This window comes from Nocardia jejuensis NBRC 103114 (genome assembly GCF_001613145.1).
In the GTDB taxonomy this organism is placed as follows: Bacteria; Actinomycetota; Actinomycetes; order Mycobacteriales; family Mycobacteriaceae; genus Nocardia; species Nocardia jejuensis.
The window spans coordinates 113,342-170,560 of sequence record NZ_BDBU01000028.1 but is presented as its reverse complement, the minus strand read 5'-3'; the positions used below and the strand labels follow the sequence as shown (position 1 = coordinate 170,560).

At 67.4% G+C, this 57,219-nt stretch carries 55 protein-coding genes and 1 tRNA gene (2 of these 56 only partly in view); 26 read left to right on the top strand and 30 right to left on the bottom strand.

What is annotated here, in order from left to right:
- Positions 1-821 carry the 3' portion of a helix-turn-helix transcriptional regulator gene (locus tag NJ1_RS23560; RefSeq protein WP_067697979.1) on the top strand. The gene continues 178 nt to the left of window position 1, outside the view, so the window shows 821 of its 999 coding nt (coding positions 179-999); the start codon falls outside the window, past its left edge; its stop codon occupies positions 819-821.
- An 11-nt stretch (positions 822-832) separates the two neighbouring features.
- Here the strand turns inward: NJ1_RS23560 and NJ1_RS23555 are convergent, their stop codons facing one another.
- The 5 genes from NJ1_RS23555 to NJ1_RS23535 form a co-directional block, all read right to left on the bottom strand.
- A complete protein-coding gene (locus NJ1_RS23555) occupies positions 833-2,023 on the bottom strand; it encodes a hypothetical protein (RefSeq protein WP_157574176.1) in 1,191 nt (396 codons plus the stop codon).
- Positions 2,024-2,072: 49 nt separating this feature from the next.
- Positions 2,073-2,927, bottom strand: coding sequence for a class I SAM-dependent methyltransferase (locus tag NJ1_RS23550; RefSeq protein ID WP_067698038.1), 855 nt, complete (start codon positions 2,925-2,927; stop codon positions 2,073-2,075).
- A gap of 5 nt (positions 2,928-2,932) precedes the next feature.
- A complete protein-coding gene (locus tag NJ1_RS23545; RefSeq protein WP_067697975.1) occupies positions 2,933-3,274 on the bottom strand; it encodes a VOC family protein in 342 nt (113 codons plus the stop codon).
- Positions 3,275-3,276: 2 nt separating this feature from the next.
- A complete protein-coding gene (locus tag NJ1_RS23540; RefSeq protein ID WP_067697973.1) occupies positions 3,277-3,447 on the bottom strand; it encodes a ribbon-helix-helix protein, CopG family in 171 nt (56 codons plus the stop codon).
- 150 nt (positions 3,448-3,597) lie between these two features.
- Positions 3,598-4,164 carry a Uma2 family endonuclease gene (locus tag NJ1_RS23535; RefSeq protein ID WP_067697971.1) on the bottom strand — a complete coding sequence of 189 codons (567 nt, stop codon included), beginning with the start codon at positions 4,162-4,164 and terminating at the stop codon, positions 3,598-3,600.
- A gap of 281 nt (positions 4,165-4,445) precedes the next feature.
- On the opposite strand from NJ1_RS23535, the gene NJ1_RS23530 reads away from it, so the two are divergent.
- The 3 genes from NJ1_RS23530 (at position 4,446) to NJ1_RS38320 (ending at position 6,946) form a co-directional block, all read left to right on the top strand.
- On the top strand, positions 4,446-5,102 hold the full coding sequence (locus NJ1_RS23530; protein ID WP_067697969.1) for a TetR/AcrR family transcriptional regulator: 657 nt from the start codon (positions 4,446-4,448) through the stop codon (positions 5,100-5,102).
- Complete coding sequence (locus tag NJ1_RS23525; protein WP_067697967.1) at positions 5,099-6,022, top strand: TauD/TfdA dioxygenase family protein; 924 nt, start codon at positions 5,099-5,101, stop codon at positions 6,020-6,022. Before NJ1_RS23530 ends, NJ1_RS23525 begins: the two co-directional genes overlap by 4 nt.
- A 222-nt stretch (positions 6,023-6,244) precedes the next feature.
- Positions 6,245-6,946 carry an HAD family hydrolase gene (locus tag NJ1_RS38320; protein WP_084478677.1) on the top strand — a complete coding sequence of 234 codons (702 nt, stop codon included), beginning with the start codon at positions 6,245-6,247 and terminating at the stop codon, positions 6,944-6,946.
- 3 nt (positions 6,947-6,949) lie between these two features.
- Here the strand turns inward: NJ1_RS38320 and NJ1_RS23515 are convergent, their stop codons facing one another.
- Positions 6,950-7,738: a helix-turn-helix domain-containing protein gene (locus NJ1_RS23515; RefSeq protein WP_067697963.1), complete on the bottom strand. Its 789-nt coding sequence runs from the start codon at positions 7,736-7,738 to the stop codon at positions 6,950-6,952.
- A 387-nt stretch (positions 7,739-8,125) separates the two neighbouring features.
- On the opposite strand from NJ1_RS23515, the gene NJ1_RS23510 reads away from it, so the two are divergent.
- Positions 8,126-8,428 carry a hypothetical protein gene (locus tag NJ1_RS23510; RefSeq protein WP_245717546.1) on the top strand — a complete coding sequence of 101 codons (303 nt, stop codon included), beginning with the start codon at positions 8,126-8,128 and terminating at the stop codon, positions 8,426-8,428.
- A 71-nt stretch (positions 8,429-8,499) separates the two neighbouring features.
- On the opposite strand, the gene NJ1_RS23505 is transcribed toward NJ1_RS23510, so the two are convergent.
- Positions 8,500-8,572: transfer RNA gene (locus NJ1_RS23505), tRNA-Ala, on the bottom strand.
- A gap of 248 nt (positions 8,573-8,820) precedes the next feature.
- Between NJ1_RS23505 and NJ1_RS23500 the strand changes: the two genes are divergently transcribed.
- Entirely contained in the window at positions 8,821-9,162 is a 342-nt protein-coding gene (locus tag NJ1_RS23500) for a QcrA and Rieske domain-containing protein (RefSeq protein WP_245717550.1), read from the top strand.
- Between the two features lie 8 nt (positions 9,163-9,170).
- Here the strand turns inward: NJ1_RS23500 and NJ1_RS23495 are convergent, their stop codons facing one another.
- Positions 9,171-9,866, bottom strand: coding sequence for a TetR/AcrR family transcriptional regulator (locus NJ1_RS23495; RefSeq protein ID WP_422615769.1), 696 nt, complete (start codon positions 9,864-9,866; stop codon positions 9,171-9,173).
- Between the two features lie 47 nt (positions 9,867-9,913).
- Positions 9,914-10,636, bottom strand: a complete 723-nt coding sequence (locus NJ1_RS23490; RefSeq protein WP_245717545.1) for a uracil-DNA glycosylase — start codon at positions 10,634-10,636, stop codon at positions 9,914-9,916.
- A gap of 114 nt (positions 10,637-10,750) precedes the next feature.
- Between NJ1_RS23490 and NJ1_RS23485 the strand changes: the two genes are divergently transcribed.
- The 7 genes from NJ1_RS23485 to NJ1_RS23455 all read left to right on the top strand — a co-directional run bounded on the left by NJ1_RS23485 (position 10,751) and on the right by NJ1_RS23455 (position 18,423).
- A complete protein-coding gene (locus NJ1_RS23485) occupies positions 10,751-11,413 on the top strand; it encodes a trimeric intracellular cation channel family protein (protein ID WP_084478660.1) in 663 nt (220 codons plus the stop codon).
- A 126-nt stretch (positions 11,414-11,539) separates the two neighbouring features.
- Positions 11,540-11,983: a GyrI-like domain-containing protein gene (locus tag NJ1_RS23480; protein ID WP_067697956.1), complete on the top strand. Its 444-nt coding sequence runs from the start codon at positions 11,540-11,542 to the stop codon at positions 11,981-11,983.
- A complete protein-coding gene (locus NJ1_RS23475) occupies positions 11,980-12,417 on the top strand; it encodes an effector binding domain-containing protein (protein WP_067697954.1) in 438 nt (145 codons plus the stop codon). Before NJ1_RS23480 ends, NJ1_RS23475 begins: the two co-directional genes overlap by 4 nt.
- A gap of 221 nt (positions 12,418-12,638) precedes the next feature.
- Entirely contained in the window at positions 12,639-13,427 is a 789-nt protein-coding gene (locus NJ1_RS23470) for a hypothetical protein (protein WP_157574175.1), read from the top strand.
- Positions 13,421-15,568: an Rv1355c family protein gene (locus NJ1_RS23465; protein WP_067697950.1), complete on the top strand. Its 2,148-nt coding sequence runs from the start codon at positions 13,421-13,423 to the stop codon at positions 15,566-15,568. Before NJ1_RS23470 ends, NJ1_RS23465 begins: the two co-directional genes overlap by 7 nt.
- A 40-nt stretch (positions 15,569-15,608) precedes the next feature.
- Positions 15,609-17,450 carry a putative bifunctional diguanylate cyclase/phosphodiesterase gene (locus NJ1_RS23460; RefSeq protein WP_281202154.1) on the top strand — a complete coding sequence of 614 codons (1,842 nt, stop codon included), beginning with the start codon at positions 15,609-15,611 and terminating at the stop codon, positions 17,448-17,450.
- A gap of 124 nt (positions 17,451-17,574) precedes the next feature.
- Positions 17,575-18,423, top strand: a complete 849-nt coding sequence (locus NJ1_RS23455) for an SDR family oxidoreductase (protein ID WP_067697946.1) — start codon at positions 17,575-17,577, stop codon at positions 18,421-18,423.
- Here NJ1_RS23455 and soxR read toward each other — a convergent pair.
- A complete protein-coding gene (gene soxR, locus NJ1_RS23450; RefSeq protein ID WP_067697944.1) occupies positions 18,398-18,913 on the bottom strand; it encodes a redox-sensitive transcriptional activator SoxR in 516 nt (171 codons plus the stop codon). The genes NJ1_RS23455 and soxR overlap by 26 nt on opposite strands.
- A gap of 75 nt (positions 18,914-18,988) precedes the next feature.
- Here soxR and arcA point away from each other — a divergent pair, with 75 nt between their 5' ends.
- Positions 18,989-20,227, top strand: a complete 1,239-nt coding sequence (arcA, locus tag NJ1_RS23445) for an arginine deiminase (protein WP_067697942.1) — start codon at positions 18,989-18,991, stop codon at positions 20,225-20,227.
- Between the two features lie 6 nt (positions 20,228-20,233).
- Complete coding sequence (locus tag NJ1_RS23440; protein ID WP_067697940.1) at positions 20,234-20,614, top strand: GntR family transcriptional regulator; 381 nt, start codon at positions 20,234-20,236, stop codon at positions 20,612-20,614.
- 20 nt (positions 20,615-20,634) lie between these two features.
- On the opposite strand, the gene NJ1_RS23435 is transcribed toward NJ1_RS23440, so the two are convergent.
- Complete coding sequence (locus NJ1_RS23435) at positions 20,635-22,242, bottom strand: dolichyl-phosphate-mannose--protein mannosyltransferase (RefSeq protein ID WP_067697938.1); 1,608 nt, start codon at positions 22,240-22,242, stop codon at positions 20,635-20,637.
- 577 nt (positions 22,243-22,819) lie between these two features.
- Between NJ1_RS23435 and rsmI the strand changes: the two genes are divergently transcribed.
- A complete protein-coding gene (rsmI, locus tag NJ1_RS23430; protein ID WP_245717544.1) occupies positions 22,820-23,695 on the top strand; it encodes a 16S rRNA (cytidine(1402)-2'-O)-methyltransferase in 876 nt (291 codons plus the stop codon).
- Between the two features lie 21 nt (positions 23,696-23,716).
- Here the strand turns inward: rsmI and NJ1_RS23425 are convergent, their stop codons facing one another.
- The gene (locus NJ1_RS23425) at positions 23,717-24,682 is read right to left on the bottom strand and encodes a saccharopine dehydrogenase NADP-binding domain-containing protein (RefSeq protein WP_067698032.1); all 966 of its coding nucleotides are present in this window, start codon (positions 24,680-24,682) and stop codon (positions 23,717-23,719) included.
- A 70-nt stretch (positions 24,683-24,752) separates the two neighbouring features.
- On the opposite strand from NJ1_RS23425, the gene NJ1_RS23420 reads away from it, so the two are divergent.
- A complete protein-coding gene (locus NJ1_RS23420; RefSeq protein ID WP_157574174.1) occupies positions 24,753-25,910 on the top strand; it encodes a GlxA family transcriptional regulator in 1,158 nt (385 codons plus the stop codon).
- Here the strand turns inward: NJ1_RS23420 and NJ1_RS23415 are convergent.
- The 7 genes from NJ1_RS23415 to NJ1_RS23385 form a co-directional block, all read right to left on the bottom strand.
- Positions 25,889-28,039 (bottom strand): MMPL family transporter, encoded by a 2,151-nt coding sequence (locus tag NJ1_RS23415; protein WP_067697934.1) that lies wholly within the window; start codon positions 28,037-28,039, stop codon positions 25,889-25,891. The genes NJ1_RS23420 and NJ1_RS23415 overlap by 22 nt on opposite strands.
- 133 nt (positions 28,040-28,172) lie before the next feature.
- Complete coding sequence (locus tag NJ1_RS23410) at positions 28,173-29,360, bottom strand: peptide synthetase (RefSeq protein ID WP_067697932.1); 1,188 nt, start codon at positions 29,358-29,360, stop codon at positions 28,173-28,175.
- 68 nt (positions 29,361-29,428) lie between these two features.
- Positions 29,429-30,472, bottom strand: coding sequence for an NAD-dependent epimerase/dehydratase family protein (locus tag NJ1_RS23405; RefSeq protein ID WP_067697930.1), 1,044 nt, complete (start codon positions 30,470-30,472; stop codon positions 29,429-29,431).
- The gene (locus tag NJ1_RS23400) at positions 30,469-30,750 is read right to left on the bottom strand and encodes a hypothetical protein (protein WP_067697928.1); all 282 of its coding nucleotides are present in this window, start codon (positions 30,748-30,750) and stop codon (positions 30,469-30,471) included. Before NJ1_RS23400 ends, NJ1_RS23405 begins: the two co-directional genes overlap by 4 nt.
- Complete coding sequence (locus tag NJ1_RS23395) at positions 30,747-32,531, bottom strand: fatty acid CoA ligase family protein (protein ID WP_157574173.1); 1,785 nt, start codon at positions 32,529-32,531, stop codon at positions 30,747-30,749. The genes NJ1_RS23400 and NJ1_RS23395 overlap by 4 nt, the downstream gene beginning before the upstream one ends.
- Positions 32,528-33,439, bottom strand: coding sequence for a beta-ketoacyl-[acyl-carrier-protein] synthase family protein (locus NJ1_RS23390; RefSeq protein ID WP_067697926.1), 912 nt, complete (start codon positions 33,437-33,439; stop codon positions 32,528-32,530). Before NJ1_RS23390 ends, NJ1_RS23395 begins: the two co-directional genes overlap by 4 nt.
- 9 nt (positions 33,440-33,448) lie before the next feature.
- Positions 33,449-34,501, bottom strand: a complete 1,053-nt coding sequence (locus tag NJ1_RS23385; protein ID WP_067697924.1) for a 3-oxoacyl-ACP synthase III family protein — start codon at positions 34,499-34,501, stop codon at positions 33,449-33,451.
- Positions 34,502-34,960: 459 nt separating this feature from the next.
- Here NJ1_RS23385 and NJ1_RS23380 point away from each other — a divergent pair, with 459 nt between their 5' ends.
- Positions 34,961-35,767: a helix-turn-helix domain-containing protein gene (locus NJ1_RS23380; RefSeq protein WP_067697922.1), complete on the top strand. Its 807-nt coding sequence runs from the start codon at positions 34,961-34,963 to the stop codon at positions 35,765-35,767.
- Between the two features lie 289 nt (positions 35,768-36,056).
- On the opposite strand, the gene metG is transcribed toward NJ1_RS23380, so the two are convergent.
- Entirely contained in the window at positions 36,057-37,631 is a 1,575-nt protein-coding gene (gene metG, locus NJ1_RS23375; RefSeq protein WP_067697921.1) for a methionine--tRNA ligase, read from the bottom strand.
- A gap of 66 nt (positions 37,632-37,697) precedes the next feature.
- Here metG and NJ1_RS23370 point away from each other — a divergent pair, with 66 nt between their 5' ends.
- Entirely contained in the window at positions 37,698-38,525 is an 828-nt protein-coding gene (locus NJ1_RS23370) for a TatD family hydrolase (protein ID WP_067698031.1), read from the top strand.
- A 193-nt stretch (positions 38,526-38,718) separates the two neighbouring features.
- On the top strand, positions 38,719-39,846 hold the full coding sequence (locus NJ1_RS23365; RefSeq protein ID WP_067698029.1) for a resuscitation-promoting factor: 1,128 nt from the start codon (positions 38,719-38,721) through the stop codon (positions 39,844-39,846).
- Between the two features lie 85 nt (positions 39,847-39,931).
- On the opposite strand, the gene NJ1_RS23360 is transcribed toward NJ1_RS23365, so the two are convergent.
- The gene (locus NJ1_RS23360; RefSeq protein ID WP_067698027.1) at positions 39,932-40,696 is read right to left on the bottom strand and encodes an SDR family NAD(P)-dependent oxidoreductase; all 765 of its coding nucleotides are present in this window, start codon (positions 40,694-40,696) and stop codon (positions 39,932-39,934) included.
- A gap of 145 nt (positions 40,697-40,841) precedes the next feature.
- Between NJ1_RS23360 and NJ1_RS23355 the strand changes: the two genes are divergently transcribed.
- A complete protein-coding gene (locus tag NJ1_RS23355; protein WP_067697918.1) occupies positions 40,842-42,002 on the top strand; it encodes an alpha/beta fold hydrolase in 1,161 nt (386 codons plus the stop codon).
- Between the two features lie 238 nt (positions 42,003-42,240).
- On the top strand, positions 42,241-43,122 hold the full coding sequence (gene rsmA, locus NJ1_RS23350; protein WP_067697916.1) for a 16S rRNA (adenine(1518)-N(6)/adenine(1519)-N(6))-dimethyltransferase RsmA: 882 nt from the start codon (positions 42,241-42,243) through the stop codon (positions 43,120-43,122).
- 65 nt (positions 43,123-43,187) lie between these two features.
- Here the strand turns inward: rsmA and NJ1_RS23345 are convergent, their stop codons facing one another.
- The 6 genes from NJ1_RS23345 to NJ1_RS23320 all read right to left on the bottom strand — a co-directional run bounded on the left by NJ1_RS23345 (position 43,188) and on the right by NJ1_RS23320 (position 48,915).
- Positions 43,188-43,682, bottom strand: coding sequence for an LpqN/LpqT family lipoprotein (locus NJ1_RS23345; protein ID WP_169813188.1), 495 nt, complete (start codon positions 43,680-43,682; stop codon positions 43,188-43,190).
- A gap of 328 nt (positions 43,683-44,010) precedes the next feature.
- The gene (locus NJ1_RS23340) at positions 44,011-44,415 is read right to left on the bottom strand and encodes an SRPBCC family protein (RefSeq protein WP_422615771.1); all 405 of its coding nucleotides are present in this window, start codon (positions 44,413-44,415) and stop codon (positions 44,011-44,013) included.
- Positions 44,416-44,868: 453 nt separating this feature from the next.
- Positions 44,869-47,109 (bottom strand): heavy metal translocating P-type ATPase, encoded by a 2,241-nt coding sequence (locus tag NJ1_RS23335; protein ID WP_067697912.1) that lies wholly within the window; start codon positions 47,107-47,109, stop codon positions 44,869-44,871.
- 1 nt (position 47,110) lies between these two features.
- Positions 47,111-47,998 (bottom strand): DUF8832 domain-containing protein, encoded by an 888-nt coding sequence (locus NJ1_RS23330; protein ID WP_067697910.1) that lies wholly within the window; start codon positions 47,996-47,998, stop codon positions 47,111-47,113.
- Positions 47,999-48,205 carry a heavy-metal-associated domain-containing protein gene (locus tag NJ1_RS23325; RefSeq protein WP_067697908.1) on the bottom strand — a complete coding sequence of 69 codons (207 nt, stop codon included), beginning with the start codon at positions 48,203-48,205 and terminating at the stop codon, positions 47,999-48,001.
- Positions 48,206-48,309: 104 nt separating this feature from the next.
- The gene (locus NJ1_RS23320; protein ID WP_157574172.1) at positions 48,310-48,915 is read right to left on the bottom strand and encodes a TetR/AcrR family transcriptional regulator; all 606 of its coding nucleotides are present in this window, start codon (positions 48,913-48,915) and stop codon (positions 48,310-48,312) included.
- An 80-nt stretch (positions 48,916-48,995) separates the two neighbouring features.
- Between NJ1_RS23320 and NJ1_RS23315 the strand changes: the two genes are divergently transcribed.
- The 3 genes from NJ1_RS23315 (at position 48,996) to NJ1_RS23305 (ending at position 52,683) form a co-directional block, all read left to right on the top strand.
- On the top strand, positions 48,996-49,748 hold the full coding sequence (locus NJ1_RS23315) for an SDR family oxidoreductase (RefSeq protein ID WP_067697904.1): 753 nt from the start codon (positions 48,996-48,998) through the stop codon (positions 49,746-49,748).
- A gap of 52 nt (positions 49,749-49,800) precedes the next feature.
- Entirely contained in the window at positions 49,801-50,739 is a 939-nt protein-coding gene (locus tag NJ1_RS23310; protein ID WP_067698022.1) for a 4-(cytidine 5'-diphospho)-2-C-methyl-D-erythritol kinase, read from the top strand.
- 141 nt (positions 50,740-50,880) lie between these two features.
- Positions 50,881-52,683: an ABC-F family ATP-binding cassette domain-containing protein gene (locus NJ1_RS23305; protein WP_067697902.1), complete on the top strand. Its 1,803-nt coding sequence runs from the start codon at positions 50,881-50,883 to the stop codon at positions 52,681-52,683.
- A 110-nt stretch (positions 52,684-52,793) separates the two neighbouring features.
- Here NJ1_RS23305 and NJ1_RS23300 read toward each other — a convergent pair whose 3' ends face one another.
- Entirely contained in the window at positions 52,794-53,639 is an 846-nt protein-coding gene (locus tag NJ1_RS23300; RefSeq protein WP_245717542.1) for an Abi-alpha family protein, read from the bottom strand.
- The gene (locus NJ1_RS23295; protein ID WP_245717541.1) at positions 53,636-54,886 is read right to left on the bottom strand and encodes a DUF445 domain-containing protein; all 1,251 of its coding nucleotides are present in this window, start codon (positions 54,884-54,886) and stop codon (positions 53,636-53,638) included. Before NJ1_RS23295 ends, NJ1_RS23300 begins: the two co-directional genes overlap by 4 nt.
- 446 nt (positions 54,887-55,332) lie before the next feature.
- Here NJ1_RS23295 and NJ1_RS40640 point away from each other — a divergent pair, with 446 nt between their 5' ends.
- Positions 55,333-56,214, top strand: coding sequence for a DUF4393 domain-containing protein (locus tag NJ1_RS40640; RefSeq protein WP_084478656.1), 882 nt, complete (start codon positions 55,333-55,335; stop codon positions 56,212-56,214).
- Between the two features lie 114 nt (positions 56,215-56,328).
- Here the strand turns inward: NJ1_RS40640 and NJ1_RS23285 are convergent, their stop codons facing one another.
- Positions 56,329-57,219, bottom strand: the 3' portion of a protein-coding gene (locus tag NJ1_RS23285; protein WP_067697898.1) for a peptide chain release factor 3. Its footprint extends 738 nt past the window's final position; the window shows 891 of its 1,629 coding nt (coding positions 739-1,629); its start codon lies off the right edge, out of view; the stop codon is at positions 56,329-56,331.

The window sequence follows — 57,219 nt, the reverse complement described above, 5'->3', positions numbered from 1 at the left end:
AGGGCCCCGACGGCGGATACCGCCTCGACGCCGGCGCCGTCACCCCACCGATGCTCTTCGACGACGACCAGGTCGTCGCGATAGCCATAGCCCTGCACACAGCATCCGGAACCGGGGCCGACATCGGCGAACCCGCCGCCCGAGCCCTGGCCACGGTCCGCCAGGTCCTTCCGTCCCGCCTCCGGGCTCGCATCGATTCGGTAGAACTCACCCCCGTCCCGCCGCACTCGGTCCAAGTCGACACCAACGTCCTCCTCGCGATCGGCGCAGCCATCCGAGCCCGGGAGGAACTCCGCTTCGACTACCGCACGGCCGGCGAGCCCACCGATGCGGACCCCCGCCCACCTCTCCGAGTCCATCCCCATCACCTCGTATCCCGCTCGGGCCGTTGGTATCTCATCGCCTGGACCCCCGACCGCGACGACTGGCGCATCTACCGCGCCGACCGCATCACACCGCGAATCCCCAACGGCCCCCGCTTCATTCCACACGAACTCCCCGGCGCCGACGTCTCCGCCTTCCTCTCCGCTCGCTTCAAGGGCTCGGCGAGCACCGACATATGGCCCTGCGAAGGCGACGTGGTCCTGCACGCCCCGGCAACCGAGGTCATTCCGTACGCGGGCGACGGACTCGTGGAACCCCTGGCGGACAACCGTTGTCGCCTCCGGCTCGGAGCCTGGTCATGGGCCGCGCTCGCCGCCTCCCTGTCCCGTTTCGATGCCGACATCGATGTCCTGGGCCCAACCGAACTCCGGCAAGCCTTCGCCCAACTCTCGAGGCGCGCCGCCCGCGCCGCCGGACCCTGGCCGTCCGAGACTTGATGACAGGCGAATCAGATGATTCGGGGCCACGCTTTCGCGGCCAAGGCCTGCACGATCTGGCAGGCCTCGTCCTTGCGTCCGTTCGCCAGGGTGACGGACACCGACACGGACTCGACGAGCGTGCTGGGTAGGGGAGTGCGGGCCTGGTAGACCTGCTTGCCCGGCCAGGGCTGCCAGGTCTTACCCACGACCGTGGCTGAGCAGCCGAGTGAGCTGTCGGCGCGCACGATCCCGCGCCGACCACCGATATTGGCCTCGATCTCGTTGCTCTGCGTCACGGTGGGAGCTGTCGTGGTCAGTCGCGACATGATCAACACCTGGTTGTAGTCGATGACCAAACTCGGCGGCACCGAACTCGGTGGGACGGGGACGGTCGCCTTCCACGTGCAGGAGTGCGCCGCGGGGCGTTCGACCGGCGGGTTCCAGCCCGGCAGTTCGACGTTCGCGGTGACCTCGGCGTCGGTCAGGGCCTTGCACACATCCACCCGGGCCAGCGAGTCGGCCGGGAACGTCAGGCGCGGAGTCGATGCGGTACGAATCGCGCCGAGCAAGGCGTTCGTGGGCGGATCGACCAGCGCACAGACGTCGATGCCCGAGCCGCGCTGGTATTCGAACAGGGCCGCACTGATCCAGACCCAGCTGCGCGAGGAGTACACCGAGCGCAGACAATTGCCCGGCTGCTGCTGCTTCAGGGAAGCGATACTCCAATCTCCCTCGGCAACAACGGAGAAGCGCTCGTTTCCGTCATACGTACCAGGGTCCGGTGGGGCCTGGTGATTGCGTATCAGGACGAGCACCTCCTGATACGTGGAGCCGGGCACGACGACGTGTATCTCGCAGTCGTCGAAACTCGTCGCGTTGATCTGAACCCGGAGCTGACCCGAGACCGAATCCCGTTCCGCCACACCGTCGAACAGCTCGGGACTGACATACCCGCATGGATCCCACGTGAACGAGTCCAGAGGTGACGGCGCCGCCGGGGCGATGGACGAGGCGGCAGGAGCCGCACTCGTCGAAGCACCCTCGGAACCTGTATCACGCTGCGCGACATACACGGCAACGGCGGTTCCCGCGCAGACGACCGTCGCCGCGATCACCAGCGCGATCAGCTTCAGCGATCGTGCCCGCCGCCGTCTGCCGGACTGTTCTTCAGCCTCCGCGATCGCGGGCGACAACCCGCGATCTCCCCCGAATTCACTCATATCCATCTCTCCGCTCGAATCGAGCGGAGCCTATCTGCTCTCGAAACGTTCAGGTCCGCGCCACCAGGATCTGTTCGGACTCGGCGGGACGCAGGCCGTCGGGGCGGTCGGTGAAGTAGCGGTGGGTCATGTCGACGGACGAAATGTGTTCTGCGGTGGGGAAGCCCGCTTCTTCGGCCAGCGCCTCGATCTCGTCGGGGGTGTAGAAGCTGATGAACGGGGTGCCCGACGCACGTGCGCCGCGCTCGGCGAATCCGCGCATCTGTTGTTCCTCGGGGCTGACGATCTCCATCGGAAGCATGAAGGTCATGGCCAGGGTGGATCCGGTGGCGAGTTTCGAAAGTTGTTGCAAAGTGGCAAAATTCGTCTCCCTGGTGAGGTACATCGAGACGCCCGTGGAGACCACGACCGCAGGGCGGTGCGGGTCGAATCCCGCGTCGATCGAACGGTCCCACCACGAGTCGGTCTCGAAATCGACTGGTACCAGGCGCAATCGGTCGGGGACGCCGTAGCCGAGTTCGCCGAGGCGTCGGCGCTTCCACTCCTGTGGTCCGGGCTGGTCGACCTCGAAGACGGTCAGGCGTTGCGCGAGTTCGGGTCGTCGCTGCGCGAAGGTGTCGAGCCCGGCGCCCAGGATCACGTACTGGTCGACCCCGAGATCGGCCTGTTCGGCCACGAGTTCCTCGATGAAGCGTGCGCGCGACAGGATGCCCGCGCGCATCGGGGCCGTGGTGCGCGGATCCATATCGGGCCGCTGCTGCCAGCCGTCCTCGGGTGCGAGCAGGCGCGCGCCGACGCTGTCGTCGAAAACCGCGGGCGCGGAATCGACTTGAAGGTGCAGTGCTCGCCACAGCGCGACCCGGGTGGCGGTGTTCTCCGGCGCGATCGTCGCGTCGTCCGGCACGGTGCTCACTCCTTGCCCGGCGCCTGCAGCGCCCACAGTCGGCCGTCGGGATCGCGAACGGTCATCTCCTGGGTCCCGTAGTGGGTGTCCTCGAACTCGTTCACGATCTCCACCCCCTCGCCCGGCCTCTGGTCGGCGTTCGCGACCTTCAACACCAGTTTCGTACTCGGCTCCCGGCTGGCCGGGACCTCCGCGACGAAGATGTAAGGGCCTTGGGCACTGCGGAATTGGCCCGAGTTGTGGTCGGTCTCGAAATCGATCTCGTAACCCAGTTCGCGCAGGAACTTGGCGGTCCTGCCCCAATTCCTGGTCTCCAGGAACACGGCCTCGATGCCCTCGGTGATCATGATCAGTCCTTCCCCGCTGCTGAATCCGGTTCGGAGTCGTCGAGATATTCGCGCAGAGCCTCGGCGACCAACGCCGACAACGACATACCGGTATCGATCGCCCGGAACTTGACCTGCTTGATCAGTCCGATCGGCAGGTACACGTTGAACTGCTTGACATCCTCGTCGCCCACACTAGGATGCTAGCACGCTAGCCAGATAGCTTGCTAGGTCACTCTTCGCACGTCATCGGAGGTATTCGTCGTCGAGCTCTCGACGATGACTACCCGATCAGATCCGGTTTGCTGTTCAGATACACCGAACTCGTCCCGGCGATCGGCAGATCAGATCTCGGCGAGGTCGATCTTCAGTGGGAAGGGTGCTGATGCCTGGACGATGCCCGTGTGAACCTCGCCGGTTCGGTAGGACCTGGTCGCGGGGTCGAGAACGTAGGTATAGACCAGCGGGACCCCGGTAACGGCCTGCTCGACTCGCCAGTAGAAGGCGATGCCTGCCTTCGCGTATTGGTCAACCTTCACGATCCGGTCGGTCGTTTCCGATCCCGGCGAAACGACCTCCACGACCAGCAACACATGTTCGGGGCGGGTGGGCGTTATGTCGATCGTGTCCGCGCAATACACCACGACGTCCGGACGGCGATTTGTGAGCGGAACATCCTGAAGCCGGACATCGAAGTCCGTATCCGCGTTCCAGTCCGGGCCTGCTGCGGCGTCCAACGCATTCGCCAGAACCCGAGCCAACCGGTTGTGGCGCTTGGATGCGCGGGGGCTCACAGCGACCATTCCGTCCACGATCTCGATATCCGCGCACTGCTCCTCGGACCAGGAGTCGTATTCCGCTACCGAGATCTGCTGGTGCATCCATGTGGGGGTGACGGGTTCGACGGTCATGATGCCGCTCCTCCCGGATACCTTCAGAGCGGGCCGAATCCCGCCGAAATCAGTGTACAAGCCGGGTGTGGGTCGTGACCCGGAGCTGGAGAGTGCGACAGCGACCTGATTCTGTCCTGTTCACCCTGGGTCCCCCGTGCGCTGAACTCGGGTGGTGCTCCGCCAGAATGCTGTGCCCGTTCTCGGTTGGCACCGTAGCGGATCGTAGGCCCCGATTCTCGCTAAAGATCAGGGTGAATGAATTGGTGTGAAGATTAACGCAAGTGCGTTAACTTCGAGGAATGGCGGCGAAGGGACAGATTCTGGCGGCGGCGGAAAGGCTGTTCGCCGAGTTCGGGATCGAGTCGGTGTCGTTGCGGCAGATCGCTGTGGCGGCGGGGCAGCGCAATACGTCGGCTGTCGCCTATCACTACGGCAGCAAGGAGTTGCTGGTCGAGGCGATCTACGTCTGGCGGATGACGACCGTGAACGCGCAGCGGCTGGCGCGGTTGAGCGAGCTGGGGGCGGACGCGTCGGTGCGCGAGCTGGTTCGCGCGCTGGTCGAGCCGCTGGCGGCGACTCTGCACGATCCGGGCCGCGGGGATGAACCCAGCTGGTATCTGCGCTTCATCGCCGAAACCCTGTGGCGCCCACAGTTCGATCCGGTCATCAACACCATGCGCCGCCCGGAGGCCGAGAGCGTGCGGCTGGTCGTCGCGGCTCTGGCGAAGGCGGTGGACGGGGTCGCCGACGAGATCTTCGACGAACGCATACGGCTGGTCGGGATGCTCGTCGTCACCGCCTTGGCCGACCGGGAACGCCGTCTGCAGGAACCGAATCCGCCGGAACACCTCGGAGATCTCGGGCTCGACGTACTCGTCGACGCGGCCACCGCCATCCTCACCGCCCCCTGGCCACCTCACATCGCAAGTCCCCCAACAGAACAAGGATCACGATGACCGCCTCCTACGCCACCCTCGGCGAAATGCTGACCGGCCGCTCCCTGTCCGCAGGGCCGCGCACCCTGCACCGGTTGCCCGGCGGCATCGCCGGCGCACCCTACGAACTCTTCACTCTCACACCGCAAACCAACCTGATCGGTGCGGAGATCTCGGGTGTCGACCTGCGGGAGCCCGTCGGTCCGGAACTGTTCGCCGAACTCGATCGCGCACTGCTGGAATGGAAGGTGCTGTTCTTCCGCGACCAGCATCTGACCGGTGCCCAGCATCGTGACTTCGCCCGTCTGTGGGGGGAACTCGAAATCCATCCCTTCCTGCCGCAGGGTGAGGTCCCCGAGATCGTGCGCTTCGCCAAGGATGCGGAGAACCCCGGCGTCGAAAACGCCTGGCACACCGATGTCACCTGGCGCGAACGGCCCGCGCTCGGCTCGGTCCTGCGCGCCATCGAGGTGCCCGAGGCCGGAGGCGACACCATGTTCGCCGATATGGCCGCCGCCTACGACAACCTGTCCGACGATCTCAAGGCCCGGATCGACGATTTGGACGCGATCCACGACTTCACCCTGCCGTTCGGCCGATTCCTCGACGCCGACGAACTCGCCCGCCGCCAAGCGGAATTCCCGCCCGTGGCCCACCCGGTCGTGCGCACTCACCCGCAGACCGGCCGCAAGACCCTCTTCGTCAACGCCGTCTTCACCACCCACATCGTCGGTCTCGACCCCGACGCCGGCGAAGACCTGCTCCGACAACTGTTCCAGCAGGCCCGCACCCCCGAATACCAGGTCCGATTCCATTGGGCCGCAGGCTCTATCGCGTTCTGGGACAACCGCGCCACCCAGCACTACGCCGTCAACGACTACTTCCCGCAGCGTCGAGTGATGGAACGCGCGGCCATCCTCGGCGATCGCCCCTACCGCTAGTCCGGCGCAGCCGACGATCTGTTCCTCGACGACCGCTTTCTCGCTCCCTTCTCTTCTCTCGTGTCTAGCGATGCATCGCGATTGCGGCACAACAGATCTCGTGATTCAACATTGGTGGCCTGCACGTCAAGTGATGCATCCCCTACGGGCACTTTGTGTGCAGGGTTCCAAGGTTTGTAGATCGCAGAACCCGGTCAGGTAGGCCCGGTAGGGTTGCTGCCCATGGGCGATCTGCTTGTGCTTTGGGATATAGATCATACGTTGATCGAAAATTACGGTGTCAACAAAGAGATATATGGATGGGCGTTTGAGTTGCTGACCGGTCAGCCTGCTGTGCATCGCGCGCGGACCGATGGGCGTACGGAGCCCGAGATCATGCGAAACATGCTGCTCGAGCACGGAATAGAGCCGACGACCGATCATGCTGCACGTGCGCTGGAAGTACTGGATTCTGCAACGTTGTCCAGGATCGATGCGATGCGCGAGCGGGGTCATGAGTTGCCTGGGGCGCGGGACGCTCTAGTGGCGCTTCGATCCACACCCGGAGTTGTTCAATCTGTTCTGAGCGGAAATATCAGACCGAATGCCATCACGAAGCTGTCGGCATTTTCACTCGAGGGATTCCTAGATTTTGAAATCGGTGGTTACGGGTCCGATGATTCTGCGCGCGATAACCTGGTTGCTTTTGCGCAGAGACGCGCATCGGAAAAATTCGGTGTCTTGTTCGACAAGTCGAATACCGTCCTGATCGGGGACACGGCTCGTGATGTTCAGGCAGGAAGAAACGGCGGCGCGCATGTCGTAGCGGTCGCCTCTGGTTCCGCGAGCATGGAAGAACTTCAGGCTGCAGGTGCAGACCTGGTCTTGGCAGACCTCCGGGACACTGATGCGGTATTAGCAGCTGTCACGAGCTTCTCGAGGTAGGGCCTACTTCAGAGGTTGTCCACTGAGCGTCGCTGAACGCTGCTTCCAGAAGTTCGATTCTTCGATTTTCGAAGAGATCTCCCACACACGCTCGAAACTACGCGTATACATGTCGAAGAAGTCCCCTCCCTCCATTCTTCGCAGGTGAAGAACTGGAGCCATATACCCGTACATCCCATAGACGTGTTGATTGACGAGCATATCGTCATCGTAGACAAAGATTGAATTGTATAGCGTTTCCGATTGGAGTCGAAAATCTATACCCGAAACCCCGACAAGCGGAGCGTAGTACGACAACGCCATTCGGACTCGCGAAGGAATCGCCTCGAACAGACGCTCTTCGACACCGCGCCTTACGCATAATTCGCTGTCCGGATCGGCCATCAGGATGCGAATATCCGTGCCGTTGTCCGCTTTCCGCTTGATGATGTCTACTGATTCCGGGTTGTCCTCCGGCAGAAACAGGCTCGCGTTGGCGTATAGCCATACTCGCTTGTTTGCCGTTGCGAGAAGATCCAGCCAGAGGTGGCGAGGCACTTCCGAACGGTGCGGGTAGAGGGTCACGATTTCGGCTTGTGAAGCAGCCCGCCGGTCTGTCCCAAGGTTCGGCCACAGCCATACAGGCGAGACCCCGAGAACCTTTGCGGCGCGGAGTGCAGCAGTTCGCCGCGGCGTCACCTCCCGCGTGATCCAGCGTTGGACGCTCTTCGGATCCAAGCCGAGTTCGGCCGCTAACGAACGTTCGTCGTAATCGCTGTCCTGCAACGTGGCGCGGAGGCGTTCGTTGGGCATCTTGCGGCGAACCCTTCGCGGAGGGGACGTTGGGGGACGTTGGCTGTCGGATCATACGTCCCACAACGCCCCGGCCGTGCGGTATCGACGCTACTCAGTTCTCCATAACGTCGAGGCAGCCACTCAGGAACGGTTCCGATCGGTCATCGAACAAGCCGGCTCTTGGGTGCCCGCAACGACGACATAGGGGTCGATATGGCGTGGAGTACAAGACTTTTCGAGTTTCCCGGTGGCGTGTTGGAGACCTGTATCGCCGAAGGTGAGTCCGACGACAGCCCAGGGGCCTACTTGGAATTTCAGGCGAGCGACCGTGGCGAAGGACCGGAGGGGGCTGTAATGCACTGGAGGCCAACATGTATCGGATACCTCCGCACCGATGTATCAGGCTTGGCTCAGCTCTGGGACCAAGGTCAGATTCGAAAGCTTGCGACTCGCCTCGGCTACGACTTCTCGGACATGGTGATCTATGACCCGAAGTTCGAACGGCCACCGTTGGCGCGCCTGAGGGCGCAAGCGACCCGGCTTGATGCCGAGGCTGTCATCGTTCCCAGTGCTGAGCACTTCGAGGATGGTCGGATACCCGGTTCGTTGGTGCGGCAACTCGATGTGATCACGGTGAGTCCGGAAGAGACTTACGCACGGCGGGCAATATCGCCGCTGTCGGTTCTGCCGCCGGTCAAGGGGAACTAGTCGGGATTGCCGGACGATCCCGAAAAGCGAAGAGCCGGTCCTCTGTGAGGACCGGCTCTGAACCGCTGTTGTGGAGCTAAGGGGAATCGAACCCCTGACCTTCTCGATGCGAACGAGACGCGCTACCAACTGCGCTATAGCCCCAGCCGCTGACCGTTACCGGCCTGCGATGCAAAACTTTAGCAGCTGGGGTGGGGTGTCGCCGAATCGGCTGGTTGAGGGTGGTTTTGTGGGGGTGTTGGGGGGTGGGGAGGGGTGGTGGGTATGGTCGCCGGGGGGTTGGTTCGGCGGGGTTGCCTGTCGGTGGATGGGAGATTGTCGCGGTTATGGGTGATCCTGTTTGCTCTGGTGTCAGTCGGCGGGCCGTGCTCGGGGGTGCGGGGGCGTTGGCGGTGGTGGTGACGGCTACCGGGTGTGGGGCGGGGCAGGCTGCCAAGACGGATACCTCGCCGTTCAGCGTTCCGGTGGGGGATGTTCCGGTGGGTGGCGGGAAAGTGTTCGCGGAGCGGGGGACCGTCGTCACGCAGCCGAATGCTGGTGAGTTTCATGCGTTTTCGGCCAAGTGCACGCATGCGGGCTGCACCGTGAAGGGCATCGTGAAGGGGCAGATTCTGTGTCCCTGCCACGGGAGTTCGTTCAACGCGGCGGACGGCGCCGTGATCAGCGGACCCGCGGAGAAGCCGCTGGCGGCCAGGACCGTCACCGTCGCGGGAGCCGAGCTACAGATCTCCTGACGCGCGGATCAGCCGGCGGGCTCGCTGTAGGACTCCAGGATGCGCAGGAACAAGTCGGTGCGATGGGCCAGAACTTCTGGATTGTCCGGCTCCAGCAGGCACTGGGTGAGGGTGCCGTCGTGCACGGCGATCAGCGCGCGCCCCAGGCCCACCGGATCGGGAACACGGCGTCCGGAGCGGGCCAGCAGTGTCACCACCACCGGCAGCAGTGCGGCGCTGATCGATTCCTCGCGCGCCACCATGACCCGGCGCAGCGGCGGATTGCGCAGTGCGTGCGCGGTGAACTCGGCGGTGATCCGAAACCACTTGTCGTCCACGGGGACAGCGGCCAGGACGTGTTCGACGGCCAGTTGTGCGTCGGGCACCGAGGGTTCGGTGACCAGCAGCGCGGTGACCTGCTCGAGCATGCTCGCGGACCTCTGCTCCCACATCGCCAGGAACAGTTCCTCGAGCGAGGAGAAGTTGGAGTAGAAGGCCCCGCGGGTGAATCCGGCTCGGTCACAGATCTGTTCGACGGTGGTGCGGCCGAAACCGTCGTCGGCGAACGCGTCGAAAGCGGCGGTCAGCAGGCGCTGCCGGGTGTCGGCGCGCCGGCGTTTGGCTCGTACGGGTGTGTCCTCGACGGCGTCCGGCGTGCGTGCGTCGTGATCGTCCGCGCGGGGACCGGCGGCGCTGCCCGGAGTCGAGTTGTCGGCCCTGCTCACGTCACGCATCGTATCGTCAGCCCTGCTGAGGGCTGGATTCGCAACGGTCAGGGGCGTGCGTCGGGGAGGCCGACGGTCGTCGCGGCCTCGACGAGCACCGCGGTCAGCATGGCGGGTGTGAGCCGACCGGTGAAGGTGTTCTGCTGACTCGGGTGATAGGTGCCGAACAGGTGCAGTGAGTCGCGATCCGGCCGCGTCGGCGCGAGTTCCACGTGCGCGCCGTGCCCGAAGCGCGGCCTGGGTTTCGGTACCGCCCAGCCTGATTCGCCCAGCACCGGGAGCAGGGCCTGCCAGCCGAACCCGCCGAGTACGACGATGCCGCGCACGGTGGGCGTGAGCAGGTCCAGTTCGGTGACCAGCCAGTGCCGGCAGTTGTCGCGCTCGCCGGGGGTGGGCTTGTTGTCCGGCGGCGCGCAGTGCACGGGCGCGGTGACCCGGGTTCCGATCAGTTCGAGACCGTCGTCCGCGCGCAGGCTGGTGGGCTGATTCGCGAGTCCGGCGTCGTACATGGCGGCGATCAGCACATCGGCGCTGCGGTCCCCGGTGAACATGCGCCCGGTTCTGTTGCCGCCGTGCGCCGCCGGAGCCAGGCCGACCACGAGCAGCCGAGCATCGTCCGGCCCGAATCCCGGAACCGGTTTGCCCCAGTAATTTTCATCACGAAAGGCCGCACGCTTCTCGCGCGCCACCTGCTCCCGCCAGGCCACCAGGCGGGGGCAGGCGCGACACGCCGTGACCTGGGCATCCAACTCGGCAATTGTGCGGCACACGAACCGATTCAACCCCATCGGCGACGGAACGGCCTACGACGGCGCGGCAGCCGCGACACGGCATACTGATCGCCGGTAACCAAAGGTTTGCGAATGGGAGAGGAAGCGGCCCGAATGAGCACTCTCGTCGCGCTCGGCAGCGCTGTCGACAGCGCGCAGGTGGTCGGAAACATGCTGGGCGTGTTCGCATTCGGCGTCTCCGGCGCGCTGCTCGCCGTGCGACGCGGATTCGATGTGGTCGGCATCGCGGCGCTGGCCATCGCCACCGCCACGGGAGGCGGCGTGATCCGCGACCTCATCATCGGCGAGACCCCGCCCTCGGCGTTCGTGAACCTGAGGTACGTGGTGGCAGCCCTGCTCGCGGCGGTGCTGATCTTCTTCTGGCATCCGCCGACCCGGGTGATCCGCACCCCGCTCTACACCGCCGACGCCTTCGGGCTCGGGATCTTCTGCGTGACCGGAACCGTGACGGCCTTCCAGCACGGACTGTCCGCGCCCTCCAGCGCGGCGCTCGGCCTGGTGACCGCCGTCGGGGGCGGCATCATCCGCGATGTGCTGGCCGGAGTGACGCCCAGCGTGCTCAGCGACGGCGAGCTGTACGCGGTGCCCGCCCTGCTGGGATCCGCCGCCACGGCCACGCTGCTCTACTTCGGCCAGTACACCTATTGGACAGGCGGATTGGCCGGAGCGGGTGCGGTCGGCCTGCGACTGCTCGCCCTCTGGCGGCACTGGCACGCGCCGCGAGCGCGCCCGCATCGCCGCCGGAATGCGGAATAGTCGCTGGACCGGGGCCAAGTTAGCCCCACCTCAGTCGTGTCGCCGAAGCGTGCTCGACGTGGTTGATAGCATGGCGAAGGTTGGCCGACGGGCGGTGCATCCAGACCTCCGGAGAGAGTTCCTTCCATGCAGTTCGAGATCGTAGAGCGGGACGAGACCTGGGTCGCCGGGCTGCCGGTTCGCAGTCCCAAGCGTGCCCTCGGAGAACTGCGCGATCATGATCTGGAAGTGGCCTGGGCCGCTGTCCTGCATCAGGAACTGGGCGGTCCGCTCGCGTCGGCCTACGTCGACTTCGGCTCCGAACTGGGCACCTACAACACCCAGATCGTCGGATACCAGTGCGAATCCTTCGAGCGCGTCACCCGTGGCCACGTGGTGGCCCGCCTGCCGCGCGGCAGCTACGCCAAGTTCTCCTCGGTCGGCGCCTTTCCGCAGGTGATGACGGACCTGTGGACTCAGATCGCCTATGCGGAGGAGCACAACCACATCAAGCGAATCCACACCGGCGACTTCGAGTGCTACCCGCACGCGTACAAGATCGAGCTGTACCTGGCGGTCGAGCCCGCATGAGCTATTCGATCGTGGTTCGCTCCGGCGGCGTCTATGGCGGACTGGTCGTGCCGCGCGTGCGGCCCAGCTTCAAGGTCAGCAACAGCGAGCTCATCGAGTTCCTCCGGGACCGCCTGCGCGATCGCGACGAAGCCGACCACCGGCCGCTGGCCACGGTCTACGTCCCCGACCCGGCCGGCAACTACAACGTGCTGGTCTCGTACGAATACCCGACTCCCGACGCCGCTCCCGTCGGCGATGTGCTGATCCGGGTGCCCAAGGGTGTGTACGCCCGCTTCCAGCCGAATGGTGATTATCACGATCCGGCCGAGGACGTGTGGGCGCAGGTCGACGACGCGACGGCATCGGCCGAGATCACCCGGGCTTACCGTGAGGAGATCGAGATCTGGTCCGGTCCCACCGAGCTGGAACTCTTCATCTCGATCCTGGTTTGATAGCCAATTGTTAGCTGATTGAGAACCAACCGGTCTTGTGGTTGAGTTTTATTACCGACAGCAATGGTTTGACCAGTACCCTTTTCCTCATCCACATTCGGGTTTCGGAGGGTTTGCCGGATGTCTGGACAATTTCAGACCGTTGGCTGATACTCCTCTAGGCGCCTGCTCTGGAGCGGTTGATACATGACCGTATCGGACGGTGGGTTGGTAGTCGCGCGTTGTACGCGCAGCAACGGAGTAGGAACTGTATGAGCCTCGAAGCGATCGCAGTTGTCCCGGAGGAAGGCCCTGGAGAGGGCATGCTGCGTTTCAGGGATGCGGTGTCGGGCTGTGTTTTTTATGTCGGTACTCCGGAAGCCCACCCCGCACTGTGGCGACTGTGTATGGCAGGGGCGCTCGATGCCTATCGCGAGTTCGGCGTCGAGAGCGCTCTCGAATACGACTCGGTGATCAACGGGCGTTCGACGACGATGTTCATGGTCGGGGTCGACTCCGACGGTCGTGTGGTGGCCGGGGTTCGCGCCCAGGGCCCGTACCGGCACGTCGACGAAGCCCATGCGGTGGTCGAGTGGCGTGGACATGTCGGTGAGGACGTGCTGCGAAGATCGATCGCCGACCGAATCGTCGACGGTGTGATCGAAGTCAAGTCGGGCTGGGTCCAGCGCGACGCCCCCTCGCGTTCGGCATTGCGTGCCGCCGTAGCTCGCGGAATCGTCCATGCGACAGGGCTGCTCGGCGCGCGCTACGCCGTCGCGACCGCAGATCGAGAGCTCGCGGAGCTGTGGCGTTGCAGCGGAGCGACGGTGACGTGGCGGATCCCGGAAGTGCCCTACCCGGACGATCGATACCGCACCGTGGTGCTCTGGTGGGACCGCAACGACTGCCGTGCCATCGCGGACGAGTCGCAGGCGCCGTTGCTGGATGCCGAGCAGATCCAGCTCGCCGAAGGGCTGCACGAGGCCCCGGATATAGCGAGTGAGAATGGCAGGCCGGCCGGCGCATGCTGATCGGGCGGCCGGAGTCCGACGCGTACCGTCCGACGCTGCTGAACGAATACGATCGCACCGATGCCGCCGCGTTGGCCCGGTTGCGGGCCGACCGGAGGATCGAATTTTCCGATCTTCGCGCCGCATTGCGTGCCGAGCTCGATGAATTGCTGGATTTGCCCGAATTATTGGAGGGCAAGGAAGCTGATCGCTGGGTGTTCTATCCCTGGCGGCGAACGGTTATCGCCCTTCCCGGTCCGCGAACCTTGCGCGCGATTCGCCTGGACCGAAATCGCAACAAAGTCACCCACGCGGAACAGGATCTGCTGGCGCGGCAGAGAATCGGAATAGTCGGACTGAGCGTCGGTCACGCGGTTGCGCACACCCTGGCCGTGGAGGGCGTCTGCGGTCTGCTGCGGCTGGCGGATTTCGACGACCTCGAGCTCACCAATCTGAACCGGGTTCCCGGCACGCTGCTCGACATCGGCGTGAACAAGGCGGTCGTCGCCGCCCGGCGTATCGCCGAGATCGATCCCTACCTGCCGGTGGAGGTCTTCCACGAGGGGCTGAACGCCGCCAACATGGACGCCTTCCTGGACGGGCTCTCGATCGTCGTCGAGGAGTGCGATTCGCTCGACATCAAGTTCGCGGTGCGTGAGGCCGCCCGGGACCGGCGCCTGCCGGTGTTGATGGAAACCAGTGACCGTGGGCTGCTGGATGTGGAGCGTTTCGACCTGGAGCCGGACCGCTCTCCCTTTCACGGTCTGCTCGGCGACGTGCGCGCCGCCGACCTCGCGGGGCTGACCACGCGAGAGAAGGCGCCGTTCGTGGCCCGGATCCTGGACGCGCACAGCCTTTCCGATCGTTTGGCCGCAAGCATGGTGGAGGTCGGTGAGACGCTCTCGAGCTGGCCGCAATTGGGTAGTGAAGTCCAACTCGGTGGGGCGAGCATCGCGGCCGCGGTCCGGCGGATCGGGATGGGGTTGAAGTTGCCCTCCGGTCGTACCCGAATCGACTTGGAACAGTGCTTGGACGAACTGGCCGAACCGTTGCCGGCCGAGGATCTGTCCTGGCCGGCCGAGCCCGAGGAAAGGCGCAGCACCTCGTCCGGGGTCACTGCGGTCCTCGAGTGCGCTCAGCTGGCGCCATCGGGCGGCAATACCCAGCCCTGGACCCTGGCAGTAGCGGACCACACGGTCACAATTTCGCTTGCGCCCGAACGCTCCTCGACGATGGACATCGGTTTTCGCGCCAGTGCGCTGTCGGTCGGGGCCGCGCTGCACAATGCCCGAAGCGCGGCGTCGGCGCAGGATCTGCTCGGTGCGAGCGAGCTGATCACGGGCGGTCCGGGCGCGCTGACCGCGGTATTGCGGTTGGAGAGCGGCAGCGATTCGGGGCTGACCCGTGACTACCCGGCCCTGCTCGCTCGGCATACCAATCGACAGCTCGGTACCGGTGCCCCGATGGGCCGAGCCGCGGGAGACCGGCTCGCGGCCGCGGCGAAGGCGGCCGGTGGGAATTTCCGGTGGGTCAGCGCCCGGCCCGCCGTCGAATCCGCCGCCGATCTGCTCGCGAAATCCGACCGTGCCCGCTTCCTGACTCCACGTCTGCACGAGGAGATGTTCTCGGAACTGCGCTGGCCCGGCGAGGATCCACGCAGCGGCCTCGACGTGCGGACCCTGCTGCTTGCCCCCGACGAATTGGTGAAACTCGACATCGGCAGGCGCTCGGACGTCATGGCCCGGGTACGCAGTTGGTCCGGTGGTAACGCGCTGGGTGAGTCGATCAGGGATCGGGTGCTGTCCAGCTCCGCGGTCGCGGTGGTGACTTTCGATGCGCCGCCACCGGGTGACCCCGCCGAATTGGCGGCATACGCGCGGGCGGGCGGGGTACTGCAGAAGGTGTGGGTCGAAGCCGAACGGTGTGGACTGGCCGTGCACCCGGTGTCGCCTGTCTTCTTGTTCGCCCGCAGTCCCGAGGAGTTGCGCACGGTTTCCGCGGAGTTCGCCGATACACTAGCGTCACTCCAGGGCCGTTTCCTGGACCTATTGGGAGTGCCTGAGCAAGAGGCCGCGGCGTTGGTGCTGCGCCTGAGCTATGCCGCGGATGTGACTGTCCGTAGCAGGCGGCTTCCGATACCGGGCGCGGACACCTGCGGCTAGTGTGATCGGAGACAAAGTGCCTCGGCGGACGCTCGACTCATTGGTAACTCAGGTCGCATCCGAGCTGATGGGTGTCGACGCCACGACGATGGTGGCATCGAGCGAGCTCGTGTTGTCCTGGCTCGTCGAACATTTCGACGTCGATTTCAGTTTCCTTCGCCATACCGACCAGGAACAGCGTTCCTCGATGCTGGTCGCCGAATGGCCGCGGCGGCCCGCGCCGAGCGGTCCCGATCCGCTTCAGGTCGCACACTTCGACGAGGCGGATTCGGCGTTCGCTCAGCTCGAGCACGCGACCGAGCCCTTCGTCATCCGCCCCACTCCGGAGTACGCGGACTATCAGCGCACCATTCGCGAGTCGTCGGGACTCGCCGAGGTGTCGGTCGCCGCGGTGCCCTTGCTCTCCCGTGGTGAGCCGACCGGAGTCCTCGGCTTCGTGAAGGAGGGCGATCGTGAGTGGAGCACCCGGGAGATCAATGTGCTCAAGGCGATCGCCGCGCTGTTCGCCCAACTGCAGGCGCGCGTGGTCGCGGAGGAGCGGTTGCGCTACATCGCCATGCACGACGATCTGACCGGCTTGGCGAACCGTCGAGCATTGCTCGAGCACATGGAGGACCGCCTGCAGCCCGGATGCCCCGGGCCGGTGGCCGCGTTCTTCCTCGACCTCGATCGCCTCAAGGCGCTCAACGACTTCCTCGGCCACACCGCCGGGGACAACTTCATTCGCACCCTGGCCACCCGCCTGCGGGAGAATCTCGATCCCGGGGACATGATCGCGCGCCTCGGCGGGGACGAGTTCGTGATCGTTCCGATCAAGCCGATGGAGGCCTCGGCGGCCGACCAGGAGGCGATCCGGATTCAGCAGTTGATCGCGCGCCGGGTGACGGTCGGTGGGGAGACCGTCAGCCGGGGCGCGAGTATCGGTGTGTCCCTGGGGATTCCGGGGGAGACCACGGTCGCGGATGTGCTGCGGCGCGCGGATCACGCACTGCTGTCCGCGAAGTCGAGCGGCGGCAACGGTGTCGCGGTGTTCACCGACGCCATGCGCGCGCAGTTCGAACTGCAGGACGACGTCGAGCTGAATCTGCGCAGCGCGGTGTCGGACGGCTCGCTGCTGCTGCACTATCAGCCCGAGGTGGATCTGCGGACCGGGCGGGTCGTCGCGCTCGAAGCCCTTGTGCGCTGGCAGCATCCGACGCGCGGCCTATTACCGCCGGGCGCGTTCGTCGGCGTCGCCGAGGCCACCAATCTCGCTGGTGAGCTGGGGCGCTGGGTGATTCGCTCGGCATGCGAGCAGTTCGCGCGCTGGCGGCGGCGCGGACTCGCCTCGAATGTGGTGATCCGGATCAACGTATCGCCGGTACAGCTGGTGAGCCTCGACTTCGTGGAGACCATGGAGGGGATACTGCGCCGGTTCGGTATCGACGGCTCCTCGGTGTGCCTGGAGATCACCGAGCACGTGGTGGTGCAGGATCTGGCGCGCACCCAGGTGACGCTGCGCGGGCTCAAGCGGATGGGCGTGCAGATCGCCATCGACGATTTCGGCACCGGTTATTCCTCGCTGTCGCATCTCAAGGCGCTGCCGGTGGACGCGGTGAAGATCGACCGCGGTTTCGTGCAGCGCCTCGGCGCCAGCGCGGACGATCTGGCCATCGTGAAATCGATTGTGGGCCTGGCGGGCTCGTTCGGCCTCGGGGTCGTCGGCGAGGGCGTCGAGACGACCGTCGCGGCACGTACCCTGGTGGCATTGGGTTGCTATCGGGCGCAGGGGTTCCTGATCGCGCGGCCCATGCCCGCCGACGAGGTGGAGAAGCATCTGGCCGCGGGGCGGATCGCGCTGGACCTGGACCTACCCGGTGCGGCTCGGACCCCGACCCACTAGGTTCCGCCCACGGCAGGGGTGTGCGACCCCAGGAAAGTAGGGGCGCGGCCGGGACGCGCGAACAACAGTGTTCGCGTAGTAGCGTGCGGTCTGACAAGGCCGTCAACTCGAGGATGGATTCGGCGTGCGTGAGCGAAGCCTGAGCGGCAAGAAGACGTTGATCACGGGGGCAGCCAGCGGAATCGGACGCGCTACGGCCGTCGCCGCGGCGGAGCGGGGAGCGCGCCTGGTCCTGACGGATGTGAACTCCGAGGGGCTGGACGACACCGTCACCGCCATCCGGGCCGCCGGGGGCGCAGTGGATTTCGCGCAGGCGCTGGACATCAGCGACTACGACGCGGTCACCGCGTTCGCGAAGCAGGTGCACCAGGAGCTGGGCTCGCTCGACGCGGTCATGAACGTCGCGGGCATCTCCACCTGGGGCACCGTGGAGAACCTGGAGCACCGGCATTGGAAGCGGCTGGTGGATGTGAACCTGATGGGTCCGATCCACGTGATCGAGAACTTCATCCCGCCCATGATCGAGGCGAAGCGCGGCGGCGCGCTGGTCAATGTGTCCTCGGCGGCCGGTTTGATGGCCTTCCCGTGGCACGCCGCCTACAGTGCCAGCAAGTTCGGACTGCGTGGGGTGTCGGAGGTCCTGCGATTCGATCTCGAGCGGCACGACATCAAGGTGCATCTGGTCGTGCCGGGCGCGGTGGACACGCCGCTGGTGCAGTCCGTGGACATCGTCGGGGTGGATCGGGACGATCCGCGGATCGAGGCCTGGATCAACCGCTTTCGGCGGCACGCGAAGTCGCCGGACGAGGTGGCCAAGACGATCCTGAAGGGTGTCGAGAAGGGCACCTACATGATCCACACCCAGTTCGACATCCGCTTCGGCTACTGGTGGGTGCGCAAGTTCGCCTGGCCCTACGAGTTCGCCATGCGCCGGGCCAACGACCTGTTCACGACGTTTCTGCCAAGGGGATAGAGCAGCCGTCCTCCGGCTTCGAGCAGGCCTCGGCGGGGTGCACGTCCAGTACCCGCGCGCCGGGGCCCTGATCGCCCATGTGATCGTGCGCGTTGACGATCTTGCAGGTGCCCAGCGACAGGCAGCCGCAGCCGATGCAGCCGGTCAGGTTGTCGCGCAGGCGAATCAGCTGTTCGATGCGCTCGTCGAGGTCGGCCTGCCAGGTGAGCGAGAGGGCCTCCCAGTCGCGCCGGGTGGGGGTGCGGCCGTCGGGCAGGTTGTCCAGCGCGTGCCGGATTTCGGCCAGCGGGATTCCGACACGCTGTGAGATGCGGATGAAGGCCACCCGGCGCAGCGTTTCGCGCGGGTAGCGGCGCTGGTTTCCGCTGGTGCGCCGGGCTGTGATCAAGCCCTCACGTTCGTAGAAATGCAAGGCGGACACCGAAACTCCGGCGCGCTGGGCCAGCTGGCCGGGGGTGAGCTCCTTGGCCTGCCACATCGCGGTCTGCATACCTGAAGAATACTCGAGGTTTTTGACGGGTGCGAATTGCATGCCATCTTTGCTTCGGGGAACTACCGTCAGGATATGGGAACCCAGGCCGCCTCGGCGCGACCGTTTTCCGTGACCTCGGAGGTCGGAGCCCTGCGCACGGTGTTGCTGCACCGGCCCGGCGACGAACTGCGCCGGCTCACTCCGCGCAACAACGACTCGCTGCTGTTCGACGCCATCCCCTGGGTCGAGCGCGCGCAGCAGGAGCACGACATCTTCGCCGACGTCCTGCGCGGGCGCGGCGTCGAGGTGCTGCTGCTGGCCGATCTGCTGACCGAGACCATCCGGGTCAGCGGGGCCGCCCGGATACAGGGCATCTCCGGCGCGGTGGACGCGCGCAGGCTCGGGCACGGGCTGGCCGACGAGCTCGCGGGCTATCTGCGCACGGTGCCCGCGCCGGAACTCGCGCAGATCCTGATGTCCGGCATGACCTTCGACGAGCTGCCGTTCGGGCAGACCTCTCCGGGGGGCGCGACCTCGCTTGTGCGGCGCATGCACCACGGGCACGACTTCGTCATCGATCCGCTGCCGAATCTGCTGTTCACCAGGGATTCCTCGTTCTGGGTCGGGCGCCGGGTGGCGATCACCTCGCTCGCGCTGCCCGCGCGCATGCGCGAAACCTCGCTCACCGATCTGATCTACGCCTTCCATCCGCGGTTCCTGGGCGTGCGCCGGGCCTACGAATCGCACACCGCGCCCATCGAGGGCGGTGACGTACTGCTGCTCGCGCCCGGCGTGGTGGCGGTCGGAGTCGGGGAGCGCACCACGCCGGCGGGTGCGGAAGCGTTGGCGCGCAGTCTCTTCGAGGACGACCTCGCCCACACCGTGCTCGCGCTGCCGATCGCGCAGACTCGTGCCACGATGCACCTGGACACGGTGTGCACGATGGTCGATACCGATGCGGTGGTCATGTATCCGGCAATTCAGGACTCGCTGTGCGCGTTCACCATTCGCAAGGAGGACGACGGGTCGGTGACCATGCAGGGCCCGGATCCCTTCCTGCCCGCCGCGGCGAAGGCGATGGGCATCGGCAAGCTGCGCGTTATCGATACGGGACTCGACGGCGTGACCGCCGAACGCGAACAATGGGACGACGGCAACAACACCCTCGCGCTCGCTCCCGGCGTGGTGGTCGCGTACGAACGCAACGAGATGACCAACGCGCGGCTCACCGACTCCGGTATCGAGGTGCTGCCCATCCCCGGTTCCGAGTTGGGATCCGGGCGCGGTGGTCCACGCTGCCTGTCCTGCCCGTTGTCGCGTGACGAGGTGTGAATAGCCATGCTGGACATCCCGGTCGACCACCACTCGACGGTTCCGCCGTACGAGCAGTTGCGCCAGGGCATCATCACCCGGGTCCGGTCCGGAGAGCTCGCCGCCGGTACCAAGATCCCCACGGTGCGTGCCCTGGCCGCCCAACTCACCCTCGCGCCCAACACCGTGGCGCGGGCCTATCGTGAACTGGAACAGGACGGCGTGCTCGAAACTCGCGGACGGCTCGGTTCCTTCATCGCCTCCTCCGGTGATCCGACCCGTGATCTAGCCGGACGGGCCGCCACCGAGTACGTGGCGATCATCCGGCGATTGGGCCTGGACGACGAGGCGGCCGGGCGCTATCTGCGCGCGGCGCTCGGCGAAACCCAGGACGGGTTGGGCGCGTAACGGGTTCTACGGGAACCCGGCTACCTCCAGCTGGGCAGCCACAGGTGATCGTGCCAGCTGCCCGGCGTGATCGGCATCGCCGTCAGAATCGGCCACAGCCAGATGAAGTTGGCGATCACCAGCGCCAGGTACAGGCACACAGCCAGCAGGCCGAGACCCTGGCGTTCACTCGGGGGCGTGAAGTAGCCCTGCCAGCCGGGTGCGCCGGACACTCGGCGTCCGCGCGGCGGGGCGTGGCCGAGAATGTCGCCCAGCGCCATTGCCACGCCCATCACCAGGAAGGGAGCCAGCGGCACCGCGTAGAAGAAGTACATCTGCCGGTCCAGCTCCAGGAACCACGGCAGGATGCCCGCGCCGTAGCCCACCAGGATCGCGGCGTATCGCCAGTCCCGGCGAACGATGCTGCGCCACATGGCCCAGGCCAGCAGCGGGAACGCCAGCCACCAGATGGCCGGGGTGCCGATCGCCATGACCGCCTTGACGCACTGGTTCTGGCCGCAGCCGGTCACGCCGTTGTCGGCGTAGTAGTAGAGCATCGGGCGCAGGCCCATCGGCCAGGTCCACGGCTTGGACTCCCACGGGTGGTGATTGCCCGCGGAATTGGTGAGTTCGCGGTGGAAGGTCAGGACCTCGCCGCCGTAGTACCACAGGGAGCGCAGCGCGTCCGGCACCCAGGAGAAGTCGCCGCCGCGGCCCACCCGCACTCCGACCGCGTACCGGTCGTAGCTGGTCTCACCGGCGAACCAGGCCCAGAAACTACCCAGGTAGATCAGGACGGGCAGCACCATGAGCGAGTAGATCGTCGGACCGAGATCGCGCACCGCGACACCCGCCCACGGCCGCGCCACCCGGTATCCGCGCCGTGCGGCCAGATCGAAACCGAGGCTGAGCGCGGCGAATCCGATCACCCAGTAGGCGCCGGACCATTTGGTGCCGCAGGCCAGGCCGAGCAGGACGCCCGCGCCGAAACGCCACCAGCGCACGCCGAATCGCGGTCCGTAGGCGCTGTCGTAGAGGCGGCCCTGCACGTCGACCAGGGCCATGCGCATGCGCATCTCGTCGCGGTCCACGATCAGGCAGCCGAAGGCCGCGGTCACGAACAGTGCCTGGAAGATGTCGAGCATGCCGAGGCGCGAGGAGACGAAGGTGAGGCCGTCGGCGATCAGCAGGATGCCCGCGAACGCGCCGATCAGCGTCGAGCGGGTCATGCGCCGCACGATGCGAATCACCAAGAGCACCAGGATGGTTCCGGACAGGGCCGCGGTGAACCGCCAGCCCCAGCCGTTGTAACCGAACAGGGCCTCGCCGATCGCGATCATCTGCTTGCCGATCGGCGGATGCACCACCAGCCCGTAGCCCGGGTTGTCCTCGATGCCGCCGCCGTTGAGCACCTGCCAGCCCTGTGGCGCGTAATGCTTCTCGTCGAAGACCGGCGTCTTCGCGTCGGTCGGGTAGTTGAGCATGATGAACCGGGTGAGACCGGCGATCGCGGTCAGGAACAGCGTGACGGCCCAACCGCGCGCCCAGTCGGTCGGCCCGAAGTCTGGAGTGGGCCGCAACGGTGCCGGACTCGAGAGCGCCGCCCCCGCCTCCGAAGCTGCCGGTCGCGTGTCGGTCACCTGGGTCACGGCATCGATCGTATGCGGTGGCAGCCGTCAGGTCCCGCCCGGTCAGTGGGCCGGTGTCGCGGATCGGGCGGGCGCGGGCGCCCGAATGGTCCGGTCGCGGTGAGGTCGGCACGGGGTACGTGGGGTCGGCGTGGTCGCGATCGTCGCGGGAGTGTCGGGCTCGGGGAGTTGTCGTGGCGAGTCGAGTGGTGCTGGCTGTGTCGGAGTCGTGATTGCTTGTGAGGGGCTGTCGAGGTGCAGGTGGTGGTGGTTTGTGCGGGACTTCGGGGGCGCGGGGTGGTGGTTTGTGCGGGACTGCGGGGTAATGGCTTGCTCGGGTCACGGTGTGCTCGGTGTAGGGCCGTGGAGAGCTTGTGAAGAAGCCGCGGCCGGCAACGCGGAGGGTCGGCTGGTGGTCGCCTGTCGCCGGAGGGCCGGGTTCGGGGTGGCCCGTATGCTGGCGGCGGGCAGATGGTCGGTCGTGGGCCGGGGGATCGGCCCGCGGTAGTGGTGGATGCGTCCGGTCCTCGTGGTCGGCTCGCACTGGTGGGTCCGCGGTGGGCGAGGCTCGGCGGAGCGCCGGTCGGCGGATCGACGAATGACGACGAACGGGAGTGTGATGAGCGCGGAGCCGATCTCGGCCGGCCGGCTGGTGCTGGCCGCGACGCCGATGGGCGATATCGGCGACGCCTCGCAGCGCTTGCGTGATGCGCTGGCGACAGCGGATGTGGTTGCGGCCGAAGACACTCGGCGCACGCGGTCGCTGGCCAAGGCGCTGGGGGTCGAGATCACCGGGCGGGTGGTGAGTTTCTACGACCATGTGGAGGCGGCCCGGATTCCTATGCTCCTGGAGCAGATCGAGTCGGGAAGCACGGTGCTGCTGGTCACCGACGCGGGCATGCCGTCCGTCAGCGATCCCGGCTATCGGATGGTCGCGGCCTGCGTGGAACGGGGCCTGCCCATCACCTGCCTGCCGGGGCCCTCCGCCGTCACCACGGCACTGGCCCTGTCCGGGCTCCCGGTGGAGCGCTTCTGTTTCGACGGCTTCGCGCCGCGCAAGTCCGGCCAGCGCAAGGAATGGCTGCGCACCCTCACCTCCGAGCCACGCGCCGTCGCCTTCTTCGAGGCCCCGCACCGCCTCGCCGACTGCCTCGCGGACGCGGTCGAGATCCTCGGCCCCGATCGCCGCGCCGCCGTCTGCCGCGAACTCACCAAGACCTATGAGGAAGTCGTCCGGGGCAATCTCGCGGAACTGGCGGCCTGGTCCGTCGAGGGCGCACGCGGTGAGATCACCGTCGTTCTCGAAGGCGCGCAGAAGGTTTCGGAAGACCCCGCCGACCTGGTCTCGCAGGTGGAACTCCTCGCCGCGGGCGGTCTGCGCCTCAAGGACGCCTGCGCCGAAGTCTCCGCCGCGACAGGAGCCTCGCGCCGCGAACTCTACGACGCGGTCCTCGCCTCCCGCTCCGCCGAATAGCGCTGCCTCACAACGCCTGATTCAGCCGAGCTCCAGGACATCCAGGGGGAGCGCCCGTAGGAAGTCGGCCGCGTCGAAGGCCTCGGAGACGGTGGCCAGACCGGTGGTTTTCGACTTCCCGTATAGCACACGGTCGACCGCCTCTCCTGCCAGGACGGCGCTGAACTCGTAGATGTCGCGGCCGCCGGCCCGCACGCGGGTCTGCTGTTCGCCCCACCTGACCGCGACCTCGACCAGGAACCGCTGCGCCGGGCCGTGTTGCTCGCCGGGCGAGGACACATGGAGGTACGCGTTGACGGCCCGGGTGGGCAGGTGCCTGGCGATCGTGACGACGTCGGCCGTGGGGAACTCGCCCGTCACCTCACATCGGCCGAACGGTGGTGAAAACTGCCATGTCCCAACGGGTTCCGGGGTGCCGGACCGCACATCGAGGTTTCCGTCGACGTACACCACGCGCCGGCCGTCGCGCAGCTTCCCGGCGCGGACCGAGCCCTCGGTCGGCGTCCAGCCGTTCAGCGCGATGGCCACGTTCACCTCATCGGCCGGTGACTGTGCGGCACCGTAGGCAACGCTCGCGAGCAGGTCGCCGAGTGCACCGAAGAAGCCGGTCGCCGGTATGAGCAGCGTGCTGTCCGGTGGTCGAAAGTCGGTGAACGTCCGCCATGCCACGAGTGCCTCGCCTGCGACATCCAGGTAGTGCACGCCGGCCCGCCGGGCCGCGTCGATCAGGGCGGGTGGGGTGTCGCCGAACGGGCCGGCGCAGTTGATGACAGCCGCGACGCCGGTCAGCGCCCGGTCCAGGTCGGCGGGTGCGTCCAGCGATGCGCGGCGCATGTCCGTGCCGGGGTGTTCGGCGGCGAGGTCGGTCAACCGGCGCGCGTCCCGGCCGCAGAGCACGGGTACGAGACCGCGCCGACGCAGATCGGCGACGAGGAGCCGGCCGGTATGGCCGTAGGCGCCGTAGACGGCGACGGGAAACGAGGTCATCGCATGATCATCTCGGTCGGCCACCACGGGTGGGAGTGGCGTGAACGACAGCCTTCGCTAGATTTGCGACATGAGCCCCCATCGGATCGTGATGGTGATCGCGGCCGGCATGCCGATCTTCGAGGCGGCCGTGCCGTGCATGATCTTCGGGGTCGACCGCTCGCACGTGGTGTCCCCCTGGTATGAGTTCTCCGTCGTCGCTGTCGGGGACGATCCGGTTCCGCTGCTGCCCGCCTTCCAGTTCAACCCGGCCACCCCGCCCGGCGACCTGGAGCGCGCAGACACCCTGGTCGTGCCGGCCTGCCTCAACGTGCACGACGGCCCGCCACCCGAATTGGTCGACGTGGTGCGCGACGCCCACCGGCGCGGTGTGCGCATCCTGTCGATCTGTTCCGGTGCGTTCGTCCTGGCCGCGGCAGGCATCCTCGACGGCCGCCGCGCTACCACGCACTGGGTGCACGCCGACGAACTCGCCCGTCGCTATCCGGCGGTCCGGGTCGACGCGTCGGTGCTCTACATCGAGGACGGCAACGTGATCACCTCGGCCGGCACCGTGGCCGGGATCGACGCGTGCCTGCACCTCGTCCGGTCCGATCACGGCGCGGGGGTCGCCGCTGAGGTCGCCCGCCGTATCGTCACGCCCCCGCACCGCGACGGCGGGCAGGCACAGTACTTCCGGCCTGTGGCACCGACCTCCGGTGACGGCTGGCTGGCTCCGCTGCTCGACTGGGCCGCCGCCGAACTGCACCGCCCGCTCACCACCGCCGACCTCGCCACTCACGCCCGCGTGAGCGTCCGCACCATCGAGCGGCGGTTCGCGGATACGCTCGGGCTCTCACCGCTGCAGTGGCTGCTGCAGCAGCGGGTCCGTCGGGCCCAGCAGATGCTGGAGAGCACCGACCACCCCGTCGGACGGATCGCGGCGGCCTGCGGTTTCGGCACGCCCTCCGGCTTGCGCACTTCGCCCGCGTCACCGGCGTATCGCCGACCGTATACCGGCGGACGTTCCAAGCCCGCACCTGAAATCGCTGATCTTGTGGTGGGGTCATCCGCTGTCGTTTGCCAGCTGCCACAACGAATTTCCGCTCTTCGGCGAAAACGCTGGACACGGCTCGACGAGGTTGTTCCACCATCACCGCGCCACGCTGCCGCTCTGGATGCACTGTGCCCCCGGGAAACACCCGGGGGCACAGCGACTGCGGCTGATCAGCTGCTGCGCGAGCCCTGAGGCTGGGGTTCCTCGTGTAGGGCGGCGAGGGAATCTGCTTCGGGGGCAGGGGTTTTGCGGCCGGGGGTCCACCAGTTGGCGGGGCCCATGAGTTTGACCAGGGCCGGGACCAGGAGCATGCGGACCAGGGTGGCGTCGATGATCAGGGCGATGACCATGCCGAGGCCGAGGAAGCGCATGGGGGTGAGGGGTGAGAGGGCGAACGCCGCGGTGATGAGCACCAGAAGTGTTGCGGCGGCGGTGATCACGCGGGCGGTTTGGACCGTGCCGGTGCGGACCGCCTCCTCGGTGCCGGCTCCGGCGTCATGGGCCTCGACCATGCGCGATAGCAGGAAGACCTCGTAGTCGGTGGACAGGCCGAAGACGACGGCCATGATCAGGACCATCATTCCGGCCGAGAGCGGGCCCACGCTGACATGGAGCACACCGGCCAGGTGTCCTTCGTCGAAGATCCAGGTCAGCACGCCGAAAGTGGCCGCGAGACTGAGGAATGCCATGAGCACGGCCTTGATCGGTAGCACCACGGAGCGGAAGGCCAGCGCCAGCATGAGCAGGGTGGCCGCCACCATGACGATGATCATCAACGGCAGTTTGCCCAGGATGGTGGTGACGCTGTCCGCGGTGGCGGCGCTCTCGCCGCCGACGGTCAGCTCCAGCCCGTCCAGCTTCAGGTCGCGAATGCTCGTCACGATGTCCTGGGCCGCGGGGGAGCGGTCGGGAGCCGCGAGTGCCATGTGGATGATGGCCGCGCCGTCCCGGGTGTCCAGGTGCATGGCCTGCTTGACGCCGGGAACGGCGCCGAGCTCACGCAACGCGGTGCTGACGGCGGCGGGCGGCGGTGTGCTGTCATCGGTTTCGCGGACCAGCACGGTCGCGCCACTGTTGGCGGCGGGGAATCGAGCCGACAATTCCTCGACGGCCGAACGGGTCTCATTGCCCGCGGGCAGCGCGGTGTGGTCGATATCGCCGAGGCGCACACCGGTGAGCGGTGCGGCGAGCACCAGCAGCAGCGCGCCGACCGCGATGGCGATCGCACCGGGGCGGCGCATGACGGCGGTGACCACGCGGCCCCAGAACCGTTGGGCGCGAACCTCGGCGCGTTCGAACGCGTCCTCGCGCCAGCTCCACTTGCTCACCCGGGGCCCGAGCAGGGTGAGCGCGGCGGGAAGCGCGGTGACCGACAGCAGCGCCGCCAGACCCACGGCGGCCATCGCGCCGAAGCCGAGCGAGCGCAGCACGGCCTGCGGGAACACGAAGGTGCCGGCGAACGCGCACATGAGCAGCAGCGCGGAGAACATGATGGTGCGCCCGGCGGTGTCCAGCGCCCGGGTGATCGCCTCGGCGACGGTACGTCCCCGGCCGAGCTCTTCGCGGAAGCGGCTGACCACGAAAAGCCCGTAGTCGATGGCCAATCCGAGTCCGAGCAACGACACCACGTTCGTGGCGAAAATGCTGACCTCGGTGAATTCCGCGATGATCCCGACCGCGCCCAGCGCGCCGACCACCGCCAGCGCGCCGACCAGCACCGGAAGTGAGGCGGCAACGACCCCGCCGAACACCAGCACCAGCACGATCAGGGTCAGCGGAATCGAAATCGATTCCGCCAGAATCAGATCCTGCCGCGACTGCACGCTGATGGTGTCGGCCAGCGCGCTGTAACCGGTCAGCTTGGTATCGATGCCCTCGACCCGGAGCTTGTCCGCCATCTGCGGATACACCGCGATGCGCCGGTTGTCGTCACCGGCGGCGAAGATCACCGCGACCGCCTGCCGGCCGTCGGCGGAGCGCAGATACTGCGATCGCGAACTGTTCCAGAAGGTTTCGATGGGGCGATCCAACAGCGTCGGATCGACCTGTGCGACGGCGGCCTGCACCTTGGGGCCGATATCGGCGAGGGTCTGCCCCTCCGGCGCGGTGTAGATCGCGATCACGTCCGGATTCTGCGGACCCAGTCGCTCCTTCACCCACGCGTCCACCTGAGCGGATTCGCTGCCGGGATCGGTGAATCCGGCCGCACTGACCTTCTGCGCCAGCCCCGTGCCGAACAGGCCGAATGCCAATGCGAACAGAATCGCCGCCACCAGAACGGTTTTCGGCCGCGCGATGACGACCCGCGCCCACCCGTTCATGCCGTCCGCCGTTCCGCGCGGGCCGCTGTCGTGCGAGCCGATGCCGATTCGAGCGGGCCGCCGGCCCGGCCGTGGCCGAACTCGGTGCGAGCTGACGGTGCGGCGGGCGAGTGCGCGGCCGCGTGGGCGGCGCTCATGAGGTGGCCGAATCGGCGGGCGTCAGCTCGGATTCGAGGGTGCGCACGATGCGGTCCAGCAGCGCGTCCAGACGTTCGGGGATGCCTTGGCCGTTGCGGGCGGACACGGTGAGCTCGGTGCGTCCGCCGCCCTCGGTCAGGCCGAACAGCAGCGGCATGGCGACGCTGTGCTGCGGCAGCACCCGGACCGAGGTGGGCGTGAAGCCCGGCACGGCCATCGCGTCGTAGTCGTAGCGGCCCATGTGGGAGACGGTGGCGGAGGCCAGGTTCCGGCCGAACCGCGAACCCAGGAAGTTCAGGGTGTGCAGCAGCGCGCGGCCACCGGCCTGCGGCAGCTTGGTGACACCGCCCTCTTCCATCTGGTCGAGTTCGAAGTTCGTGTCCAGCTTGGCGCGCTTGAGCTCGTTGAGCCGCTGGGAATCGATGCCGGGCGGCACATCCAGGAACAGCGGAAGCGCCAGATTGGCGGTCGAGCGCAGCGCCGGATCGTGGCGGCGGATGTCGACCGGAATCATGATGCGGGACACCGGCCCGCCGTCCTCCGCGATCATCGCGGCGACGCGCATCAGCGCACCGGGACCGGCGGCGTCGATGGTGCGGTGCCGCAGCAGATGCCGGTGCTCGCCCGGAAGCTGGCGGCCGTGGCCGACGGCGGCGCGGTAGCGCGGCAGCATCAGCGCCGGACGGCCCGAACGGCCGACCTTGCGGACCAGTTCGACATCCGCGACGGGATCGGTCGCACCGACCGGCTCCTGACCGCGCAGCACACGCAATACGTCCGTGGCCCACATGACCATGCCCATGCCGTCCATGACGCCGTGGAACACCCGGAAGATCAGATTGGTGCTGCCGCCGGTCAGCAGCAGCACCTCGGCGGTGGTCTCCGCGGTGGGCCCGATCGGGCTGGTGAGCACCGGATCCGCTTCCAGCGCAGGGTATTGCAGCGCGTGCGGGAGCACCCGGACGGCAGGCGCGACCCCGGAATCCACCCAGAACTTGCCCTCACGTACAAGGCGCGCACCGGGATTGGCCTCCGACGCGACGGCCACCGCGCGCCGCAGCTGCTCCGGATCGAGCGTGCCGGCGCCCTCGATCGCGAACTGCATCAGGAACGGGGGCGCGAGATCCCGCATGGGGAAGTAGATGAGTTCGGTGGGGGAGATGGGGCGGCGGAAGGTGCTCATGCGGTCTACTGCTCCTGCTGCGCGAGATGATCGGCGGCCGCACGCCGGGTGCGGCCGCCGGGGGTCTACTAGCGAATGCCCTTGGTCAATTCGACGACGCCGCCCTGGGTTTCGAGCCAGGCCAGGAAATCGGTGAGACCGGCGGACCGGTCCACGACCGGCGCGTAGCCGAAATCGCGGGTGGCGGCCGAGGTGTCGTAGGTGGCGGTGCGGGTCATCAGCGCCACCACGTAGCGCGAGAGCGGTGGTGACCAGCGGACGGCGACATACGGTATGCGCCAGATGGTTTCGATGAGTGCCACCGCGCCCTTGATGACGCGCGGATTCGGCTGCCGGGAGGGGCGTTCGTAACCCAGGCCCTCGGCGACCTCGCCGAGGAAGCCCCACACGTCGGTCTGCTCGGCATCGGCGACGAAATACGCCTTGCCGCCGACGCTCTCGGAGCGGGCCGCCAGCACGCAGGCCTCGACGATATTGTCGACGTGGCACAGCGAGGCGTACACCTTCTTGCCGAAGGACAGATCCGGCAGACTGCCCGCCGCGGCGCGGCTGAGCAGTCGCACGATCGGCCCGGACCGGTCGCCCGCACCCCAGATGGCCCGGGGACGCAGTGCGCACGTGGTGAAATCGGCGCCGTTCGCGGCCAGCACCAGCCGTTCTGCGGCGGCCTTGGTCTCGGAGTAGAGGTTCAGGTACCGCTGCGGGTACGGCAGCGATTCGTCGACGTTCACCTGGTCGCCGCCGTCGCGATCCATGAGCGCGCTGGGGCTGGAGATGAATACGAAGCGCCCGGCGCCGTTGCGGCGCGCGGCGTTCACCAATTGCTGTGTGGCCGTGTAGTTCTCGGCCGCGAACTGAGCGCGGGTGCCACGCTCGTCGACCCGGGCGGCGCTGTGGAAGACCACGTCCACGCCCTTGGTGGCGCGCTCGAGCGACACCTGATCGGTGAGGTCGCCGTGGATCACCTCGATCCGGTCGATCACCTCCGCGAGATCGCCCAGATTGCTGGTGGGCCGAGCCAGAATGGCCACGTCGTACTCGCCGTCGCGGACCAGGCGGCGCACCAGCGCGCCGCCGAGGAAGCCGGAAGCTCCGGTTACCAGCGCCTTCATGCTGCGGTCTCCTTCGGTCCCTGTGTCTTCCACCAGGTGAGGCCGAAGATCTGCGTCAGCACGGCGGTCCGCACCGGTGAACGGCCGGACGCGGCGGATGCGCGCAGGGCCGAGGGGATCTGCGCGGCGTGCACCACGATGCTCAGGAAGGCGTCGATCCAGAAGATCGCGCGCAGCAGCCGATTGGCCGGGGCGCGATCGGTGAGCGCCGCGATCAGCCCGGCGGCCAGGTACAGCCAGCCGAGGATCGGAATCGCGCGAACGGCGGTGACCTTCATCGTTTTTCGTCCTTCCCGAGCTGCTCGGCCGCCCAGGTCGCCAGCTGCTCGCGGCCGATCTTGGCATTGTGCCGGATGTCCACGGGGAACTTCGGATGGAACAGGAACCGGGAAACCCCTGCGGTGACCTCGAATTCGGCGGCCCGCTCGCGCAGTCGCCCGGCGAGCGCGGTGGCGTTCGCCCCCTCCTCGGTCTCCACGCACAGCACCGGCACCTGCGCGCCTCGTTCGCCGACGCCGACCAGCGCGGTCCGCGCGACTCCGCCGAGGGTGTTGAAGACCTGCTCCACCTGCACCGAGAACATCGGGCCGTCCGCGGTGTGCACGCGCTGACTCTTGCGTCCGCAGAACCAGATTCGGCCGTCGTCGTCGATCCAGGCCAGATCGCCGGTGCGGTGCCAGACCGTCTCGCCCTCGTGGATCTTGCCGACCAGGTTGGCCTCTTGCGGCCAGTAGTACCGGGTGCTCACGTTCGGCCCCGCCACCACCAGCTCGCCGATGCCGCGGGTGGCGACCAGCTCGGATTCGCGGGCCTGCACCAGGTCCCAGGTCGGCAGCGCCTCGTCGGTGATGGCGACCAGCCGGGCGCGCACCCCCTCGGCCGGACGTCCGATGCAGGTGCCCTCGCCGCGGTGGGCGCGCTCGACCAAACCGCCCAGCAGTTCTCGCGATTCGATGGTCGACATCGGCAGTGCCTCGGTGGATCCGTATCCGGCGTGCACCTCGGCGTCCTCGGGCAGCACCTGGCGCAGTCGCGCGATGCACCAGTCCGGGACGGGCGCGCCGCCGGAGTAGATGCTGTGCAGCGTCGGCACCGTCGCCTTGCGGGTCTCGAGGTGCTTCAGCAGCGGGATCAGGACGGCGGGGGAGGCGAACATGGTGCGCACCCCGAACCGGTTGATCGCGTCCACCACGTGCGCCGGATCGGTCGAGCCGACCTGGCTCGGAATCAGCGGCGGCAGCACGCATCGCGAGCCGAGCAGCATGTCCAGGATGCCGACCAGCGGCAGCGTGATCAGCGAGGTGCCGGGTGCGACGCGGTTACGGGCCGCGTCCACCTGATCGATCATGGAACTCAGGTTGCCGTGCGTCATCTCCACGGCCTTGGCGGGACCGGTGCTGCCGGTCGTGTAACCGATGAGCAGCACCTCCTCCGGCGGCGCGGGCACGCGATCCAGCAGTGTGGCGGCATCGATCGGCGTGGCGACCGTCTTCTTCGCGCGGCGTGCGAGGACGGAGCGCAGCAGTTCGCTTCGCGCGCCGGCCTTTTCGGCCAGCGTGGGGCGGGCGGCGGCAGCGGGTGCGTCCCAGCTCTGCAGGGTGGCGCCGCGCCAGAACCAGCGCGGTCCCACCGTGATCGGCACGCGCACCTCACGGAAGTACCTGCGGAACAACACCCGCGCGGCATGCGCCTGCGGAATGCCGATGAAGGCTTCGGCATTGGCGGCGCGCAGGCAGTTCAGCATCTTGCGCAATCCCATGCCCGGGTCGATGACCACCGGGATGGCGCCGATCTTCAACAGTCCCAGCATGATCGCGTACAGCTCGGGGCTCGGCAGCACCAGCACGATGGTGCGGGTGCCGCGCCCGACACCGGCGTCGGCCAGGTGCAGCGCGATGGTGTCGGACCACTGGTCCAGCTCACGGTAGGTGAGGTGCCGGTAGTCCGGGAGCCCGGAGGCGGTGCTTCCCTGGGGGAAGATCACCGCCTCACGGTCCGGATCGGCGGCCACGACCGCGCGGAAGCGGTCGATGGCCTGCCAATAGGTTGCGGTTCTCACGCCGCGGCCCCCACCGGCGCGGGGAGACGGTAGAGCACGGCCGCGGCGGTCGGACCGCCGCCGGCGGCGACGAACAGCACGTGCGAGTACGCGGCGAGCGCCTCGCTCCGGACGGCGGCGTCGTACGCCAGCGGCAGCGCGGCGGTGTGCGGATCACCCTGCGACAGGTCGGGGGAGAAGACCGCGCCGGCCGCGAGGCCGAGCTCCCCGGCCAGTCGCTCGCCGAAACCCCGGGTCGGGGTGGACGAGATCAGGGCGGTGGTGCTCAGGTCGATTCCGGTGTCGGCCAGCGCCTTTCGCGCCGCGTCGGTCGCCACCGACAGCAGCCGGCCCTCGAAATCCGGGACCCGGTCCACGGTCATCAGCCCACGACCCTTGTCGCCCATCTGCGCGACGTCCACATAGGACTCCACGACGGGGCCGCCCTTGCCCGCGACGGTGTGCACGCGGCCGAAGCCCTCGTCCTCGTCGGTGTGCTCCAGCAGCAGCGCGGCGCCCGACGTGGCATAGGGGAATTCGCTGTCACCGGCCGGTCGCGCCATGGACGGGTGGGTGTCGCCCGAGACGATGAGCACGTGCTCGGCGCTGCCGGTGGCCAGCACCGCCTGTGCCACCTGCACGGCGTTCAGCACGCCGGAACCGGCGTTCATCAGGTCGAAGGAGAACGACCGCGGATCTTCCTTCACGTAGTCCAGGCCGATGCCCGCGGCCTTCTGGATGAGTGCGGAGACGGCCGGCTCGACGGTGTTGTTATCGCGGAAGATGCCCGCGTTGATCAGCACGCCGACCTGGCCGGGCTCGACCCCGCCCTGCTCCATGGCCCGGCGCGCGGCCCGGCCGCTGAGCTCCACGATGCTGAGAGTGTCGGTGTCCCGGCTGATTCCGGTGGATTTGATGCGCACGCCCATATCGGAACCTCAGACCTTCAGCGAAGAGATGGTGGTGGACAGGAAGCCGCCGACGACGCCCGACGCCGCCGGGATCATCAGCACCTTCGAGCCGGTCGGAATGCTCTGCTGACTCAGCTGGTCGTGCAGAACGATGAAATGCGAAGTGCTGGAGGTGTTTCCGTACTTCTCGATGACATTCAGGTCCGGCGGCATGGGGTGGCCGAATTCGCGTTCGGCGATGGCGTTCATGAAAGGAATGGCGGCCGCGCCGAATTGGTGGTGAATGATGTAGTCGAAGCCCTCGTCCTTGAAGGTGACGCCCTGGGCCTCCATGAAGTTGCGCTGGGTGTCGGTCCACAGCAGGAACCGCGCCTCGTTGTGCATCTTGCGGTTGTCGGTGTAGAGCGCCACGCCCGAGGACTTGTCGCTGGGCATGCCCAGGCACAGGTGCGAGAACTCCGACGCGGTGGTCAACTCGATGTAGTGGATCTTGTCCGCGTCGTCGACGGCTTCGTCGAGCACGACCGCGGCGCCCGAATCGCCGACTGTCAGGGACGCGAATTGCAGATCGTATTTCGAGGAAATCTCGTTCACGGCGGTTTCCGCAATGGGGGTGATGGCTTCGCCACTCACCACGAGCCCGCGTTTCACCGCACCCGAGCGGATCATTCGATCGAGAATGTAGACGCCACTCATCATGCCCGCGCAGGCATTGGAGAGATCGAATGAAATGGTGTCCTCGCGAGCCCCTACGGCCCGGGCGATGGACCCGGCGAACGACGGCTCCATGTACATCCGGGTGCCGTTCTTGCTCCGGGTGATGGACGTCGAGATGATGATGTCGAGGTCCGACGCCGAGTAGGATGACCTGGAAAGACAGTCCTCGACGGCCTTCACGGCCAGTGTGAACGAGTCCTCGAAGTTCTCAGGTGTGGTATCGCGGAAACGCCGTTCCTTGACGCCCGTGATGCGTTCGAGATCGAATTCCGGGGCCTCTTTCAATTGAGAGACCAGCTCTTCGGTGGTAACGCGTTTCGACGGCAGATAAGCGCCTATCGACTCGAATCGAGAATGCGACACAGGGACTCCTGAAAGTGCGAAGAATTGCAATCTGAAACGGTGACGAATAGAGGCTACTCGACGGTAACTAGCCACGCGACCGGTTGGATGCGCACAAGCTGTCTGGGACATGGGGCTCACCGTGGATTTTCGCCGGTGAGAGCCTCGATGCATCAGGCACCCTGTGAGAGACTTCACCTCTCGAGTCGGACCTGGCAGCTGTGACCATTGGTAACACTAAAAAATCCGCGAAACTGTCTGGGCGACAGGAGATTTGGTGGCCGCGGTTCGATGCACTAGGCGCGGGTAACAGACTTCGGCCGTTTCGGATGTGCCGGCGCACAATGCCCCGCGAGTGGTGATGGACTGTTCAGGGGCTGCTTTCGGCCGGTCCGGGTGGCCTGGACACCCCGACCGTCGATCGCTTCCCGAGAGGGTGATTCGATTGGTGTTCGCTGTACCGAGCGGAGGAGGTGAAAGGTGATCGGTGCGATCGATCCGGTGCCCGAGCAGCCGTTACTCGGGATGTACATGCGACATCGGCGCGAAGCGCTGGGACTGACCCAGGAGGAGACGGCCCGTCGCATGTTCGTCAGCCTCTCGCTCTATCGCAAACTGGAGAACGGCGAACGGCCGCTGTCCGCGGGCCGGCTCGGCGACTGGTCCACCGCGGTGGACGCGCCCGTCTGGCTGCTGCGCAAGATGGTGTCGCTCGCGCTGCCCGGACTCTCCTCCATCGCGGTCGGCTCCTGGCCGCCCGGTCTGCGTCGCGAGGATCTGGACCACCTCGACGCCTTTCCGTTCCCGGCCTTCTATCACGCCTTTCCCGAATACGAGATCCTCGCCGCCAATCAAGCTGCCCGCGAAGCCTTTCCGTGGCTGCTTCCCACCCGCGCGGACTCCGAGCGACCGGCGAATGTCATCGAGCAGATGATGACTGTCGATATCGCTCGCGAGGTGCTGATCAACTGGGAGGAGATCGTGCACCGGCTGCTGTTCATCCTGCGAGTGGCCGCGCCCGGAACCGTCGCCCCCGAACGACTCGCCCAGATCATCGAAACCTGCAGTGTGAACCCGGAATTCGAACGCCTGTGGAGCACGGACATGAGCCAGGAGCAATACAACAACTCACTCGTGCAGGTGCGTGACCCGCAAACCGGCGACGAAATCCACCTGACCATGCGCTCCTACAACGCCTCCCACCCCGACAACTGCCCCTATCAGTTGTTCGTGCTCACTCCCCGGCGTCCGGATCCGTCCACGATCGAACCGTTCACCGCGGAGTGACCCAATTCGTGTCACTTTGTCCGGTTGACCAGCGGCAGGTCGGATTGGATGCTTGATCGGCGAAGTGCGCTGCCGCTCGGTCAGGTGCAGCTGCTCGGATCGAGCAGCGGTGTGCGTTCTACGCGGCGATCGTCGAACGGTGACTCTTTCGAAGAATCGTGGTGTTTGGAGGGGAATCCCCACTACGACGCTGGAACGCGGCTTCGCCTCCGCGCTCACCGTCGAGTGCGGAACGGCCGACGCCCCGAGCGGATTGCTCGGGGCGTCGGCCGTGTGCGGGGGTGGTCGCCTACTTCTTGGCGGCTTCGAGCTTCGGCTCCACGTATTTCGGGAAAACGACCTGGGGCTCGGGGAGAGCCGTGCCCGGCGCGATGGGGGTCGCGATGGCGGCGAAGGTGCGGTCGGTCTGGCCGAGCAGGTCCAGGATCTTGTCGGCGGAGCCGGGGATGATCGGCTGTACCAGCAGCGTGACGATCCGGACGACCTCCATGGTCACGTACAGGATGGTGCCCTCTCGGGCCACATCCTGCGGGGTGCCGGATTTGGCGAGCGTCCAGGGAGCCTGCGCGGAGAAGTAGCGGTTGGTCTCACCGAGGGTCAGCCACAGGTGTTCGAGGCCGAGATGGATCAGCTGCTGATCGTATTCGGCGCGGACCTTCTCGAGCAGGCCGTTCGCTCGGTCCAGCAGGGCCTGGTCCTCGGCGGTGAAGTCGCCGGGAACCGGGACGACGCTCGCGAAATCACGCGCGACCATCTTCAGGCAGCGCTGCGCCAGATTGCCGTACTCGTTGGCCAGATCCGAGTTGATCCGCCCCACGATTGCCTCGTGGCTGTAGGACCCGTCCTGCCCGTAGGAGATCTCGCGCAGCAGGAAGAAGCGCAGCGCGTCCAGGCCGTAGGTGTCGACCAGTTCCATCGGGTCGAGCACATTGCCGGTGGACTTGGAGAGCTTCTCGCCCTTGTTGTACAGGAACCCGTGCACGAAAACGCGTGTCGGCAGTTCGATGCCCGCGCTCATCAGGAACGCCGGCCAGTACACGCAGTGGAAGCGGGTGATGTCCTTGCCGATGATGTGCAGATCCGCGGGCCAGAACTGCTGGAACGCAGCCGAATCGGTGTTCGGGAAGCCCGCGCCGGTGAGGTAGTTGGTGAGCGCGTCCACCCACACGTACATCACGTGCGCCGGATCGCCCGGTACCGGCACGCCCCAGTCGAAGGTGGTGCGGGAGATGGACAGATCGCGCAGCCCGGACTTCACGTACGAGACGATCTCGTTGCGGCGGGTGGTGGGTGCGATGAATTCCGGTCGCGTCTCGTACAGCTCGAGCAGCTTGTCCTCGTACTTGGACAGGCGGAAGAAGTAGTTCGACTCCTCGGTCCACTCCACCGGGGTCTGCGTCTCGGTGGAGACGCGGGTGCCGTCCTCGCGGACGGTGGTCTCCTCCGGGGTGTAGAACGCCTCGTCGCGGACCGAGTACCAGCCGCCGTAGGTGTCGAGGTAGATGTCGCCGCTGGCGGCCATCCGCTCCCAGATGACCCGCGAGGCTTCCTGATGGTCCTCGTCGGTGGTGCGGATGAACCGGTCGAAGGACACGTCCAGCGCCTTGTCCATGTTCTCGAACACGTCCGAGTTGCGGGCGGCGTACTCGGCCTCGGGCACGCCGGCGGCGCGCGCGGCCTGCTGCACCTTCTGCCCGTGCTCGTCGGTGCCGGTCATGAAGAACACGTCGAATCCGTCCAGCCGCTTGAAGCGGGCCAGCGCATCGGTGGAGATGTACTCGTAGGCGTGCCCGATGTGCGGCATGCCGTTCGGGTACGCGATGGCCGTGGTGACGTAAAAGGCGGGGCGATCGGATGCACTCATGGTGTGTCTACTCTATCTGCGTGCCTTTCTCCGTTCGCGTGAATATCCCCGTGGCAGGTGCCGGTCATGCGTAATACCCGACCCGCGCCCGAACCGCCCGCACCCCTGTTCCCGCTCATCGACGCGCATACGCACCTCGACGCCTGCGGTGCGACCGACGCGGAATCGGTTGCGGCCCTGCTGGACCGGGCCGAGGCGGTCGGCGTGCGCGAGGTCGTCACCGTCGCCGACGACCTGGACGCCGCCCGTTTCGCGGTCCGGGCCGCGCACTGGGATCGCCGCGTGTTCGCGGCCGTGGCGCTGCATCCGACCCGCGCGAACGCGCTCGACGACGCCGCGAAGCGGGAGCTGGAAAAGCTGGCCGCGGATCCGCGCGTGGTCGCCGTCGGTGAGACCGGCCTGGATTACTACTGGCCCGGCAAGCTGGACGGCTGCGCCGGCGTCGAGGAGCAGATCGAGGGTTTCCGCTGGCATATCGAGCTGGCCAAACAACTGCGCAAGCCGCTCATGATCCACAATCGCGAGGCCGATCACGACCTGCTCGCGGTGTTGCTGGACGAGGGCGCCCCGGAAACGGTGATCTTCCATTGTTTCTCGTCGGATGCGAACATGGCGGACGCCTGTGTGGAACAGGGTTACGTGCTGAGTTTCTCCGGCACCGTGAGTTTCAAGAATGCCCATGAATTGCGGGAGGCCGCGAAACTCGTTCCGGACGAACAGATTCTGGTCGAGACCGATGCGCCGTTCCTGACCCCGCATCCGTTCCGGGGTGCGCCCAACGAGTCGTACATGCTGCCGTACACCCTGCGCAGTCTGGCCGAAGTCCGTGAGCAGGATCCGCTGGAACTGGCGAAGATCACCACGGCGAATGCGCGCCGGGTATACGGAATCTGATTCGGCGTTTCCGTACGAAATCTGACATAGGGCCCGAGTCGCGCGGTGTGGTTCGGCTCACTATGCTGTGGTCCGATTGTGATCCACCTGCGGTCCGATATCGGACCGTAATTTTTCCACCCCCGGTCCGCGCGGGGTGGTTGTCATTCCCTGACCCCTTCGTTATCGTACTGTGACCATGCCGGGATTTCCGATGAACGCACTGACGAAGATCAACTCGTCGCGATCGCCGCTGCTGTACGGCGCTATCGCGGCGATGCTCGTCACGCTCTTGGCCGGCGCCGGAATGGCGATCATGGACAAGAAAACGATCACCGTGGCGATCGACGGCGAGAAGCGAGTCGTCAGCACCATGCGCGGGGAAGTGCGCGGCATTCTTCGGGACGCCGGTTTCACCATCACCGATCGCGACGACGTCTCTCCGTCCGCCACCGCGAAAGTCGCCGACGGCGCGACGATTTCGCTGAACCGTGCCCGCGAGGTCTCGCTCATCGTGGACGGCACGCCGTCCAAGGCGTGGACCACCGCGCTCACCGTTGCCGAGGCGGTGGTCAAGCTGAACCTGCCCAGCGATGTCTACACCTCGCCCGCGCGCCCCAGCCCGCTCCCGCTCGAGGGCGCCGCGATGCTGATCACCAACCCGCGCACTGTCGAACTCGGCGACAACGGCTTTCCGCATTCGCTGGTCCGCCTGGCCGCGCCCACCGTCGGGCAGCTGCTCGAGTTGCAGGGCCGGCCGCTGGCCAACCAGGACACCGTCGAGCCCCCCTCCGACACTCCGCTGCGCGACGGCATGAAGATCACCGTGACCCGCAAGGTGATTCAGAACCACGTCGAGCGCGTTCCGCTGGATCCGACCGAGAACATCATCGAGGATCCGACGCTCAATATGAGCCGGACCATCGTGGAGAACCCGGGCGTTCCCGGCGTGCAGGACGTCACCTTCGCGGTCTCCATCGTGAACGGCAAAGAGGCGGGCAAGGATCCGGTCAGCTCGACCGTGGTCGTCCCGGCCGCGCCCAAGACCGTGCGCAAGGGTTCGAAGCCCGGCACCGAGGTGCCCGAGGTCCGTGACGGCAGGATCTGGGACGCCCTCGCCAATTGTGAATCCACCGGCAACTGGGCCATCAACACCGGCAACGGGTACTTCGGCGGCATCCAGTTCGACCAGAGCACCTGGGAACGCCAGGGCGGCACCCGCTACGCGCCGCGCGCCGATCTGGCGACGCGCGAGGAGCAGATCGCCATCGCCGAGGTCACCCGTGCCCGGCAGGGCTGGGGCGCGTGGCCCGCGTGCACGTCCCGGCTCGGAATCAGCTGACCCGCAAGGGGAGTGAACGGTATACGAAAAGGGTCGTCGGGGCAGCACCCCGACGACCCTTTCCGGTATCCGACGGCCGCGACCGTCACATGAGCGCGCCACCGTCGACGCGCAGCTCGGTGCCGGTCATGTAGCGCCCGTCGTCGGACGCCACCATCGCCACCGCGCCCGCGACGTCCTCCGGCTTGCCGAGCGCACCGCCCTCGATCCAGCCGGGCAGTCGCGCGATCAGCGACCAGTCGGCGTCGGCGGGCAGATCCAGACCCGAGGTGAGTCCGGTGGCGATGCCGCCGGGCACGATGTTCACCGCGCGCAGCCCCTTCTTCACGTACTCCAGCGCGATGGCGTGGGTGAACGCGTTCACGCCCGCCTTCGACGCGGCGTAGGCGGCCATGTACGGCACCGAGCCGAAGGCCGAGGTGGAGGAGAAGTTGACCACGACGCCGCGCTGGTGCTCGATCAGATGCGGGATGGCGGCCTGGGTCACCAGGAAGGTGCCGGTGAGGTTGACCGTGATCACCTGGGTCCAGGTTTCCAGCGGCAGTTCGTGGGTGTGCCCGGCGCGCATGATGCCCGCGCCGTTCACCAGAACGTCCAGCCCGCCGAGGAATTCGACGGCCGCGGCGACGGTCGCGGTCACCGAGGCGGGATCCGCGACGTCTAGCCGGAGGGTGTGCAGCCGGTCACGCTGATCGGCGGGTGTGGCCTCGACCGTGCTCTGTAATCCGGCCTCGTTGACGTCGGCGGCGACCAATTGCGCGCCCTCCGCGAGGAGGCGCAGGGCGACTCCCTGGGCGATGCCGGAACCGGCTCCGGTGACGAGTACGCGGCGTCCTTCGAATCTGCTCAACATGGCGAGAAATTAGAACAAGTTCCAGCCTGCGTCAATGGGCGGACGTGCGGAATGCCAGAGAGTTCTCATACTGGTCCGTTGTTCAGATCGAATAGGCTCTGCCCACGACAGAGATTCCAGGGTCGGGGTAGACGGAGGATTCATGCGAGTGTCGGGTTGGCGTCAGCGGATTGTCGCGGCGGCCATGGTGTCCACGGGCGCGGCGCTGCTCGTGCCGGGAATTGCGGCGCACGCGGCGGCGCCGGGCTCGGTGATCACCGCCTCGGCTCAGCCCGACGGCTGGCGCGGCACCTCCAACGGCTATTCGGTCGACTACTGGACCACCCGATCCAATGGCGAACAGGTCCGGGCCAGCGGCGCGCTGATCGTCCCGCCGGGGCCCGCGCCCGCGGGCGGCTGGCCGATCATGGCCTACGACCACGGCACCTCGGGCAGCGGACCGGGCTGCGGCGGGCAGTCCGCGGGCAGCAGGTTCAGCCGCCCGAACGAGGACAAGATCCTGCAGTACTTCGTGGACAAGGGCTTCGCGGTCGTCGCGCCGGATTACCTGGGACTCGGTCGATTCGACACCGGGCCCCACCCGTACCTCGAGACCCGCACGGAGGCGACCGCCACCATCGACCTGGTCAAGGCCGCGCGCGAGGCGCGCCCCGAGCTGTCCCGCACCTGGGCGGTGACCGGGTTCTCGCAGGGCGGGCACGCGGCGCTCGGCGCGGCCGCCCTCCAGTCGAGCGAGGCGCCGGACCTCGATTTCCGCGGCACCATCGCGGTCGATCCGGCCTCGGACATCGAGAAGATCGCGCCGCTGGTCGGACCGTACGTGCCCGCGGTGCCCGGCCAGGCCGGCGCCGCGATGAACGGATTCGTGGTCAGCATGCTCGCGGGTATCCGTGCCACGCATCCGGAGGCCGATCTCGACAGCTACCTGTCCGAGCGCGGACGCGCGGTGCTCGATCAGTCCTCGAGCCTGTGCTTCGCCGACATCATGAAGGTCGTGGACGGGATGAGCATCGGCGAGATGCTGTCCAAGCCGCTCGGCGATCCGCGGATGAGTGCGGCGATCACCGAGTACATGGCCCTGCCCACCAGTGGCTACGACGCCCCGATCCTGTTGCTGCTCAACACCAACGACACCACCGTGCCGTCCCCGCTGCACGCCGCGCTGGCCGCCCAGTTCGCCGCCAACGGGGTCGACTTCCGGACGATCGTCGGCACCGGCACCCACACCCAGGTGAGCCCCGCGATGTGGGACGGCATCAGCGCCTTCAGCGACCGCATCCTGGCCACACCGGTCACCCCCTGACAGCGAGTGTCGTTGCGGCCGAGTCCCATCCGTGGGCGTCGGGCGTGCGGCGACCGAACTCTTTCGGGTGAGCGCTGAGCCCGAGGTCGGCGTCGACTGACGGGGTGACGCCGACCTCGGACCGTCCTGCCCGTCTTGCGGGCGTCCGGCACCTCGGGGCGGGGACGTTCGCTCGTCGCCGCGCTCCCGGGCGGGGTGTCGGTGCGGGGCGGTGGTGCTGGTTGATAGGTTTGCGAGAGTGTCTGAATCCGAGGTAGCCGGTCGAGGTAAAGCCGCTCTGCTGGGTCCCGTCGAGGTGCGGGCGCTGGCCGAGCGCTTCGGCGTCCGGCCGACCAAGCAGCTCGGACAGAATTTCGTGCACGACGCCAACACCATGCGGCGCATCGTGGCCACGGCCGGGGTCACCCGTGAGGACGTGGTGCTGGAGGTCGGGCCGGGGCTCGGATCGCTGACGCTGGCCGCGCTGGACGTGGCCGATCGGGTGGTGGCGATCGAGATCGATCCGGTGCTGGCCGAGCATCTGCCCGAGACCGTGCGTGATCGGGCGCCCGAACTGGCCGACCGGCTCACCGTCGTCGAGGCCGATGCCATGCGGGTCTCCGCCGCGGACATCCCCGGTGAGCCCACGGCGCTGGTCGCCAACCTGCCGTACAACGTCGCGGTGCCGGTGCTGCTGCATCTGCTGGCCGAATTGCCCAGCATCCGAACCACTCTGGTGATGGTGCAGCAGGAGGTCGCGGACCGCCTCGCCGCCGACCCCGGTGGCCGTATCTACGGTGTGCCCAGTGCCAAGGCGGGGTTCTTCGGCACCGTGCGCCGCGCCGGAACCGTTGGCCGCCAGATCTTCTGGCCGGTTCCGCAGGTGGAATCCGGGCTCGTGCGCATCGATCGCTACGCCGAACCGCCGTGGTCGATGGACGAGGAACACCGCAAGCGGGTGTACGAGGTCATCGACGCCGCCTTCGCGCAGCGCCGCAAGGGATTGCGCGCGGCGCTGGCCCGCTGGGCGGGATCACCGGCCGAGGCCGAAAGGCGGCTCGTGGCAGCCGGGATCGCGCCCACCGCCCGCGGCGAAACCCTCGACACCGCCGCCTACGTCCGCCTCGCCTCGACCTACTAGCCGGATCGGTCGCCCGCGGCGGCACCTGTCTCGGGTGGCCGAATGGGCCGAGCACGGGAGCGCGCTCAGTGCAGGACGAGTCCGCCGATCAGGCCCTCGACTTCGCCGACCTGCTCGGCGCGGGCGGTGACGGTGAGCTGGATCAGGTACTCGTCCTCGCCCGCGACCGCCACGATGTAGCGGGTGTGCACCCACAGGTCGAGTGCGTCCAGCTTGTAGGTGCCGGTGACCGCCGCGCTCGGAAGGCCCTGGTACTCACCGAGTTCGCGGGAGATCTCCTGCCAGCCCGGCAGTTGGTCCGCGTCGGTGAACGAGCACTCGAGCAGCTTCTCCGGGTCCACCTGCGCGGACAGCTTGCCCACCAGCAGCACCACATTGTCGGCCCAACCGCCCGCGGGCGGTAGCGCCCAGACGCCGTAGGCTCCGGGGAACACCGACAGGTCCACCGCTTGCCACTGCTCGGGCAGGTCGATCGACACCTCCGGGACGCCCGCGGTCCCCGCCGTGCTCGGCGCGATCTGAACGTCCGCTGCGGTCAGGTACTCGGCGATCGTCGTCACGAAGTGCACTCCTCTGCTTCCCGGGAACCGGGTCCCCGAAGTCGGTCGCCAGTAATTGAACACGAGTGGGCACGCGCGGGCGTGCCGCACCCCGGAACACGGGCGGCCGCTACCCCGGTCCGGGTCGTCTGCGGCCTTGCCCTGCGTCTCCGGCGCCTGGTCGGCCCGAACCTACGAGCATGGCCTGGCCGTCCGCAGCTGTCACTCGGAGTACGCGACGCCGACACCCGGCGGCAAGTCAACGATGCCGGTCGATCCGAACCCGCTCGGCATGCTTTCCCCGCCCGGACCGCCCGCAGCGCAACCGAGCTGCAAGCGTCGGGCGGTTTCAGCGAATGACGCTCTGCTCCAACGTCTCCCGCATCACTTCGAGAGCGCGCACGATGCGGATCCGCGACCCTTCGGCGGCCGGGTGCGGAAGCACGTCGGTGATCCACACCAGTCGCGTGCGGTCGCCGATCTCCTCGAACACCTGGAACGAGGCGTGATGATGCTGGATGGGGAGCTGAAAACCCGCCACGGCCGAATACGCCAGCCGCCGGGCCTCGTCGTCGACGGTGACGATCAGTTCGCGGATGACCTGCCCGCTCGGCAGGGTCAGGTACCGGATGTCGCCGTCCATCCGACTGTCCAGCACGTATCCGGGCAGCAGCCGCAGATGAACCTCGTCCAGCGCACGCAGTGCGGCCCACACCTGCTCGGGCGGAGCGTCGATGACGGCGGTTTCGTGAATCGTTGCGATGGTGCTGCCTCCAGTTCGGTACCGACCCGAAGCTACCGGGCGCAGGCGACCCGTGGGGTGCGGGGCCGGAACCGCCCTGTGCGGCGGACGATCTCGCTCGCGCGGTCGCAACAGGTGACGGCTGCCTGGGGCTCGCCGGTGGTGCGGTCGGTCTCACCGGTGAAGTCACGGCCATGCACCGGCCGGAACCCGGCTCTCCGGCACCACCGACATCGCGGTCGGCACGCCGGTCGCGGGCCGGGGCCACCGCTCGGGGTTGAGGGCAGGTCGGAATTGACGGCGGCGGCTGCCGTAGGGCGAAAGGGCCGTGCTCGAGGATCTGCTCGGCGGCATCGGCGAGGGCCCGCCGTGCGGTTCAGCGCCCTCGTACCGGAGCCGGTCGTGGATATGCGGAGGCCGTTCGGATCATCCGATCCGAACGGCCCTGTCGCGCAGCGGGTTCGACTATCCGCGGAAGCGGCGCAGCCGGAGGCTGTTGCTGACGACGAAGACGCTGGACAGTGCCATGGCGGCGCCGGCGAGCATCGGGTTCAGCAGGCCCGCGGCGGCCAGGGGAATCGCCGCCACGTTGTAGCCGAACGCCCAGAACAGGTTGCCCTTGATGGTGCGCAGGGTGGCCCGGGACAGCCGGATAGCGGTGCCCACGGTGCGCAGGTCGCCGCGGACCAGGGTGATATCCCCGGCCTCGATGGCGACATCGGTGCCGGTGCCCATGGCCAGGCCCAGGTCGGCCTGGGCCAGCGCGGCCGCGTCGTTGACCCCGTCACCGACCATGGCGACGACCTTGCCCTGCGACTGCAGCCGCTTCACCACCTCCAGCTTGTCGGCGGGCAGCACCTCGGCGATGACCTCGCCGATACCCACCTGATCGGCGACCGTACGCGCGGCGGCCTCGTTGTCGCCGGTCAGCAGAACGGGAGTCAGGCCCAGCGAGCGCAGGTCGGCGATCGCCTCGGAACTGGTGGGCTTGATCTTGTCGGCGATCACCAGCACGCCGCGCGCGACGCCGTCCCAGGCCACCACGATGGCGGTGTGCCCGGCCCGCTCGGCGCGAGTCTTGGCCTCCGCCAACGTATCCGGCAGATCGATCGACCAATCCTCGAGCAATTCGGTGCGGCCGATGACGACCGCGCGCTCGCCGACCAGGCCCTGCACGCCCTTACCGCCGTGGCTGACGAACTGTTCCACCTGCTCGGTGTCGAGCCCGCGGTCGGCCGCGCCGGTCACCACGGCCTTGGCCACCGGGTGCTCGGAGCCGTGCTCCACCGCCGCGGCCACGGCCAGCAGCTCCTCGGCCTCGACCCCCGCGGCCGGAATCGCCTCGGCCAGAGTCATTTTGCCGGTGGTCACGGTGCCGGTCTTGTCCAGCACCACGGTGTCGATGCGGCGCGTGGACTCGAGCACCTGCGGACCCTTGATCAGGATGCCGAGCTGGGCACCACGACCCGTGCCGACCAGCAGCGCGGTGGGCGTGGCCAGCCCCAGGGCGCACGGGCAGGCGATGATCAGCACGGCCACCGCAGCGCCGAACGCGGTCGCGACGGCCCCGCCGGTGCCGAGCCAGAAGCCCAGGGTCGCAACGGCTATCCCGATCACGATGGGCACGAAGATTCCGGCCACCCGATCGGCCAGCCGCTGCACGGGCGCCTTGCCGTTCTGCGCGTCCTCGACCAGCGCGGCCATCTGCGCCAGTTGGGTGTCCGCGCCGATCCTGGTGGCGCGCACGGTCAGCAGACCGCCCGCGTTCACCGTCGCGCCGATCACCGGATCGCCGGGGCCCACCTCGACGGGCACCGATTCGCCGGTCAGCATCGCCATGTCCAGCGCCGAATTGCCGCTCACCACAACACCATCGGTGGCGATCTTCTCGCCCGGCCGGACCAGGAACTCCTCGCCGACCCGCAATTCGCTCACCGGAATACGGGTTTCGGAGCCGTTCCGCAGCACCGCGACATCTTTCGCGCCCAACTCCAGCAGCGCCCGCAGCGCCGACCCGGCCTTCTCCTTGGATCGCGTCTCGAAATACCGGCCCGCCAGGATCGCGGTGATCAGCGTCGCCGCCACCTCGAAATACAGCGCCGAGGCCGAATCACCGCGCACGATGGCCACACTGAACGGGTGCTTCATGCCCGGCATGCCCGCGTCACCGAAGAACAGCGCGTACACCGACCAGCCGAAGGCGGCGATGGTGCCGAGCGAGATGAGCGTGTCCATGGTGGCCGCGCCGTGCCTGGCGTTGATCCACGCGGCGCGGTGGAATTGCGCGCCACCCCACACCACGATCGGTGCGGCCAGCGTCAGCGACAACCACTGCCAGTTCTCGAACTGCAGCGCGGGAATCATGGCCATGGCGACCACCGGGATCGCCAGCGACAGGCTCACCAGCAGCCGATGCCGCAGCGCCCGGGTGGCCGATGGCGTCGAATCATCCTGGGGTTCGGTGGTTTTCACCGGCTCGGTGGTGTGCACGGTCGCGCTGTAGCCGGTGTCGACCACCTTGGCGATCAGCTCGTCGGCCGAGACCGATTCCGGGAAGCTGACCTTCGCCTTCTCGGTGGCGTAGTTGACGGTGGCGGTCACACCGTCGATCCGGTTGAGCTTCTTCTCGATTCGCGACGCGCAGGAGGCGCAGGTCATGCCGCCGATCTCCAGCTCGATCGACCGCTCCGGGGCTGGGGCGCTCATGTCAGTGACCTCCTCCGTGTTGCGATGGCGCACCCGAAGGGGATGCGGCGGTGGATGTTTCGTCGGTGAACTCGGCGGTGTGCACCTTGCCGCCGTGTGAGAAGTCCAGGTACAGGCGGTACGTGCCCGCACTCGGCGCTTGCGCGTGGAACGCGACGTCCGGACCGGCCGGGGTCTTGCCGACCTCGCCCTCCGGATGCACGTGCAGGTAGGCCAGGTCGGTGGAGCGCAGTGCGACCAGGTGCGCGTACGCGCCCAGGTAGGGCTGCAGATCGGTGACCGGCTTCCCGTCGCGGGTGATGGTGTACTTCAACTCGCTTGCGGCAGTGGACAGGTCGCCGGTCATGGTGACCCGGTATCCGTCCACCTCGGCGGTCTTGGAGACCGGCGGCAGCGGCTTGTCGGCAGCCGCGCCCGCCACGGTCACGGTCTTGCTGAGCACCAGTTCGCCGGGACCACCGGTGGGGGAGAAGTCGGTGAACACCCGGTAGGTGCCGGGTTCGGCCCACGACCAGTCCAGGGACCAGGTGCCGTCGGCGGCGAGTTCGGGATGCACGTGCCGGTACTGGCTGGTATCGGTGCGCACCACGATCAGGTGCAGGTTCTTGTCGTGCAGGGTGTCGAACTTCGTGACCACGCCCTGCGGACCGATGATCCGGAAGCGCAGTGCGCCTTGCTCGTTCGGTGCGGCCGGGGTGGTGAGGTCGGCCAGGGTGTACCCGGAGAGGTTGTCCTGCAATCCGGTCGCGGCCTGCGTGCCGCTGTGCTGGGAGGTCGAGCCGGAGGCCGGCTCGGCCGGATCGCCCACGAGGGCTCCGATGCCGAGCGCGGCCCCGAACAGCACGACCAGTCCGCCGCCGAACGCGGCGAACTTCAGTCGATCGTTCACTTAGCTCGCCACCTCGTAGCCGGCCTCGTCGACCGCGGCGACCACATCGGCGTCGGCGACGGCGGCTCCGGACTCGACCGTGACCAGCCCGCTGGCGAGGTCTACCTCGACACTGGTGACGCCGTCGATCTTGCCGATCTCCTTCTTGACCGATCCGACGCAGTGGCCGCAGGTCATTCCGGTGACGGTGTAGGTGCTGGTGGCCATGTTCGGCTCCTTCGCTCGCGCTTCAGATACGGTGTGGGGGTATCCCCGACATCGAGAAACATACCCCCCATGGGTACCTGACGCAAGTGATTCGCCGAACCGGCTCAGCTCGCACTGGGGCCGGGCCAGGCGAGCATTGCCAGCTCGGCGACTTTCACCAGTTCATCGCGGGTGGCGCCGTCCTGTGAGGACTGCGACATGCCCTGCATCACCGCACCGACGAATCGGGCCAGTGCGAGCGCGTCCGTACTCGCGGGCAGGATCCCGGCCGCGATGTCGGCGCTGATGCGCTGCTCGAAACCCGCCACGTTCGACTCGCGCTTGGTCGCGAGCCCGGCCGCGACATCGGTGTTCGTGGTGTTGAGCCCGGCGCTGATCACCATGCAGCCGTTCGGTCTTCCCGGTTCGGTGTATTCGATGGCGGCTTCGCGCAGGGTGCGTTCCGCCGCGGCCCGGGCCGTCGGTTCCTCGATCAGCGCCCGGGCCGCGAAACCGCCGTAGCGCTCGCCGTAGACGCCGACGGCCTCGGTGAACAGCGTCTGCTTGTCGCCGAACGCGGCGTACAGGCTGGGCGCGCCGATGCCGAGTTCGCTGGTCAGGTCGCTGATCGAGGTGGGCTCGTAGCCCTGTCGCCAGAACAGCCGCAGGGCCTTGTCCAGCGCGGCGTCCCGATCGAACGAGCGGGGTCGTCCCCGGGCGGGTGTGGTCATGGCTGTCATTTTATAGCGGTCACTAAATAATGTGCTACGGTCCCTTTCTGTATCGATCGCTAGAGAAATGGAGGGGCGTCATGGGCGCACTCACCGGCAAGACGGCACTGGTCACCGGCAGCGGACGGGGAATCGGGCGGGCCATCGCCGAACGGCTCGGCCGTGACGGCGCACAGGTCGCGGTGCACTACAACGGGAATGCCGACGCCGCCGAGGAGACGGTCGCCAGGGTCGAGGCCGCGGGCGGCACGGCCTTCGCCATCTCGGCCACGATGGGCGTGCCGGGCGATGCCGAAGCACTCTGGACCGCCTTCGACGCGCGGGCGGACGGGCTCGACATCCTGGTGAACAATGCCGGGACCGACGGCATCCGGGAACCCATCGCGGGCACCGACGAGGAGTCCTTCGACCGCGTCTTCGCGGTCAACACCAGAGCGCCGTTCTTCGTCACCAAACTCGGCGTCGAGCGCATCCGTGACGGCGGCCGCATCGTCAACGTCTCCACCGGGCTGACCCGTGGCGCGTACGCGCCGAACCTGCTCGCGTACACCATGACCAAGGGCGCCATCGATGTCCTGACCAGCGTGCTCGCCAAGGAACTCGGTCCGCGCGGCATCACCGTGAACGCCGTCGCACCCGGCGCGATCGACACCGATATGAACGCCGACTGGCTGCGCACCGACGACGGGTGGGCCGCGACCGCCGCGCGTTCACCGCTGGCGCGCGTGGGCACACCGCCCGATGTCGCGGACATCGTGGGCTTCCTGGCCTCCGAGGATTCCCGCTGGGTGACCGGCCAGTGGATCGACGCCACCGGCGGCGCTCTCCTGTAGGGAACCGCAACCGCGGGTCTCCGCCCGTGCGATCCCGCATTAGGCTGTGGCGGTGCTGTCTGTTGTGCCGAGTCCCGTCGTCGTGCGCGCCCCATCCAAGGTGAACCTGCACCTCGGGGTCGGCGATCTCCGTGACGACGGCTATCACGACCTCACCACCGTCTTCCAGGCCCTCTCGCTCAGCGACGACGTGGAGATCTCGCCGGCCGCCTCCCTCGCGGTCAAGGTGACCGGCGAGAGCGCCGACGAGGTCCCCACCGATCGCACCAATCTGGTCTGGCAGGCCGCGGTCCGGCTCGGCCACGTCGCCGGTCGCGCGCCACTGGTGGAGATCTCCATCGCCAAGGGCATTCCGGTGGCGGGCGGCATGGCCGGCGGCAGCGCCGACGCCGCCGCCGCTCTGGTCGGCTTGAACGATCTGTGGGAACTCGGGCTCGGCCGCACCGAATTGTTCGATATCGCAGCCGAACTCGGCAGCGACGTTCCCTTCTCCCTGCACGGCGGTACCGCGCTCGGCCACGGCCGCGGCGAGAAGCTGCTGCCGGTGCTGTCCCGCAACACCTTTCACTGGGTGCTGGCGCTGGCCAAGGGCGGCCTGTCCACACCCGCGGTCTTCCGCGAACTCGATCGCCTGCGCGAGGTCGGCGATCCGCCCCGGCTCGACAGTCCCGAGGAGCTGTTGCAGGCGCTGGCATCGGGCGATGCCACCCAGCTCGCCCCGCTGCTCGGCAACGACCTGCAGGCTGCTGCGTTGTCACTGAAGCCGGAACTGCGCCGCACGCTGCGAGCGGGCGTGACGGCCGGCGCTCTCTCGGGCATCGTGTCCGGCTCCGGCCCCACCTGTGCCTTCCTGTGCGAGTCCGAGGAATCGGCGGTGTCGGTCGCGGCCGAGTTGTCCGGCGCGGGGGTGTGCCGCAGCGTCCGCACCGCGCACGGCCCGGTGCCCGGTGCCCGGGTGATCAGCGGTCCCCAGGACACTGTGAAGCACTGAGCACGGCCTTGGAACGAGCTCGGAGGCCGGACACCCGACGCCCGTGCCGCGTCGGTGAGGGGTGGTCCGGGTGAGCGGCGCGGATCACCCGCAACCGTGCTCGGTAGGCTGACCGGGGACAACGTCTACGACAGAGGACTAATGGCAAACCTGATCAACCTCGAATCGGTCAACAAGAGCTTCGGCGTCAAGCCGCTGCTCGACAGCGTCTCCCTCGGCGTGCAGGAAGGGGAGCGGATCGGGGTTGTCGGTATGAACGGTGGTGGCAAGACCACCCTGCTGGAGGTGCTGACCGGCGTCGAGGAGCCCGACACCGGACGGGTCAGCCGGGTGGGCGGGCTGCGGATGGCCGTGGTGACCCAGCGCGGCGTGCTGCCCGAGGAGGCGACCGTCGGGGACGTGGTGCTCGCGGGCCTCGCGGAAGACGCCATGACCGATGGTGTGGCAGAGCACGAATGGGCCTCCAACCCCCGCATTCGCTCGGTCGTCGAGGGCATCGGCATCGCCGACCTCGGGATGGAGGCGAAGGTCGCCAACCTCTCCGGTGGTGAGCGGAGGCGTGTCGCGCTGGCGGCGGCGCTGGTGCGCGATCTGGATCTGCTGGTCCTGGACGAGCCGACCAACCACCTCGATGTCGAGGGCGTGCAGTGGCTGGCCGCGCATCTTCTCGCCCGGCGCAGCGCGCTGGTGGTCGTGACTCACGATCGCTGGTTCCTGGACACCGTGGCCACCCGCACCTGGGAGGTGCAGGGCGGCAAGGTCGAAACCTACGAGGGCGGCTACAACGACTGGATCTTCGCGCGAGCCGAACGCGTGCGCCAGGCCGATGCCACCGAGCAGCGCCGACAGAACCTCGCCCGCAAGGAACTGGCCTGGCTGCGGCGCGGTGCGCCCGCTCGCACCTCCAAGCCGAAGTACCGGATCGAGGCCGCCGAAACGCTGATCGCCGACGTACCGCCGCCGCGCGACTCGGTGGCCCTGGCCTCGTTCGCGCGAAAGCGCCTGGGGCGCGTGGTGATCGAACTCGAGAACGTCACCCTCGCCACCCCCGACGACCGCGAACTGGTGAAGGATCTGACCTGGCGGCTCGCGCCGGGCGAGCGGGTCGGCCTGGTCGGCGTGAACGGCTCGGGCAAGACCACGCTGTTGCGCGCGCTCGCGGGCGACAATCAGGTCAAGTCCGGCAAGCGAATTCAGGGTCAGACCGTCAAGATCGGCTGGCTGCGCCAGGAACTCGACGACCTGCCGCTGGGAATGCGGGTGCTGGAAGCGGTTCAGGACGTCGCCATGCGAACCATGCTGGGCGACAAGGAGATCAGCGCCGGCCAGCTGGCCGAGCGGCTCGGCTTCTCCCCGGCCAAGCAGCGCACCCCGGTGGGCGACCTGTCCGGTGGCGAGCGCCGCCGCCTGCAGCTGACCCGAATCCTGATGAGCGAGCCCAATGTCCTGCTGCTCGACGAACCCACCAACGACCTGGACATCGACACCCTGCAGCAGCTGGAAGACCTGCTCGACGGCTGGGCGGGCACCATGGTGGTCATCTCCCACGACCGCTACCTGATCGAGCGCATCTGCGACACCACCTGGGCCCTGTTCGGTGACGGCAAGCTCACCAACCTGCCCGGCGGCATCGAGGAGTACCTGCGCAAGCGGGCCGCCAGCTCGACCAACGGCAAGGGCGGCCCCGCCGCCGCCCCGACCGCTGTGTCCTCGGGATCGGGAGCCACGGATGCCGCGGCCCACCGCGCCGCCCGCAAGGAACTGTCCAAACTCGAGCGCACGGTGCAGAAGCTCGACGAGCGCGAGAGCACACTGCACGCCGCGCTGGCCGAGGCGGCCACCACGCCGGACAAGCTGATCGCCCTGGGCACCGAACTCAAGCAGGTGCAGGCGGAAAAGGAAGCGGCAGAGGAACGCTGGCTGGAGTTGGCCGAGAACGTCTGACCGGCCGAGCCCCGAGACAGTGCTGCCCGATCGCGAATCTCGCGGTCGGGCAGTGTCGTTCGATCGGGTCGCGTCCAGCTGTTCGTTCGGGTCGAGCGATCCGGCGGCTGTCAGCCGTGCTGCTCGAGCACCTGCTGATCGAGTGCGGGCACCGGCAGACAGACGCGCACGAATCCCGCACCGAACGAGGTGAGTTCGATGGTCCGGTACAGCACCTTGGTTCCGAAGCTGGTGCGCTTGAGCAACCGTCGCACCTCGGGCAGCGCCTCGAGCAGCTGGTACCGATTGGGGTTGCCGAGCGGTTCGCGGGTGATGTCGATGAGCCCGAGCCGGTCCAGATTGGTCAGGTACTCCTCGACCCGGTTCGGGTAGCGCAAGGCCGCGTCATCGCCGAGCAGCGTGAATTCGCCGTGGTTCGACGACCGTCCGGTGCGGACCTCCAGCGCGGGCTGAGGGCCGTCCAGGTAGAGGTAGCGGATGATGCGCGCCTCGTCCGGGGCCAGCTCGCCGAGGATCCGGGAGTAAGCCGGATGCAGGCTGTCGTCCTCGTGGAAATCGGCCGAGCGGCGCAGTAGTTCGGCGCCGCGGGCGCGCAGGGCGGTGGTGGGATTGGCCTCGGGCGAGGCGTCGGAGGATTCCTGCGGAACCACGCCGAGCGCCTGGCGAACCGAATGCCGCACCTGGGCACCGGCTTCGGAGAGGATGTCGCGGGGCGGATGCCCGGCCATGCTGCCGCGCAGCACCACCGAGGTGACGCCGAGCGCCGTGCTAAGACTCCACACGCTCGCCTCGACCGCCGCCGACATCGCCACCCGCACAACGCCGGTCGCGGTGCGAACCGGCCCGGCGGAGGGCATCGTCGGGGTGACCGGCACCGGCAGGGGAGCGGACGCCCGCACCACGAGCTCGGTGGAGGTATCGGCGGGATCGTCCGCGCCCGTGTCGGATTCGGTCATACCCATGTCGTAGCCACTCCTGTTCCGAAGATCAGGAGGTGAGCGTAACCGGCGAAGAGTCCCAGCGCGCCGCCATGGACAAACAAGAGCCATTCGTCTTGTTTGATCGCCGAACGCAGCATGTCCACGAAGTCCGGCGGCGCCAGCGCCGACATTTGTTTGGCGATGTACTCCTGGACCTGTTTGCCCTGCTGCCTGTTGAAAGCCGGGTCGGCGAAGGCGATCGGCGCGATCTTCATGGACTCGGAGGTGAAGCTGTCCTGCAGGGTGTCGAACTCGCGGCTGCCGAGCGCGAACTTGACCACCCCGCGGGCGGGCCCGAGCGCACGGTCCGCGGCGGGCCGCAGCGTGTCCTCGAGCATCTGCATGGTGCGGTCCGAGCGCGGTCCGTTGAGCAGCTCGTCACCGATGTTGGCGAGGGTCATGACCTGACTGGCCACCATCTCCGCGTAGCCCTCGGTGATCTCGGGCTGCCGCTTGACCAGCAGTCCCTGCCGCCACGGGCACCACCACTTCGGGTAGGCGGGCGCGAAGATCATATTGATGCCGACCCAGTTGACGACCCAGCCGATGATCACGCCGCCGACCGGCAGCACGACCAGCGGCGACCAGCCGGTCCAGTGCAGGATGCCGACCAGCAGCACACCCATGGGCGCACCGAAGTAGAAGCCGAAGTTCTGCATGAATCGCAGTTCCTTCGCGCCGAGCACCTGGAAGAGGCTGTTGAGCAGTTGCGGCCGCGCCTGGAAGTACCGAATGACCATCTGCTTGACGTCGAGCAGTTGATCGATGTTGTTGCCGAGTTCGTCGGTGAGTTCGCGCAGTACTTCGGGAAGTTGCTGCTTCACTCGCGCGTGCACCATGTCGCGCACGCCACTGGGCAGGTTGTACCAAAGTTGCGGATGTTCGCGTCGCAGGATCTCTTCGACGATCCCATGAATCTGGGAATCTGCTATTTCAGTCAGATGTTCCGCGAGCTTGTCCGGTTCGAGTTCCCGATAAAAGTCCGCGACACTGCCGAGTTTCGCCAATCCTTTGTCGACGGCAATGCTCGCCATCTTGTCCGCGCGCGACGGGACGATTCCCTGCCAGCCCGTCCGGCCGTCGTACTGCAGCAGCGGCAGCACCTGAATCCGCTTGGGAAGCAAGGGAAACAGCGCTGCCAGACCCGGCACCCGGAAGCCGTGGAACTTGATCGGCTTGAACAGCATGAGCACGCCGGTCCAGTTGGTGATGTAACCGATCACGCCCGTAAACAGAGGAATTGTGATCAATTCCAGCAATATCGTCGGGTGAACTCCGAAGACAGTCTCTAGCACGACACCCTCCTGCCGACCCGAACACCGGTAACGCCGCCGGCGTTCACACCCCATCGGCGCCTCGGACCTTACTGTCTGTTTACGAATCAAGCCAGCGACGGAGTGTCTGAGTCGGAGATCTCGGTCACACTGAACGCCCTCGATGTACCTCTACCACCATGTGACCACGAGAATGGCGGAGACCACATCCGATTCGCGTGCGAATCGAGGGCTCAGGGGGACATGCTCGGCGGTGCGCCGCGACCACGCAGGGGCGTTGCGATGAGCGTGAACGGGGTAGCCTTCGCATGGATACCAGGCTCGGCGGGCTTGGCGGTCGGTGGGCGGCAATAATCTGTGAACAGTAAGTTCACCCGGCGATATTCGGAGTTGACGTGGCAGACGACAGGACCGGGCACGACGTGGTCCGTCCGGGTTCCCGTGCCGTGGAGCGCAGCTCCGATGTGGAACAGCGGCAGATCAGCAATGAGGCCCGCCTGATTCGTGGCGCGTTCCGAGGGGTCGGCCTCGCGGTCGGCACCGCAGTGCGCGGTACGGAGTGGGCGGTCGGTACCAGCTTCGAGATCACCAAGCAGCTCACCCAGGCCGCGCTCGACGGTGAATCCTCGGCCGATATCGCCGAGCGCACGGGGGCCGCGCTGCGATCCATCGCGCGCAGCGCGCTCGGCGTCACCGAGGGTTCGGTTCGCGAAATCGTCAGCTACGTACCCACTCCCACGAGTGCGCCGCAGCAGGCCATCGGCGTGAACGGCGGCGGCCTGGTCCGCTCGGCCACCACCGATGACCTGCGCCGCCGCGGTGACGCGCTGCTGGCCCGGTCCGCGGATGTGTACTTCACCGAGGACGTGCATCCGGCGTACGACCGCATCCTCGATCAGCTCGCGCCGGACGAGGCGCGCATCCTGCGCTTCATGGCGCTGAACGGCCCGCAGCCGCTGGTAGACGTGCGCACCAACCGACCGCTCGGCATCGGATCCGAGCTGGTCACCGGAGATCTGACCTCGGTGCCGGAGCAGGCGGGCGTGCGTTACCCGGACCGCTCGCGGCACTACCTGATCAATCTGAGCCGACTCGGGCTGATGATGACCTCGGAGGATCCGGTGGTGCTCTCGCGCTACATGGTGCTCGAGGTGCAGCCGGTGGTGGAGTCCGCGCTCAAGAAGGCGGGCCGCGTGCCCAAGATCGTGCGAAAGAGCCTGCGGCTGACCGAGTTCGGCGAGGACTTCTGCAGCACCTGCTTCAGTATCAGCGGCTGAGCGCCGCCTCGCGGCGGCGGCGAGGTGCGGACATCCGCCCGCACCCTGGCCTCGTTCTTTCGGGACGGGCGTTCGGGACACCCGGCAGACGAGGTCCCGATACCGGCTCGTGAACTACTCGGTGCCCGCCACGAGCAGTTCCAGCGTCAGCTTCGGCAGTTCCTTCTGGATGTACTGCAGCCGCCACTTGTCGCTGAACAGTGCCAGGATCGCGCCGTCGGTGCGGGTGAACACCTCGACGCCGCGCTGCCGGTTGAGCTCCTCGGCGGACTCGGCGTCGGTGCGCCGGGCCAGCTGGTACGGCAGATTGTCGAGCTGGGTCTCGACGTTGTACTCGCCCTGCATGCGCGCGGTGACGACCTCGAACTGCATGGGACCGACCGCCGCCAGCACGGGGGAGGCGTCGCCGCGCAGTTCGTTGCGCAGCACCTGCACGACGCCCTCGGAGTCGAGCTGGTCGATGGCCTTGCGGAACTGCTTGTACTTGCCCGCGCTCTGCGCGCGCAGGGTGGCGAAGTGCTCCGGCGCGAAGGACGGGATCGGCGGGAACTCGACCTTCTTGTCCACGAACAGGGTGTGGCCGGGCGCGAGTGCCGTCGCGTTGACCAGGCCGATCACATCGCCCGGATAGGCGGTTTCGACGGTGGTGCGCTCGCGGCCGAATACGGTCAGCGCGTATTTGGTGGCGAACGGGCGGCCGGTCTGCGCGTGCGTGACGACCATGCCGCGCTCGAATTCGCCGGACACGATGCGCATGAAGGCCAGCCGGTCGCGGTGGGCGGTGTCCATGCCCGCCTGCACCTTGAACACGACGGCACTGAACGGATCGCCGGTTCCGCGCTCGGCGCCGTTCACGTCCTTGCGTGCGCGTGGTGGCGGCGCGAGTTCGATGAGGGTCTCGAGGATCTGGCGCACACCGAAATTCAGCATGGCGGAGGCGTAGATGACCGGTGAGGTCTGCCCGGCCAGGAACATCTCCTGGTCGTGGTCCTGCCCGGCGGCCGA

Bases quoted from the DNA above. Each gene is read 5' to 3' on its own strand.
- NJ1_RS23555 (WP_157574176.1), bottom strand. From the start codon at position 2,023: ATGAGTGAATTCGGGGGAGATCGCGGGTTGTCGCCCGCGATCGCGGAG.
- NJ1_RS23545 (WP_067697975.1), bottom strand. From the start codon at position 3,274: ATGATCACCGAGGGCATCGAGGCCGTGTTCCTGGAGACCAGGAATTGG.
- NJ1_RS23535 (WP_067697971.1), bottom strand. From the start codon at position 4,164: ATGACCGTCGAACCCGTCACCCCCACATGGATGCACCAGCAGATCTCG.
- NJ1_RS23530 (WP_067697969.1), top strand. From the start codon at position 4,446: ATGGCGGCGAAGGGACAGATTCTGGCGGCGGCGGAAAGGCTGTTCGCC.
- NJ1_RS23525 (WP_067697967.1), top strand. From the start codon at position 5,099: ATGACCGCCTCCTACGCCACCCTCGGCGAAATGCTGACCGGCCGCTCC.
- NJ1_RS38320 (WP_084478677.1), top strand. From the start codon at position 6,245: ATGGGCGATCTGCTTGTGCTTTGGGATATAGATCATACGTTGATCGAA.
- NJ1_RS23515 (WP_067697963.1), bottom strand. From the start codon at position 7,738: ATGCCCAACGAACGCCTCCGCGCCACGTTGCAGGACAGCGATTACGAC.
- NJ1_RS23485 (WP_084478660.1), top strand. From the start codon at position 10,751: ATGAGCACTCTCGTCGCGCTCGGCAGCGCTGTCGACAGCGCGCAGGTG.
- NJ1_RS23480 (WP_067697956.1), top strand. From the start codon at position 11,540: ATGCAGTTCGAGATCGTAGAGCGGGACGAGACCTGGGTCGCCGGGCTG.
- NJ1_RS23475 (WP_067697954.1), top strand. From the start codon at position 11,980: ATGAGCTATTCGATCGTGGTTCGCTCCGGCGGCGTCTATGGCGGACTG.
- NJ1_RS23465 (WP_067697950.1), top strand. From the start codon at position 13,421: ATGCTGATCGGGCGGCCGGAGTCCGACGCGTACCGTCCGACGCTGCTG.
- soxR (WP_067697944.1), bottom strand. From the start codon at position 18,913: ATGCAGACCGCGATGTGGCAGGCCAAGGAGCTCACCCCCGGCCAGCTG.
- arcA (WP_067697942.1), top strand. From the start codon at position 18,989: ATGGGAACCCAGGCCGCCTCGGCGCGACCGTTTTCCGTGACCTCGGAG.
- NJ1_RS23440 (WP_067697940.1), top strand. From the start codon at position 20,234: ATGCTGGACATCCCGGTCGACCACCACTCGACGGTTCCGCCGTACGAG.
- rsmI (WP_245717544.1), top strand. From the start codon at position 22,820: ATGACGACGAACGGGAGTGTGATGAGCGCGGAGCCGATCTCGGCCGGC.
- NJ1_RS23425 (WP_067698032.1), bottom strand. From the start codon at position 24,682: ATGACCTCGTTTCCCGTCGCCGTCTACGGCGCCTACGGCCATACCGGC.
- NJ1_RS23420 (WP_157574174.1), top strand. From the start codon at position 24,753: ATGAGCCCCCATCGGATCGTGATGGTGATCGCGGCCGGCATGCCGATC.
- NJ1_RS23415 (WP_067697934.1), bottom strand. From the start codon at position 28,039: ATGAACGGGTGGGCGCGGGTCGTCATCGCGCGGCCGAAAACCGTTCTG.
- NJ1_RS23410 (WP_067697932.1), bottom strand. From the start codon at position 29,360: ATGAGCACCTTCCGCCGCCCCATCTCCCCCACCGAACTCATCTACTTC.
- NJ1_RS23405 (WP_067697930.1), bottom strand. From the start codon at position 30,472: ATGAAGGCGCTGGTAACCGGAGCTTCCGGCTTCCTCGGCGGCGCGCTG.
- NJ1_RS23400 (WP_067697928.1), bottom strand. From the start codon at position 30,750: ATGAAGGTCACCGCCGTTCGCGCGATTCCGATCCTCGGCTGGCTGTAC.
- NJ1_RS23390 (WP_067697926.1), bottom strand. From the start codon at position 33,439: ATGGGCGTGCGCATCAAATCCACCGGAATCAGCCGGGACACCGACACT.
- metG (WP_067697921.1), bottom strand. From the start codon at position 37,631: ATGAGTGCATCCGATCGCCCCGCCTTTTACGTCACCACGGCCATCGCG.
- NJ1_RS23370 (WP_067698031.1), top strand. From the start codon at position 37,698: ATGCGTAATACCCGACCCGCGCCCGAACCGCCCGCACCCCTGTTCCCG.
- NJ1_RS23365 (WP_067698029.1), top strand. From the start codon at position 38,719: ATGAACGCACTGACGAAGATCAACTCGTCGCGATCGCCGCTGCTGTAC.
- NJ1_RS23355 (WP_067697918.1), top strand. From the start codon at position 40,842: ATGCGAGTGTCGGGTTGGCGTCAGCGGATTGTCGCGGCGGCCATGGTG.
- NJ1_RS23335 (WP_067697912.1), bottom strand. From the start codon at position 47,109: ATGAGCGCCCCAGCCCCGGAGCGGTCGATCGAGCTGGAGATCGGCGGC.
- NJ1_RS23325 (WP_067697908.1), bottom strand. From the start codon at position 48,205: ATGGCCACCAGCACCTACACCGTCACCGGAATGACCTGCGGCCACTGC.
- NJ1_RS23320 (WP_157574172.1), bottom strand. From the start codon at position 48,915: ATGACCACACCCGCCCGGGGACGACCCCGCTCGTTCGATCGGGACGCC.
- NJ1_RS23315 (WP_067697904.1), top strand. From the start codon at position 48,996: ATGGGCGCACTCACCGGCAAGACGGCACTGGTCACCGGCAGCGGACGG.
- NJ1_RS23305 (WP_067697902.1), top strand. From the start codon at position 50,881: ATGGCAAACCTGATCAACCTCGAATCGGTCAACAAGAGCTTCGGCGTC.
- NJ1_RS23300 (WP_245717542.1), bottom strand. From the start codon at position 53,639: ATGACCGAATCCGACACGGGCGCGGACGATCCCGCCGATACCTCCACC.